Origin of the sequence: Prevotella sp. PTAC (assembly GCF_013166535.1) — a bacterium.
Taxonomy (GTDB): domain Bacteria; phylum Bacteroidota; class Bacteroidia; order Bacteroidales; family Bacteroidaceae; genus Prevotella.
Window position 1 is genome coordinate 173,015 of the sequence record NZ_JABKKK010000007.1, and the last position, 42,679, is coordinate 215,693.

The window sequence follows — 42,679 nt, forward strand, 5'->3', positions numbered from 1 at the left end:
TGTTACATAGATGACAAATCTCAAGCCATACTTATTGTTCCGCAGACTGATTATATTAATGTATATCGAAAGAATAAGATAGCTTTTTATAAAAAAAATCCAAATTTATTTCCTTTTACCGCTGAAAATCAGTATATTTGCACTCCAATTAACGAAAAAGGGATAAAATATTATAAATAATTCAGATATTCACAAACAATTAAAATGACTAAAGCAGATATCATAAACAAGATTGTAGCAGATACCGGATTGGCTAAAAAAGACGTTGCAACTACAATTGAAGCCTTTATGGAAGAAATACGACAAAGCTTGACAGAAAAAAAAGAAGATGTATTCCTTAGAGGCTTTGGCAGTTTTATTGTTAAGCACCGTGCACAAAAGACAGCCCGTAACATTTCAAAGAATACGACCATAGTCATTGAGGCTCATGATTACCCCGGATTTAAGCCGGCAAAGAGTTTCATTGAAAAAATGAAATAATCAAACATTTAATAATAATCAAATTAAAATCTTAAGCTATGCCAAGCGGAAAAAAGAAAAAGGGCCACAAGATGGCAACTCACAAGCGTAAAAAGAGATTGAGAAAGAACAGACACAAGAGCAAATAAGCAGAGCTTGATTGCAAGTCTATTCAAAAAAGAAATGAGAGGAGTGTGTCAATAAAGTTCATCAGAACTTTGGCACACCCTTTCTATTTAAGAAACAGACGAGAATTACAAGAAACAAGAAGAAATGACAAGCGAAGTAATTATTGATGTACAGCCCAAAGAGATCTCCATCGCTTTACTTGAAGACAAAAGCCTGGTGGAATATCAGAACGAGACACGTTCCGCATCTTTCTCCGTAGGCAACATCTATGTGGCAAAAGTAAGAAAACTGATGCCCGGGCTAAACGCATGTTTCGTAGACGTGGGATTTGAGCGAGATGCTTTCTTGCATTACCTTGATTTAGGTTCTCAATTTAACTCATACGAAAAGTATCTCAAACAAGTACAAAGCGACAGAAAAAGACTTTATCCGATATCAAAGGCATCAAGACTGCCTGACCTTAAAAAGGACGGAAGCGTACAAACGGCCCTAAAAGTAGGACAGGAAGTGATGGTACAGATTGTCAAAGAACCAATATCCACAAAGGGACCGCGTCTAACATGCGAACTTAGTTTTGCCGGACGATATATTGTCTTGATACCATTTAATGATAAAGTCTCTGTTTCCTCAAAAATTAAAAAAGGCGAAGAACGAGCAAGACTCAAGCAACTCATCCAAAGCATAAAACCCAAGAACTTTGGAGTTATTGTGCGTACCTCTGCCGAGGGTAAACGAGTTGCGGAACTGGATACAGAATTAAAGATTTTGCTTAAACGTTGGGAAGATGCCATAACAAAAGTGCAGAAAACCACCGTACGCCCGCAAGTTGTATTTGAAGAAACAGGGAGAGCCGTCGCTCTATTGCGAGATTTATTCAATCCCACTTATGATGGCATTTATGTCAATGACACGGAGATTTTCAGCCAAATAAGAGATTATGTCGGGTTAATAGCCCCTGACAAAGTAGACATTGTAAAACAATATAATGGGCAAGTGCCCATTTTCGACAATTTCAATGTCACAAAGCAAATTAAATCCGCTTTTGGAAGAACCGTAAATTACAAGCGTGGCGCTTATCTCATCATTGAACATACAGAAGCCTTACACGTAGTGGATGTCAACAGCGGCAACAGGACAAGAGCTGAAAACGGACAAGAGGCAAATGCGCTTGAAGTAAACCTCGGTGCCGCCGATGAACTGGCACGCCAACTACGCTTACGCGATATGGGAGGTATAATTGTTGTCGATTTCATTGACATGAACCTTGCAGAAGACAGACAAATGCTCTATGAGCGCATGTGTAAAAACATGCAAAAAGACAGAGCAAGGCATAATATACTGCCGCTAAGCAAGTTCGGACTGATGCAAATCACCCGCCAAAGAGTGCGTCCGGCAATGGATGTTAACGTGGAAGAGACATGCCCGACATGTTTCGGACGCGGCAAAATAAAATCAAGCATACTGTTTACAGATCAATTGGAGAGTAAAATTGACCGTTTAGTCAATAAGATAGGTATCAAGAAACTGTATCTTCATGTACATCCGTATGTAGCCGCCTACATAAATCAAGGATTAGTTTCCATGAAAAGAAAATGGCAAATTAAATATGGCCTGGGAATAAATGTTGTTCCATCACAGAAGATGGCTTTCCTTCAATATGAATTCTATGACAAAAACAAAGAATTCATCGATATGAAAGAAGAAATAGAGATACAGTAGTAAATATAAAAACACGGGAATACAATTAGTTATTTCCGTGTTTTTTTGTATTTCACAGATATTTTTATTTATTTTGCACTGTAACACAAAAAATACCGAAATGAATACCATAAAAACCACTTTCTGGATTTTTCTGTTCCTGACTTTCTATACATACATAGGATATGGGATTATACTTTATGTCATCATAAGAATAAAGAGAATAATAATCCAAAAACAAAAGCAAATTCTACAATCAGAAACCGACCTTCCGGAAGTGACAATGCTTATATGCGCATATAACGAGCAGAATATCGTAAAAATGAAAATGGAAAACATTGGCGCATTGGATTACCCAAAAGACAAACTGCATATCATGTGGGCCACAGATGGAAGTACAGACTCAACCAATGAATACCTGAAAGCATATCCAAGCATTCAAATTACATTCCATCCAGAACGGCGCGGCAAAACAGCCGCAATGAACAGAGCCATACCAAAGATACAGACAGGCATTATAATCATGACCGATGCCAACACAATGATAAATCCCGGAGCGATAAAAGAAATTGTACGCCTATTCAATGACCCGTCAGTAGGATGCGTGGCAGGAGAGAAACGTGTAATGGCAAGAAATAACGAACATACCGCCGCAAAGGGAGAAGGCCTATACTGGAAATATGAAAGCACTTTGAAACGATGGGATTACGAATTATACTCGGCAATGGGAGCCGCCGGTGAGTTATGCGCCATAAGAAAAGAATTATTTGACCCGATACCTGAGGATACGTTGCTTGACGATTTTATCCTTTCCATGGGCATGACAGTAAAGGGATACCGCATTGCATACACCCCATACGCCTATGCGTTTGAATATGGTTCGGCAAACATTGAAGAAGAGTCTAAAAGAAAAAGAAGAATTGCGGCAGGCGGCTTACAAAGCATCTGGCGTCTGAAAAACTTGATGAATCCCATTAAATATCCGATAGTAGCATTCCAATTTATTTCCCACAGAGTCCTGAGATGGAGCATCACGCCCATAGCCTTGTTCTCATTGATACCCCTTAACACGATATTGGTCTTCTCAAAAGCCGGAACTATATACACTATTATCTGGGTCTTACAGATAATGTTTTATGCGGCAGCTTTCGGAGGATATCTGTCAGATACACAAGGACGTAGAAACAGAATACTATATGTTCCGTATTACTTTATGTTCATGAATATCAATGTATTCCATGGCATTCGGTATCTGTTCACACACAAAAACACCGGAGTATGGGAAAAAGTGAGAAGAGGGTAAAAATATATTATATATGACCATCATTAATTCTATTTTTTGTCGTATCTTTGTCTCTACTAAACGATGAATAAAGATATGGAGAAATATGAACCGGATTTTTTTCTGCAAAAGCTTGCGATATTGGAAGACAGACTCCAAAAAGCATTGGCAGAAAAAGAAAAGGCCGAATACGAACTGAAAAAATGCAAAGACAGTATTCTTAAAGCTGAGAATGCCAGCAAAATGAAATCATTGTTCCTTGCAAATATGAGCCATGAAATTCGTACTCCATTAAATGCCATAGAAGGTTTTTCCAGGATCATAGCTGAAACGGAATCCATGGAAGAGCGCATGCAATTTCTTGAAATAATAGAAAGCAATAACAGCAGACTAGGTTTTCTAATAAACGAGATACTTGATCTTTCACGAGTTGAGGCCGGAGAAATTACAATAAAAAAATCCCATACGGATTTAGATGAATTATGCAAGAGCATAAAACATATTTTTAAATTCAAAATAACAGAGTGTGTTAAACTCATGATAGACACTCCCACTGAATCTATCATGCTCAATACCGATGCAAACAGACTTACACAGGTTTTTTCAAACCTTATAAACAACGCAATAAAACATACAAAACAAGGAGCTATAACATTCGGTTACAGACCGGTTGACAACCGCAATAAAATCCGATTCTATGTAAAAGATACGGGAGACGGTATATCGTCGAAAGACATAGACCATATATTTCAAGCATACGTATCAAAAGATGCTGAAACACACTATAACAGCTTCGGACTAGGACTCCCGCTAAGTAAGATCATAATTGAGAAAATGGGCGGACAAATATATGCTGAATCACATATTGGAAAAGGCTCAACGTTCTACTTCACCCTACCCTTTGACGGCTTTTTCCGCAATATAAAGAAAATGTCAACCACAACTTCCGTTACAAGAACATTGCGAATGGATGCTAACGGAGGAACAAATAAAATGAAACTAATCCTTATTGCCGAAGATGAGGATTGCAATTATGAGCTCTTGAAAAAGATTTTATCCAAGCGCTACAGGCTTATACGGGCAAGGAACGGTATCGAAGCTGTCACTCTAAACGAGGAAGAAACACCCGACTTGATACTCATGGATATACGAATGCCGGAAATGAACGGCCTGGATGCCACACGGATCATAAAAGAGATAAACATGAATATTCCGGTCATCGCACTAAGTGCATATGCCTTTGATGAACAAATTAAAGACGCAATGAGCGCCGGATGCAATGAATTTATCCCCAAACCGATACATATCGAGCATCTTATTAAAACGATAATTAAATACTTAAACGAATAACCAATCTGAATATGGGAAAATTAGCAGTATATAAATATATCACAATGATGTTTCTGGTAATACAGATAGTATTGTCCATCTTTACCTTTGTAGGTCTGTTCGGTGGCAACGTGCCTCCTTCCGGCAATACGGCAAGAGCCATGCTGGTATATGTATTGCCACTTCTTATAGCTGCAAATGCCGTCATACTGATATATTGGCTTCTTAAACGGCTTTGGATTGTATCTTCAATACCCATTATCACCGTATTGTCATGCATTCCATATATAGGTACAATATATCAGTTCGGCCCGTCAAATACAAATGCAGACAATAGTGCCGGAATAAAAATAGCCACATATAATGTCGCGAACTTCGGCCGTGAGACATCCGGCTTCATGGCACAAGACATTCTTTCGGAAATGAAAAAGCATAAAGTTGACATTCTATGTATGCAAGAATATTCGGATGCCAGTGGTGATAAGAAAAACTCCGACAGCTATAAAGAATATTTCACATACATGGCTACCGGAAACAATGACATGGTAATATATAGCCGCTACCCGATAAAAAAAACAAAAAACATTCCTTTTGAGTATACAAACAACAGTGCAATGTGGTGCGACGTTGATGTAAACGGTAAAAGAATAAGGATATTCAATGTACATTTGGAAACTACAGGATTTAACAGAACTCTCCAACAAGCCGCCAAACTCACCAACAGCGGAATAAAGGTAGAGAGCAATTCCATTATAAACGCCATTTACAACAACTATACTCTCGGCATGATTATACGGGCTGGGCAAGCCAACACAGTGGCCCTTGAAAAGCGCGACTCAGACATTCCGACAATATTATGCGGCGATTTCAACGATGTTCCATATTCATACGTATACAATACTATGCTCGGTGACATGACAGACGGATTTAAAGAATGCGGAAGCGGATGGATGCGCACATACAGGGGTAAGAAATCCGTACGTATAGATTATATTTTTCACGATAAAAGTATGACCGGACTGACATACTACAATACACAACTTACATATTCAGACCACTATCCCGTGTTTATGAAAATAGAAATATAAAAACCTGGTATCACGGAATTGCATTCCGTGATACCAGGTTTTTCAGATAACCTTAAATCTTATTCTGAATGTGCGCAGATGCTCATCCCAGTTTGTCCCGAGCATCTCGAAACGTCCTATTTGCGACGTGGAGCGGACGTGCTTGCCTATACACGGACACACGTCATAATCCCCAATACGCACAAGACGGATTACCTCCGATGCATCATCAGGTAATTTTTCCAATGTCACACCATAATATTTACCACCGGGTGCTGTATTTTCCTCTGTCAAGTCGGCAATGTTCACGAACTCAAAAGTAACCGGAAGATCCATTTCTATAAGCTCGTTCATTCTATCAGCAATAGCCTTTTCCTCTTTCCGGTCCGGCTTGTGGTCTACCACATAAGTTATTTTACTTTTCTTACGCTCTATATGTGCATTACCGGAACGTCCACAACCAAACATCCTGATCATGGTCTGATTCAACAGATGTTCCGCTGTGTGACTTTGTGGATGCTCCTCCTTGTTATGCGCATTCAAAACAAACTCATTCATATCAATGCTTACAACAAAATTTCCATACACGACCGTAACATGAGCCGACACTCATCCTGACCGACTTTCCTTTGGACAAAGACAGCACCATCTTATCATCCGTCAACAAATCCTCTGCTTGATATCTCCCCTCAGGCATGTCAAGAAAGTCAAAAGCATGTTCAGGAATTTTCACGTCACACTCAGATCGTTCACTCGAGAAATTGGCAACCACGAGAAGCGCTTCACTACCATACTTCCGCAAAAACGCATAAAAATTACTACCTATATGGCTGTTTGCATACATTAAATCATAAAACTCACCTTCTGCCACTGCCTGTTCATTCGTAGCCACATTCAGCACTTTGGCATATACGGCCCCTAACGTTCTCTCCTCTCTTGTCTGTTTACGCCTGTCATAATACCCACGGAAAACAGAAGGCACCGACCAATAATCAAATATAGTAGTGCGGCCGTCTACTCCACTAAATCCCTCCTTATCCATCCCTGACTCTCCAAATTCCTGACCGGCATAAAGCATGAACGGATTTTGGCGCATCAACACACTGACGATAAGCCCCGGCACCCCTTTGGCCCCGCTGGCCGCAAAGAAATCACTCGCAATGCGTTGCTCGTCATGATTTTCAAGAAAGTACAACATGTGGCTGCGTATGTCATCGGTAACCTGCCACTGCCATGTGATATCCGAAGCCTGGCGGTGTCCACAGATTACATCACGCACACAATCATACATTCCCACTTTGTCATACAAATAGTCAAAACCTGCCGATATATAATTTCTATATTGCGCCGGATCATATACTTCGCCAATAAATTTTATCTCCGGATAACGACATTTCACCTTGTCCGTCGCCCAAGCCCAAAATGCGGTCGGTACCATCTCTGCCATATCACAACGGAAAGCATCTACGCCCTTTGATGCCCAGAAAAGCAATATATCCGTCATCTTGTTCCATGTGTCGGGAACAGGAGAGAAATGTTCGGAGCGGCCGCCGGCATCACAATAATCAATGCCATAGTTAAGCTTCACCGTCTCATACCAGTCATTGCGTCCCGGAGAACAGCCGAAATGGTCATTCCCAGTCGCTTTTGCCGGGAACTCCATGTACGGTTCATCCGCTTCACCCTTTAAATCAATATCCGGACTAAACCGCATGCCCCAGCAATAATAAAAATTATTATCCGTCGAGAAGTGCATTCCATCATTGTCTGTCTCGCCAAGATCCTTCACCCCGTCGGGTTTCGCTATCGAACGATATTGCCGTGCCACATGATTAGGCACAAAATCTATTACCACTTGCATTCCCGCCTTATGTGTGCGCTCCACAAGCGCCTCAAACTCAGCCATCCGATTGTCTACGTCATCGGCTATATCCGGGTCTATATCATAGTAGTCGGTAATGGCATACGGAGATCCGGCACGTCCTTTCACTATAGCCGGATGCTGACATGGAATACCGAAAGCCGAATAATCTGTTGTTGTGGCATGACGTATAATTCCGGTATACCATACATGTGTGACTCCCAATGCCTTTATTCTCCGCAATATCTCCCGATCGAAATCACGCATTTTGCCGCTTCCGTTCTCTTCAATGGTACCGCCTTCCTTACGGGTTTGATTACGGTTACCAAACAGTCGGGTGAATACCTGATATATAATAACTTTTTTCATTTATGTGCCTGGTGTTCTTACGTTATGGAAATAAAAACAAAAACGCAGGACACACAGATCTGCTTATACCTTTCTGTGTACCTGCGCCATAACTAATATTACGTTCAGTAATTTATTCTATACCATGTGAAGCCACGCTCTTGTCGATACGACCAATCATACCTTGAAGAGCCTTACCGGGACCGCACTCCGTAAAATCATCCGCACCGCCCGCAATCATATTGCGGACGCTTTCCGTCCAACGCACACTGCTTGTGAGCTGTGCTATCAAATTTGCCTTGATGTCTTCGGGTTCAGTATGGGCATTGCCGTCCACATTCTGATATACAGGACATTTCGGAGCTGCAAATGTTGTCTTCTCGATTGCGGCTTGAAGCTCATCCTTGGCCGGCTGCATGAGCGGAGAATGGAATGCGCCTCCGACTTTCAACGGTAACGCTCTCTTTGCCCCGGCTGCCTTAAGTTTTTCGCAAGCCTCATTTATGGCCTCTATGTTTCCCGATATAACGAGCTGTCCCGGACAGTTGTAATTTGCAGGAACCACCACATGACCGCCCTTGTTCACTTCTGCGCATATTTCCTCAATCTTCTCGTCCGGCAAACCAACAATGGCAGCCATAGTAGAAGGAGCCACGTCGCAAGCCTTCTGCATTGCCATTGCACGTGCATAGACCAGCTTCAGGCCATCTTCAAAACTCAACGCCCCGACAGCCACGAGAGCCGAGAATTCTCCAAGTGAGTGACCGGCAACCATGGCGGGATTGAAATCATCGCCAAGGCACAATGCCGAGATAACGCTGTGCAGGAATACAGCAGGCTGCGTGACTTTGGTCTGTTTGAGTTCTTCATCCGTTCCTTCAAACATGATGTCTGTTATCCGGTAGCCAAGGATATCGTTTGCCTTCTCAAAAAGTTCTTTTGCCAATGGATTATTGTCGTAAAGGTCTTTGCCCATTCCGACAAATTGTGCTCCCTGACCGGGAAAAACAAATGCTTTCATATTCAATATTTGTTATAATTTATAATTAATTGCAAAGTTACTATTTTTCTACGAATTTACCAAAACGCAACATGAATATCACTGCAACCGTGTTGAATTATATTTACAAAACACTATTTATATTTCGATTATTTGGAAAATATAAATCCCATGGCTGAAAAAATCGCAGTATTTACTCTATTTACATAAACAACTATCAATCAACTAAATACATCCAAGAACCATAATACTCATACTTTGCGGACAACAATATTTACGCATTTAATATCCCGTTGGGTTGCATTTAGCGGCTCGTTGCACCGCAACGGGATACTCGTTATCTTCCAACGAGTTGCTAAATGCAACCCAACGGGATACCTATTGCAAAAAAAGGCCGGTCGCCACCTATTGTCACAAACCGGTCTATCGCTTTATATATAGTGTTCTGTATAAGGTTATTATTCTATAATGAGAAAAAACGAAGTGCCAAATTCGTGATTTTATTATTACACTTCAAATCAATCGCTCATTCAGCTTTCTTCAAAGGAACAAGGACACTGAACGTACTACCCTCTCCCAAAACGGACTCAACCTCGACATCACCGCCATTCTTAACGGCAAAGTCTTTGCACAACTGTAAACCGAGGCCGCTTCCTTCTTCGTTATTAGTACCACAAGTACTTTCTCCTCTTGCAAAAAGTCCGGCTATTCGATCCTGACTGATTCCGACTCCATTATCCTTAATGCTCACTCGGGCCATATCGCCGTCTCGTCTCAGAACTATATCAATAGTACCTTCCTCATTGCTGAACTTTATCGCATTACTGATAAAATTCCGGATTACGGTCTTAAGCATATCATTATCTGCACATACAGTAAGCCTTTCTGTACCTAAATCGCAATTCAACTTGATATGTTTTGTCTCAGCTATCATCACATAAATATCCACAATTCCAGGAATTACATCATTAAGGTCAAAGTCTTGATATACAACATTCAACCGTCCTGTCTGGCTCTTCGTCCATTTCAACAGATTGTCAAGCAGTCCGTGTGTTTCTTCCGACTCTTTATTAGCCCTGTCTATCAGACCGAACAACTCCGGGCCTATCATATCGGGAGACACACTGTTCACAAAAAGATTGAGTACCATACGTATGCTTGCCATAGGAGAACGTAAGTCATGGGCAATCACGGAGTACATCTTGTCACGGTTGCTTATCGTATTTCGCAATTCCTCGTTCTGCTTCTCTATTATCCGACGTGCCACCACAAGTGATATCTGCTGCATTACCCGCATTATCAGTTCTTCTTTATTAAAAGGCTTGGTAAGAAAATCGCTCGCTCCTACCTTAAAACCATGTACGAGATCAGAAGGAGTATTGAGTGCCGTGAGAAATATTATGGGGATAGATGCTGTTTCAGGATCATTTTTCAGAATGACAGCCGTATCGAAACCGCTCATATCAGGCATCATGACATCCAACAGAATGAGATCCGGCCGTTCTGACTTTGCCTTTTCTATACACTCATTACCATTGCTTGCCGTAAATATTCCGAATTGTTCTTTCGTCAAAAGTATCTTCAACAGCAAAACATTGCTGACAACATCATCTACAATAAGAATTGTATAGTCGCTCCTGTTTATTTTAGCATCCAATACGTTGCCACATTCCATCATTATCTGTCTTTTATTAATATATAGGCAAATATACACTAAATATTCCAAATGTACAATTTTTTCCTTGACTATTTGTCGGTACGGATTGGTTTTGCATAAGCAACACTATGATTTTCACAGAATGACAATATAAAAAAGCGGACAGCCCTTTCACCGGCTGTCCGCTTTCGATATTCATCTATGGTGTTTTACATAATCACCACCTTATTTATACTCCGCCCAACTCTTTATATCAATATCTTCAAGACTCGTCTGGCAAAAAGCGGTAATGAAAGCACTTGCCAGCCGGCTGTTGGTTATCAGCGGCACGTTCAGGTCTATCGCCGCACGACGTATTTTATATCCGTTGCTGAGTTCGCTGACAGTCAAATCCTTGGGAATGTTCACCACCATGTCTATTTCATGATTACGCAACATGTCAAGAGCCTGCGGATGTTCCTTCTCCGATGGCCAATATACCATAGTGTTCTCTATGCCGTTCTCTGTAAGATATCTTGAAGTCCCGCCGGTAGCATACAACTTGTATCCATTAGCGACAAGGGTTCTCGACGCATCCAGCATCTCAGCCTTCTGCTTCGCGCTTCCGGTTGAAAGCAAGATTGTTTTCTCCGGTATGCGGTGTCCGACGGAAAGCATGCTTTTGAGCAAAGCAGTATTCGTATCGTCCCCAAGACAACCCACCTCACCGGTAGAAGCCATGTCGACACCAAGAACAGGATCCGCTTTCTGCAAACGGTTGAAAGAGAACTGACTGGCCTTGATGCCCACATAGTCGAGGTCAAACAAGCTCTTATGAGGCTTTTCGACCGACAGTCCGAGCATTACTTTAGTCGCTATCTCTATCAGATTAATTTTCAATACCTTACTTACAAACGGAAAGGAGCGCGAAGCACGCAGATTACACTCTATGACGAGTATGTCGTTGTCTCGAGCCATGAACTGGATATTGAACGGGCCGCTTATATGCAACTCTTTGGCTATCTGCCTGCTCACACGCTTAATGCGGCGCACCGTCTCAACATATAGCTTCTGTGGAGGGAACTGTATCGTGGCATCACCGGAATGAACACCGGCAAACTCAATATGCTCGGATATAGCATAAGCCAAAATCTCCCCGTCTTTGGCCACGGCATCCATCTCTATTTCCTTGGCATGCTCGATAAAACGGCTCACGACAACAGGATGATCTTCTGATACATTGGCTGCCAATTTAAGAAAACGATCGAGCTCTTCCGCATTAGAGCAAACGTTCATGGCAGCTCCCGACAGTACATACGATGGGCGGACAAGAACCGGGAAGCCGACACGGGCTATAAATTTATCGATATCTTCCATGGAGGTCAAGGCGCTCCACTCCGGCTGGTTAATTCCGTTTCGACTAAGCATTGATGAGAATTTAGCTCTATCCTCGGCATTATCTATATCTTTAGCCGATGTACCGAGAATTGGAACGTGCTGCTCATCAAGGCGGATTGCAAGATTGTTAGGAATCTGTCCGCCGGTAGACACAATGACTCCATGCGGACTTTCCAAGTCGATTATATCCATGACCCGCTCAAATGTCAACTCGTCAAAATACAACCGATCGCACATATCGTAATCTGTAGACACCGTCTCGGGATTGTAATTTATCATAACGGAACGGAATCCTTCTCTTCTTATGGTTTGCAATGCCTGTACACCACACCAGTCGAACTCTACAGAAGAACCAATACGATACGCCCCCGAACCGAGAACAATGATAGAACGCTTGTCTTTATGGAAATCAATATCGTGCGCGACACCGGCATAAGTGAGGTAAAGATAATTTGTTTGGGCCGGATACTCGGCTGCAAGCGTATCTATCTGCTTGACAAACGGAAGTATACCGTAACGCTTACGAAGATTGCGAACCACAAGACCGGCCTTGGCCATGCTCCGCAATTCGGTCTCAAGACCTACGGCACGGGCTATCTGAAAATCTGTAAAACCATATATTTTCGCTTCACGCAAGAGTTCTTTATCAAGATTATTGATGCTCTTCAGCGATTTCATACGCTCATCAATATCTATAATATACCTCAATTTTTGAAGAAACCATTTATCTATCTTTGTGAGCTCATGAATTTGCTCTATCGTATAGCCTTTGTGCATGGCTTTTGAAATAACAAACACACGCTTGTCGGTAGGCTCACGCAATGCTTCATCAATATCAGGAATTTCAAGTTCTTTGTTTTCCACAAAACCATGCATGCCCTGCCCTATCATGCGAAGACCCTTCTGTATGGCTTCCTCAAAATTACGACCGATGGCCATGACTTCTCCGACCGACTTCATCGATGAGCCAAGCTCTTTATCTACCCCACGGAATTTACTCAAATCCCAACGTGGAATCTTACATACCACATAATCAAGTGCGGGTTCAAAGAAAGCGCTTGTGGTCTTGGTTACGGAATTTTTCAAATCGAAAAGGCCGTAACCCAGTCCCAATTTGGCTGCGACGAAAGCAAGAGGATAGCCAGTAGCCTTAGATGCCAAAGCCGAGGAACGGCTCAATCGTGCATTTACCTCTATCACTCGATAGTCTTCGCTTTGCGGGTCAAATGCATACTGAACATTACACTCTCCCACAATTCCTATATGGCGGATAATTTTTATTGAAAGAGCGCGCAACTTATGATATTCGCTATTGGTAAGTGTCTGAGAGGGAGCGATAACGATACTCTCACCCGTATGGATGCCTAGCGGGTCGAAATTCTCCATGTTACACACCGTTATACAATTATCATAACGGTCACGAACCACTTCATATTCTATCTCTTTCCAGCCTTTAAGACTTTTCTCTACAAGTACCTGCGGAGAAAAAGAGAATGCTTTCTCTGCCAGTTTATCAAGTTCTTCTTCATTATCGCAAAATCCACTGCCAAGTCCTCCAAGTGCATAAGCAGCACGAAGAATGACAGGATATCCAAGTTCTGCCGCTGCCTTACGCGCATCCTCTATCGTCTCGCAAGCCTCACTCTTAATTGTCTTTACATCAATCTCATTGAGTTTCTCGACAAACAGCTCACGGTCTTCCGTGTCCATAATCGCCCGGACAGGAGTGCCAAGCACTTTAACGTTATATTTTTCAAGTACTCCGCTTTTATAAAGTTCCACTCCGCAGTTAAGGGCAGTCTGCCCACCAAAGGCCAGCAAAATACCATCCGGACGCTCTTTCTCTATCACCCGCTCTACAAAATAAGGCTGAACAGGCAAGAAATAGATTTGATCCGCAACACCCTCGGAGGTTTGAACCGTGGCAATATTAGGATTTATCAATACGGTATATATTCCTTCTTCTCTCAATGCCTTAAGAGCCTGGGAACCGGAGTAGTCAAATTCACCGGCCTCTCCTATCTTCAATGCTCCGGAACCAAGCAATAGGACTTTCTTTATACTTTCGTCTTTCATCTTTTACTTCAATTTTTCCACAAAACGATCAAACATGAATTCGGTATCAACCGGACCGGAACAAGCTTCCGGATGGAACTGACTTGTAAACCAAGGATTGTCAACATGGCAAATACCTTCATTGGAACCGTCGTTCATATTCACAAACAATTCATGCCATTCCGGTCCCAATGTACTTGCATCAACTGCATATCCATGGTTTTGGCTTGTTATATAGCATCTGTCTGTGCCAACCTCACGAACCGGTTGGTTATGTGAACGATGCCCATATTTCAATTTATATATTTTAGCGCCTCCGGCTTTCGCAAGCAACTGATTTCCCATACAAATTCCACAGATAGGTTTTCTGGACATACTCATCTGCTTACGAAGAACGACGACCGCATCTTCGCACATGTCAGGATCACCCGGACCGTTTCCAAGGAACAACCCGTCGAAATCCATCGAAGTATAATCATAATTCCAAGGTACACGTATCACTTCCACCTCACGGTTTATCAGACAACGTATTATATTGTGCTTTACTCCGCAATCGACAAGAATAACTTTTTTTCCGGAACCTTCATTATAACGTATAATATCTTTGCAACTTACCTTATCCACAAAGTTCACTCCTTCATAATCGGCATTGGGAATATTATCAGGCTCATCGTCAAGAAGAATTTTACCCATCATAACTCCATGCTCACGAAGCACTTTAGTCAATTCCCGAGTATCAATACCCGTTATACCTGGCACATGCTCTCTTTTCAGCCAATCTGCCAAACTCTCACCGGCATTCCAATGACTGAACTCTTCACTATAATCGGCAACTATCACAGCCGAGGCATAAATTCGGTCGCTTTCCATAAAGGTCGCGATACCACTCTCGTTAATAGTAAAAGGAGGAACACCGTAATTTCCAACCAAAGGATATGTCAACACCATCAACTGACCGGCATAAGAAGGATCGGTAAGACTTTCGGGATATCCCATCATGGCCGTGTTGAATACGACTTCTCCTGCTACCGGATGCTCATAACCAAAGGAGGAACCGTGAAACCTTGTGCCATCTTCAAGTTCTAATGTTACTTTTCTCATTTATTTGTGTGTTGTGTTCTTAAAACTTCTGTTCGTATTGATAAACTTTCTCAATGAAGTTTATAAAGGCCTGATTGGCAAGTTTCATTCCTCCCGGAGTAGGAAAATCTCCCGTAAAGTACCAATCACCTTTGTGGTTGGGAATAGCGGTATGAAGCCCCTCTATACTCTGGAACACCAATTCAATTGGAGTTGTAACCCCTGATGGCCTTAACATCTCTACCATCTTTTCGTTCAGTTCTTCCACTGTAAACGGTTGATAAAGGGCTTTCACACAACATTTAATCTCACCTTTGGGTTTCTTTATTTCCTCTTTACATTGCTTGTAGGTATCATCAATAAGACTATGCATCCCACGCTCTTTAAGAAGTTCGATGCATGCCCGGAAAGCAATGAACTCTTCCAAACGTGCCATGTCGATACCATAATAATCAGGATAACGTATCTGAGGAGAAGAGCTTACTATGACGATTTTCTTAGGATGTAAACGGTCTAGTATCTTTATTATGCTTTCACGCAGAGTTGTACCACGCACAATACTGTCGTCTATTATAACCAGATTGTCTACTCCAGGCTCCAATACTTCATAAGTGATATCATATACATGTGAGGCCAAATCATTCCGCGAATTACCTTCTGTAATAAACGTACGCAATTTTATATCTTTCCAAGCAGCTTTCTCTGAACGCACATACTGGTGCAAAATTTTCTCTAATTCTTCACGAGTTGGTATATGCTTGAGACTCTCTATGGCTTTTATTTTCTGGTCGTTGACATAATGCTTAAATCCGCCAAGCATTCCATAATAAGCCACCTCTGCAGTATTGGGTATGAAAGAGAATACGGTATGATCAACATCATAATCCACAGCTTTAAGAATTGCCGGTGTGAGTTGCTCTCCAAGCAACTTACGCTCTTTGTATATATCACGGTCTGAACCGCGGCTGAAATATATACGTTCGAACGAGCAAGCCGAATCACCTCTTGGTTCCAATATCTGCTCAACAACACATTCACCACGATTATTGACAAAAATAGCTTCACCGGGCTTCAGCTCCGTAACATCATCACATTCTATATCAAATGTTGTCTGCAATACCGGACGCTCACTGGCAACAGCAACGACCTCATCGTTCTTATAATAAAATGCCGGACGTATTCCCCACGGATCACGCATGGAAAACATCTCTCCGCTTCCTGTAAGACCACAAACAACATATCCTCCATCAAAATCAGGCATTGTCGTCTTCAAGACATTTCCCAAATTGACATTATTGTCAATATAATGTGTTATATCAGTCCCTTCAAGTCCTCTTTCCTTTGCTTTGACAAAATTACGCTCCACCTCACGATCAAGACGATGTCCCATCCATTCCAACATTATATAACTATCGCTATAAATCCGAGGGCACTGTCCTTGTGCTGTGACTTTATCGAATATCTCATCAATATTCGTCATGTTAAAATTTCCGCAAAGGCATAAATTTTTTGCTTTCCAATTATTACGGCGCAGGAAAGGATGTACATATTGCAAACCGCTCTTTCCAGTTGTCGAATAACGGAGATGTCCCATATATAACTCACCGGCAAATGGAAGGTTCTCTTTTGCGAAATCCGCATCAGCCAATTCCTCTATGGATAATTTCCTAAAATCTTTTTGGGCATTGGCAAAAATCTCTGTTATTGCATTTGAGCCCAACGCTTTCTCACGAAACATATATTCATTACCAGGGAGTGTATTCAACTTGACACAAGCCATACCGGCACCTTCCTGCCCTCTGTTGTGCTGTTTCTCCATCATAAGATAGAGCTTGTTCATACCATACATCCATGTTCCATATTTATGCTGGTAATAATCAAGCGGCTTCAATAACCTTATCATAGCCACTCCACATTCATGTTTTAACTGTTCCATCTATATTATCCTTAATTTCCTTATTTTCTAATTATTATCCAACCTATTGAAGTCCTGATTATTTTTTAATATTACAAATATTTTATATCCACAATCATTTATTCCACTGTAACTGATTTCGCAAGATTCCTTGGTTGATCAACATCCTTACCCTTACATACAGCAATATGATAAGCCAATAACTGCAATGGTATTGTTGCTATTAGCGGCTCCAAACACTCTATCATCGGCGGCAACTCTATAACTTCATCGGCAATACGGCTGATTGTATCATCACCTTCCGTAACAATCGCAATTACCTTGCCTTTACGAGCTTTTACCTCCTGAATATTGCTCAAAACCTTTTCATACATCGCATTATGTGTCGCTATAACAACAACCGGCATATCCGAGTCAATAAGAGCAATTGGCCCATGCTTCATCTCTGCTGCCGGATAACCCTCTGCATGTATGTAGCTTATCTCCTTCAGCTTCAATGCTCCTTCAAGCGCGACTGGATAGCTGTATCCTCTTCCTAAATAAAGAAAATTACGCGCATACGTAAAAATACGGCTTAAATCTGCAATACGATTATTCTGTAATAGGACCTTAGACATTTTATCCGGTATCTCATGCAACTCTTTCACAATACGCAGATATTCTGAGGTACTTATAGTATTTTTTTCTTTTGCCAAGGCCAAGGCCAACATTGTAAGGACAGTAACCTGTCCGGTAAATGCTTTTGTTGAAGCGACCCCTATTTCTGGACCAACATGGATATAAGAACCCGTATTAGTCATCCTCGGAATGCTGGATCCTATGGCGTTACATATTCCATAAATAAAAGCTCCGTTTTCTTTTGCAAGTTTAACCGCGGCCAAAGTATCCGCCGTCTCACCACTTTGTGATATAGCGATAACAACATCTTTAGACGATATTACCGGATTGCGGTATCTAAATTCCGAAGCATATTCGACCTCTACCGGTATTCGACAGAAGTTCTCAATCATCTGCTTGCCAATAAGCGCTGCATGCCATGAAGTTCCGCAAGCCACTATTATAAATCTATTGGCATCAAGCAACTGCTTTTTATAATCTATAACAGCACTCAGAACAACATTATCGGTAGACTCATTGATACGTCCTCTCATGCAATTTGTTATGCAATCTGGCTGTTCGAATATTTCTTTCAACATGAAATGAGGATATCCGCCTTTCTCCAGCTGACCTAATTTTATATCAACAGTCTGTATTTCCGGATTTAAACGCCTGTTCAAGACATTTACGACCTTTAAATCCTCGCCTTTTTTCAGAACAGCGATACTACCGTCTTCAAGATATACGACCTTATCCGTATATTCTGCAATGGGACTCGCATCCGAACCAAGGAAAAACTCATCTTCACCGATCCCGACAACAAGCGGACTTTGTTTGCGTGCCGCTATTATCTGATCGGGAGTACGCCTGTCTATCAAGGCAATGGAATACGCTCCTATCACTTCATGTAAAGCCAACTGAACGGCTGTCAGCAAATCAAGTTCTTTACGTTCTTGGATATATTCTATCAACTGAACCAATACCTCAGTATCTGTGTCTGATTGGAATGTTCGTCCTTTGGCTATTAACTTGACTTTCAGATCCGCATAATTCTCTATTATACCATTATGAATTATCGCTAAGTTTTTCGATTGTGAATAATGAGGATGAGCATTTGTTACAGAAGGTTCACCGTGTGTAGCCCATCGGGTATGGGCAATACCTATATTGCCAGTTTTATCCTTATCTTCACAATAACTAACTAAATCATCAACTTTTCCTTTCGCTTTATATACATTTAGCTTCCCATCAGTATCAACCAACGCAACTCCCGCACTATCATAACCACGGTATTCAAGCCGTCTAAGACCTTTTATTAATATCGGAAAAGCATCTTTGCAACCTATATATCCAACAATTCCACACATTTTAAATCCATATATTAGAAAAGAAGAATGAAATTAATGAACTATCATTTCTTTCATTCTTCTTATAAAACTTTAATTAAGAATATTGTATAATAAAGAAGTCAGTGAGATTAGTATCGACGTGGCCGAGAACCATAATGTTGTCATACTACCGACACTTGAATTCTGAGATTTAACCTTATTGGGCTCCACATATACAATATCATTCTGTTGCAAATAATAATAAGGCGAATTTATAACATTTGCATCCGTTAAATCCAAAACATGGATTGATTTTTGTCCGGTAGAATCCTCACGTATAAGTTTCACATTTGTACGTACACCATATATCGTAAGATCGCCTGCCTGAGCTAAAGCTTCAAGAATCGTTATTTTCTCATTACCGACCGTGTACATTCCTTGCCGATTGACTTCACCCAACACTGAAATCTTATAGTTTGTCATACGAACGGTAACTATAGGATTTTCGCTTTCGCTCATATACGGCTTAATCTTATCTTGTATTAATTTTTCTGCTTCAGATTTTGTCAATCCGCCCAAATGAATACTACCGACCTTGGGAAAATCTATGTTGCCCGCATTATCAACCAAGTAACTTTGCAACAAAGCCTGAGCATAGGACGAACGCGAACCCTGGTTTAGCGGCGTAGGAACTGTCATATTAAATGGCAGAGCCGCATCTGCATCAGTAGCACTCACAGTTATTGTAAGAACATCTTTCGGCATAATACGAGCATCATACAGAAACTTTGACGCTGTTAAATCTACCTCCGAACTGTTTTGAAAATAAGCAACTTCCTTTGTACTAGAACAACTGCCTAATAAGACAATAAAAGCCAACAAGGCTATGGGAAAAACGAGTCTTCTTGTAATTGTCATCATTCTTAAATATTTTAATATTTTGCAAAATTACACCTATTTTTCCAATTAAACAAAGAATTTATACAGAAAAGTTTTGAAAGCAAAAAGAGTAATATACAAAGTATAATACATCAAATTCCACTTATTATTCTTTTTACTTTCAAAACTTAAATAATTCTATTCCGTAAAGAAGTTTATAAATCAATAAAACTTAAAATAATTACGGGCATTGTTATAAGAAATATCTTCAACCATACGAGATAATATTTCCTTATCATTGGGCAGCAATCCTTTCTCCACATCATTGCCAAGAATATTACATAATAAACGACGGAAATATTCATGACGAGGATAACTCAGGAATGAACGTGAATCAGTAAGCATACCGACAAACCTACTGAGCAGACCCAATACAGACAAAGCATTCATCTGACGAGTCATGCCATCGAGCTGATCATTGAACCACCAACCGGAGCCGAACTGTATCTTACCAGGACAACCACCCTGAAAGTTTCCTAACATCGTCGCGATGACCTCATTCGCACAAGGATTCAAAGTATAAAGAATTGTACGTGTCAACTTGCCCTTCATATTTAATTTATTGAGGAATTTGCTCATTGCTTTCGCTGTATTAAATTCTCCAATAGAATCAAATCCCGTATCTGCGCCAAGCAAATCATACATCTTAGTATTATTATCCCGTATTGCCCCATAATGGAACTGCTGTGTCCAGTCTGCATCAGCATCCATTTCGGCCATGACAGTCAAGAAACAATTCTTGTATTGGCGAACCTCATGATTTGTAAGTTCTTGCTTGGTCATTGCTTTTGCGAATATTGCTTCTATCTGGGTGTCTGTGTACTCCTCATCATAGAATTCTTCTATTCCATGATCAGACAATTTGCATCCGTTTTCCGTAAAGAAATCATGGCGCTTTTGCAAAGCATCCACCATATCCTTAAACGTTGTGATAGTAACACCTGCGACTTCTCCTAATGTGTTGACATAATCAGCGAATTCCGGTTTTTCTATATTCATTGCTCTATCCGGGCGCCATGCAGGAATCATTTTTATCTCGAAACCACTTTCACGTGTTTGTTTATGATAACGCAAATCATCAATAGGATCATCGGTGGTACAAACACATTCCACATTATAATGACGCATAAGGCCACGGGCGGAAAACTCGGGTTGCTGAAGTTTCTCATTACATTCGTCAAAGATTTCACGGGCTGTCTTCGGGCTAAGTTGCTTTGTTATTCCAAAAGCAGTCTTCAATTCCAAATGAGTCCAATGATAAAGAGGATTACGGAATGTATAAGGAACTGTTTCCGCCCATTTTTCAAACTTCTCCCAATCAGTGGTATCCTTACCTGTGCAATATTTTTCGTCAATACCGTTTGTTCGCATTGCACGCCATTTATAATGGTCACCGCCCAGCCATAACTCTGTTATGCTCTTAAATTTATGGTCACTGGCCACCATCTCGGGTATAAGATGGCAATGATAATCGATGATCGGCATCTTTGCCGCATGATTGTGGAACAAATCCTGTGCGACTTCTGTGTCTAACAAGAAGTCCTCATCATTAAATTGTTTCATAATTAGAATATATTTTTTATAATTTATAGTTATTAAGCGTATCTGTTTATCATCTGTTACAAGATATCTCCTATGTTGCAAAAATAGCAATTTTATTCCATATTTTCGAAAAGTTTACGTATTTTTGCAGAAAAATTTTACGTAAACGATGACGTACGACAATCATGTTTTACTTATTTATACAGGCGGAACAATAGGAATGAACCGCAATCCGCAGACTGGAGCACTCGAACCATTTAATTTCGAGCATCTTATCAACAATGTTCCCGAACTGTCTCTATTTCCCATACGCATATCAACGATCCAGTTTAATCCTCCGATAGACAGCAGTGATATGTCTCCGCAGTTATGGACGGAGTTGACACATATAATAATAGATAATTATGAAAAATATGATGGATTTGTAATATTACACGGTACAGATACAATGGCCTATACGGCTTCCGCTCTCAGCTACATGCTTGGAAATCTGACAAAGCCTGTAATTCTTACCGGAAGTCAATTGCCTATTGGCCAATTAAGAACAGACGGGAAAGAAAATCTTATTACAAGCATTGAGATTGCAGCTGCAAAACATGAAGATGGTAAATCCATGGTACCGGAAGTCGGAATTTATTTTAACGGGCATCTGCTTCGTGGAAATCGTACAACCAAACAAAGTGCCGATGAATTTGATGCTTTTGAAAGTTTTAACTACCCCCACCTCGTTGAAGCCGGTGTAAATATCACTTACCATGAAGAACAAATACTAAAACCGGACTTCTCCAAACCGATATCTCCTCACTTCAGACTTGATAATAATGTTATTGTCTTCACCATATTCCCAGGAATACGTGAAGATTTGGTAAGACACATTATCGCTACTCCCAATCTACGTTCGATCGTAATGCGGACTTATGGCAGTGGAAATGCCCCACAGCGACCTTGGCTCCTTAATGCTTTAAAAGAAGCCACGAATAATGGGAAAATAATCATCAATATAAGCCAATGTATGGCCGGTAAAGTTGAGATGGGGAGATACGATACCGGCTATCAACTGAAATCAGCAGGTGTACTGAGTGGATACGACAGCACTGTTGAAAGTGCTGTAACCAAATTGATGTACCTACAAGCAAGGTTTGACGATCAGGATACGATAAGAGAGTATATGAGAAAAAGTATACGTGGTGAAATATCGTGTTGAAAAGAAAGAATAAAAATAACCAAATAAAGATAAATGCACAGTCTGTTGTAATTATTGTTTTCAAAAAAAACATATCTTTGCAACATCACAATTATTTACTAATAGAATTTATATTATGAAAGATTTGAAAGGAACAAAAACAGAAAAGAACCTGCTCGAAGCATTTGCAGGAGAGTCTATGGCACGTAACAAATACACATATTTCGCCTCAAAAGCAAAAAAAGACGGATTTGTACAGATTGCAGCTATCTTCGAAGAAACAGCAGCAAACGAGAAGGAGCATGCAGAGCTTTGGTATAAGTATTTGCACGGAGGCAAAATAAACCATACCGAACTCAATCTTGAAGATGCCGCCAATGGAGAGAACTACGAATGGACAGACATGTATGAACGCATGGCAAAAGAAGCCGCAGAAGAAGGTTTTGATGAAATTTCAAAGAAATTCTTACTTGTAGCAGGTGTAGAGAAAAAGCATGAGGAACGTTATCGCAAATTACTGAAAAACGTTCAGGATGAAAAAGTTTTCTCAAAAGACAATGATGTTATTTGGCAATGCAGCAATTGCGGCCATATCATGATTGGCAAAAAAGCACCGGAAGTATGCCCCGTATGCGATCATGAAAAAGCATATTTCCAAATAAAACCGGAGAATTATTAATTATACGGCGTTTTATTAAATAGAATACCAAAAGAAAAAAAGGACTGATTTACAAATATCAGTCCTTTTTTTCTTTTGGTATTCTACATCCTAATCATGACAAAGCATATTACTTGATTATAACATTAAGAGGATTTCGCAGACCTGAAAGGAAAGAATCTATACGCAATTGCCATTCTTGCTGATTACGGCAATCATATTTACTCCAAGCCGATCCGAAATAATACGTATATTTATCACCACCCTTATAATCTTTTACCACACCAAGTGCATGACCGGAATTACCTCTTGTCGGATTCACATACATAACTTTTTTAGTGGTAATAAGTCCTTTGGGAAACAATGCCGCTACATATATTTGAAAATTCTGTCCGTTAGGATTATCCGTAGGATCGGCATATTGAACAAAATCTTTACCCAACACAACACTTTCCGTATCTTCAGTGTGAATAACCACACCTGACGCAATATCAACTGCCTGCTTCAATCCATCATAGCATACTGTCATCTTATTAAAATTGGAACCTTTGTCAAGACTCAGTATTCTGGTTTCTATTACATTTTCATCACCTCTCACTTTTGTTGGATTATAAACCAACTTTACCGTAAAACGCAACGGACCATTATCCAATAATTCATAATCTTTATAACAATACGGGAACAATATACTATCTCCTATCATCATAGCCGGAGTTCCACAACCAAGGGTTGGTCCTACTTTATAACAGTCAAGTCCATGACCTTGATCAAAGTGATAGCTGGTTATCATGTTCAAAGAATCAGCAGCAGCCTTATTGGTCTTTTTAAGTTCCGCTATCACCGGTTTCATTACATCCTCTATATAATACCGCTGCTCAACAACAAGACCCGGAGTATTCTTTACCCAAACATCATTTCCATACGCATCTTCGCCTGAACGCTGTAACGCCGGTCCATAACAACGGTATGCTCCACGATCATTTTCCCATGCAATATCATCTACACGTTCTGGATACATCCTTCCATAACAAGTATTTACGAATGTCTTAGGAGTACCTTTCTTTATTGTATAAGTTGCAGTACCATGTGGGCGAACAGATGCTTCGACAAGAATTTTGCCATCATAAGTTATCTGATAAGCCACTTGCTGCCCCAACACATTATATATTTGGAACTGACGACCACCTGTAATCCCCAATCTTTGATATATAGTTTTCGCATCAAGCTCCACAACTTCCTGACGGAAAACATTCTGACTGTTTGTCACATTTACCGTAAAAGCCTTGTCTTCTGCCGCACGCACACTACCATCATCAAAGCGAACCTTCTCACATGCCGCAAGCAAGAATACTCCTGTACCAAAGTTTGTGACATCTGTTACCGATAGTTTCTGTCCTCTCACTGCCTTTTCTCCTATAGGCTGTACATATCCGACAGAACCGTCTGCCTGTAAAGCCTTGCCGGAAAGATAATCCCAAGCTCTGTTTATTACAGGCTCATAATAAGCCCTGTCAAGCAATCCATTATTTACCCCCCATAACAATCCATAAGTAAACAATGCCGTTCCGCTTGTCTCAGGACCTTCCGCCTGCTTCGCATCAAGCATTGAACGAGTCCAGTAACCTTCCTTTTGTTGGCACTTAGCTACCGCTTCCGACAGCTGGACATAACGTTCCACAAAGAAATGGCGATGTGTATATGATTGTGGCATATCGGCCAACACTTTTGCCAGTCCGGCCAATACCCAACCATCACCACGAGCCCAAAAATCTTTCTTGCCATCAGCTGTCTTGTGAGCCGGGTAAACATATTTCCCATCACGATAATACAAATGTTCTTCTTTATCAAACATCAGTTCATCAGCATATTTAAAATTGGCATATAACTTATCAAGATATTTTATATCTCCGGTTACCTTATATAACTTTGTCATTACAGGCATCACCATATATAACGCATCCGCCCACCACCAAAAATCAGTGGCACACATATTGGCCTCACGTGCCATGACCTCTTTTACACGAGCGATTTTATATGGGTCGGGATTCGTTTCATACATATCAAGATATGTCTGAAAACATGTTTGCCAATCTCCAAAAAGAACATACTCATTACCTTCACCATAGTTCTTATATTTCCATTTCGACTGGTCTTTCTCAGTTGCCCCACTCCACTTATTATAACGGGCCCATTTGTCACTGTACTCAAAATAGGAAGCATTTCCGGTCAAACGGTAAACTTCCATATTTCCAGTAAAATACACAGCATTATCCCAAAAGGCATTAACTTCCGGTTTATTTGTCTTCTGCCAATGCTTGTTTACTTTCTCCACAATTTCCAAAGCGGATAATCGCGGTTCAACTTTTTTCTTTTTTGCCTTCGCATCCATTGATACCGGAATAAGCATCAATGCCAAAGCAATACCTGTTGACAATAGTCTCATGATTATATTTGTTTTTTAGTTGTTTGTTATTTCATTTCTGAATTAAAGAAATTCACCACCTGCCTGAACAAATGATTACGTGTATTTCCTCCATATATACTATGATTGCGATTGGTGTATATGTTCTCCTTGAAATCCTTATCCGCCTGAACCAATGCCTCAGTATATTCCGCCGTGTTTCTGAAATGTACATTATCATCTGCCATCCCATGACAAATCAATAATGCTCCATTGAGTTTATCCACACGGTTAATCGGGTTTATATCATAACCCGACGGATTTTCTTTCGGCGTACGCATGAATCTCTCTGTATATACCGTATCGTAAAAACGCCAACTTGTAGGCGGAGCTATTGCCACTCCGGCACGGAATACGGGCCGTCCCTCACTCATACTCATCAAAGTATTCCATCCGCCATAACTCCATCCGATGATACCGATTCTTTTTTTATCCACATAAGACTGTTTGCCAAGCCATATAGCGGCCTCCACCTGATCATGTGCTTCAAGTTCTCCCAAACGTAAATATGTACATTTCTCAAACTCAGCTCCACGGCCTCCCGTACCTCTATTGTCTACGCATACAACAATATATCCCAATTGTGACAAATATTGTTCAAACAATGCACCTTGCCCGCATATTCCTATGTTCCAGCTATCAAGTACTTGTTGACTTCCCGGTCCGCCATACTGATACATAACCACCGGATACTTCTTTTGCGCATTAAAATCAGAAGGTTTAACCATCCATCCGTTCAACAACACGCCATCATTCGTTGTAAATGAGAATAGCTCTTTGCTCCCGATATCATACCCGGCCATTTTCTTTTTCAAATCCTTATTGTCTACAAGCGACACCAACTCCTTACCTGAATTATCATTCAAAGTATATACACTGGGATTGTTTATATCGCTCCATATATTTATGAAATACTTGAAATTCTTACTGAAAACCGCATCATTGACACCTTTCCGAGAACTGTTATTCAAACAAGAGATCTTGCCGTTCTGTCTTGATACGAATATCTGCTTATATTGTGGACCGTCAGGGTTGGCGGAGAAATATACATCCCCCGTTGTCTCATCAAGCCCATAAACATCTATGACTTCATACTTATCGTTAACAATCTGCCTTCGCAACTTTCCGTTAAGCGAATAAACATATATATGATTGTATCCATCACGCTCGCTTGGCAATACAATATGGCTATCCGTTATCTTAATATTTGACATCGAACTCTCCTTTATATATTTATCAACTTTATCACAAACGACAAGTTGACAAACAGTGGATAATGGATTGGCCATGTATATAGACAACTCATCCTGATGCCTGTTCATCGTGATTACAGCTATTTTCGACGGCTCACTTGTCATTACTATACGGGGGATATAGCTGTCGGCATCTATCGGCAATTGTATTTTTCGCGTCTGATGTGATTTTATATCATAACTATATACTGCCACTTTCGAATTGTCTTCACCGGCAATTGGATATTTATAAGTGTAAAATCCCGGATATTCAGAATATTCATCCATTGACGGATTCGTCCCTCTAAATAATTGCATGGAGTATTGTTTTACAGCTGTCTCATCATATTTTATCCAACAGATACAATTACCGTCAGCCGTGAAAACCATGCTTCGGCTCATACCGAACTCCTCCTCATTAACCCAATCGGGAATACCGTTTATTATTTCATTACGTTTACCGTCCTTGGTTACCTGACTTTCCGAATTACCATACAATAACTTTACGAGAAAAATATTATTGTCACGCACAAAAGCTACCTGGTTGCCGTCGGGAGAGAACAACGGTGTCTGCTGTGGGCCATTATCCGACAACGGAACCATTTTGTTATTGTGAATATCGTATATATAATAAACCGCCGTAAAAGAACGACGATAAATGTATTTTGTCTCAGTCTGTATAAGCATTCGTTTACCGTCAGGACTCATTATATATCCATCTACCGATTGTATCTTTGCGCCCCTGACTGTATTGGCATCAAATATCGTTCCTATCGGCTTACCTGTCTTAAATGAATATCTTACAATCTTTTTGGCGTCATTATTAATCTGGGCATAACTTTCCCCATCAGATAACGGTTCGACCGCAGCCAAACGCTCCCCTCTAAATACTCCGCTTGTTATGCTTTTCAAATCAAACTTACTTCCTGCAAGCATTTGGGATGTAGCTATCAATAATGCCGCACACATAAATGCAAATCTTTTCATCTCTTGTTCATTTATTGTTTTGTAGTTTCCGCAAAGGTACAACTAAATTCTGAAAAGACACGCAAAAGAACTTAAAGAATTACAAAAACAAAACGGGCATATCAAGTCATTAAACTTGATATGCCCACATACATGAGTCTTATTTATAACTAATTATTCTTCCGCCGCTTCCGCCTCATGCTCCTTGATAAGTTGTTGCTGAATATCATTCGGAACAAGCTCATAACTTGCGAACTTTGTAGTGAATGAAGCACGTCCACCGGTTATGGAACTCAGAGATATACTGTAATTGGAAAGTTCCTTCAACGGAATCTTTGCCTGCAACTTCTGGTAACCGGCCTCACTGTCCATCCCCATTATAAGGGCGCGACGACCTTGCAAATCGCTCATAACATCACCCATGAAGTCTGCCGGGACATAAACCTCAAGATCATAAATGGGTTCCAAAATTTTCGGGCCGGCCTCTTTGAATGCCGCAGAGAACGCATTACGGGCAGCAAGCATGAACGACAATTCATTGGAATCAACCGGATGCATCTTTCCGTCGTATACAATAACACGCACATCACGGGCATAACTGCCGGTCAACGGTCCTTGTTCCATACGCTCCATCACGCCCTTCAATATCGCCGGCATAAAACGCGTGTCTATCGCACCACCGACCACGGAATTGATGAATACGAGTTTGCCGCCCCATTCAAGGTCAACTTCCTCTTTCCCTTTTATATTCATACGATACTCCTGACCGCCGAACTTGAAAACGGTGGGATCCGGCATGCCCTCGGCATAAGGCTCAACAATCATGTGAACCTCGCCGAACTGTCCTGCACCGCCCGACTGTTTCTTGTGTCGATAATCGGCACGTGCGGCCTTCGTGATTGTCTCCCTGTAAGGTATCTTCGGCTCACCGAATTTCACGGCTATCTTCTCATTGTTTTCCATACGCCATTTCAATGTACGCAGATGGAACTCGCCTTGCCCGTGGATTATAATCTGGTGCAATTCCTTGCTTTGCTCCACCACCCACGTAGGATCTTCCTGACGCATCTTTAACAATGCGGCCATCATTTTCTCTGTATCCTGTTCGTTAACGGCTTTGATGGAACGGGAATATTTTGAGTTCGGATATTTAATGAAATCAAAACGGTTCTCACAATCTTTTCCATTAAGCGTATTTCCTGTTTTCACGTCTTTCAACTTAACCGCACAGCCTATATCACCTGCGTTAAGCTGATCTACGGCCTGACGATTGGCACCGGCACATACATAAATCTGTCCGAGGCGTTCTTTCGAGCCGCGATCCGAGTTTGTAAGTTCGTCCCCGGTCTTCACACTACCGCTCATAACCTTGAAATAACAAACCTCGCCAATATGCGGTTCCACACCAGTCTTGAAGAAATACAATGAAGCGGGGCCGTCTACTGTCGTCTTTATCTCCTCTCCGCGAGTATTGTGAACAGACGGCATCTCGTCTACAAACGGAACCACATTGCCAAGGAACTCCATCAGACGGCGTACACCCATATCCTTGCCCGCACAGACACAGAAAACCGGGAAGATAGAACGTGTGACAAGCCCCTTGCGGATGCCCTCGCGCATTTCATCCTCCGTGAGTTTTTCCTCTTCAAAAAATTTCTCCATCAGTGTCTCATCGTTCTCCGCCGCAGCCTCAACAAGCGCTTTGTGCATTTCCAAAGCCTTATCCATCTCTTCTGCGGGTATATCCTCTATAGTAGGCGCACCGCCATCCGGTCCCCAAGAGTATTTTTTCATCAGAAGGACATCAATCAATGAGTTAAATCCCGGTCCTTCATTCAAAGGATACTGAACCGGGACTACCTTCGGACCATATATCTCCGTCAACTTTTCAAGCACATTATGATAGTCGCATTTATCCGAATCAAGCTGATTAACAAGGAAGATAACCGGTTTTTTCAACTTCTCTGTATAGCGGAAATGATTTTGAGTTCCGACCTCCGGCCCATACTGTCCGTTAAGCAACAGCACGGCGGTATCCGTGACATTGAGTGCCGTCATTGCAGCACCGACGAAGTCGTCCGAGCCGGGACAGTCTATTATATTCAGCTTCTTGTTATTCCACTCCACATGGTATACCGTGGAAAAAACAGAATAACCGTATTCCTGCTCTACCGGGAAGTAATCACTCACGGTGTTCTTTGCCGTAATACGACCACGGCGTGAGATTATACCCGCCTCATAGAGCAATGATTCCGTGAGGGTTGTCTTACCTGAACCGTCATTGCCAAGGAGGGCAATGTTCTTGATTTCGTTTGTTTGATATACTCGCATATCGTGATAGATTTAAGTTAATAGTTATATTTATCGGCCTCTAAGTTAAAGTTTTTTCATGAGAATGACAAAATATGAGATCACAAAAATCACCGTTATTAAACAATATTAGTATTTTTGCATTAAAATTCATAATATGGCAGGACTATACATTCACATTCCTTTCTGTATCAGCAGATGCATCTACTGCGGTTTCTATTCCACGACAAACCATGCCCTTAAAGAGGGATACGTCGATGCCTTGTGCCATGAAATAGAAATGAGAAAAGACTACCTGAAAGAGGACATACGCACTATATATATAGGAGGTGGCACTCCCAGCACACTCGGCGGCCAACACCTGCAACGCATTTTCTCACACATAAACAGTGACAATGCGGTCGAGATTACCATGGAATGCAATCCTGACGATATAACACCCGAATACGTCCCTCAATTGCGCGGCCTGCCAATCAACAGAATAAGTATGGGGGTACAGACATTCGACGACAAAAGGCTGGCCTTCCTGCGGCGCAGGCATAAATCGGCAAATGTAAAACAAGCGATAAACGCCCTGCGGCATGTAGGGATTAGAAACATAAGCATAGACCTGATATATGGGTTTCCAGGAGAAACCATTGAACAATGGATAAAAGATATAGATGAGGCCGTTAACATGGGGGTCGAACACATTTCTGCATACAGCCTCATGTTTGAAGAAGGAACACCGTTATATCGTATGCTTGAGAAAGGCGGGATGAAAGAGATTGACGAAGAACTCGCCCTGTTGATGTATGAAACACTTATAGACAGACTTGCCGAGGCCGGATACGAGCACTATGAAATAAGCAACTTCGCGAAACCGGGCTTCCACTCGCGCCACAACAGCAGTTACTGGACCGATATACCATACATCGGGATTGGGGCCTCAGCCCACTCATACGACAATACGAGCCGGCAATGGAACGTGTCAGACATATCGACATACATTACCGAGATAAACCGAGGAAACATTCCCGCCGAGAGGGAGATTCTGGACATTGACACTCGCTATAACGACACTGTAATGTTAAGATTGCGAACATCCGAAGGAATAAACATCAATGAAATAAAAAATATTTTCGGCTCAAAATATAGCTGCAGATGTATCAAAACAGCACAAAGACATATCGAAAACGGATTGCTTTTGCTTGAAAACGGCCACCTGCACCTCTCCCGTAAGGGTCTTTTCGTGAGCGATATGATAATGAGCGACTTTATGATAGTATGAAAAAAACACCTACTTAGCCAAAGCATAACCGGCAACAACAGCTACCACACCCAAGAAAAGACTCAAAAATGTATAAAGAAGTGCCTGCAACAAACCGTTATTGCCTGCCAGCATCACATTCTCATTCATGAAAGTTGAGAAAGTGGTGAAACCTCCGCAAAAACCTGTAACAAGAAACAACTTTACTGATGGTGAACAAATACCGTTGAATGACATACCGGACAATAGTCCTATCAAAAAACACCCGAGCACATTAACGGTTATTGTCGCTAAGGGAACAACAGGCATCCCCAACATACGAAACAAGACGGAAATAAGGTAACGCATTCCGCCGCCCAAAAGACTGCCGGCACACACAAGCAATAATTCTTTCATTCTTCACTGTTGATATTCGGCCGACAAAAGTAACAAAAAACATCCTTACAGCCAAAAACTCCGGCAAACTAATATTTATCTCAATACAACCGACACTGACGATAAATCGTCAATATATCATAAAGTGTATCGTAATATCATTTGCTTTTAAGTGTTTTTTTATATAATTTTGAAGAAATAAAAACGCTACAAAGAACCATAAACATGATAAATATTTACAAAACCAACGAGCAGCACTGCATATTTATGCAACTTTGCAAGACTGCGATATTTGATATTCCGCAAATACAAAACTATTATTCTTACATATTGATATTCCATGAAAGATACAACAAACTCGGAATGTATTTAATACCACATATTAAATACAGCGTAATAATGCTTTTCCGAATGTAACAATGCTGTATCCGCATAGGCTACAGACCTACACGCTACATCATCGGCGAGACTTTACGATTGTGTATAAAGTCTCGCCTTTATCATTTTCAATACTGCATATTTATACAATTCTGCCTCCAAAGGCTCTGTAACGAGCGGCCCGTTGGTCTGCAACGGGATACTAAACGCATTGCATTCGGTATCCCGTTGCAGACCAACGGGTATCTAATTGCAATACAACAAGAGTCTGATTGCAAAATACATTACCGCAGAACAAACAACAGTATATTTTGTATCAATTTTCAATGTTACAGAAAAGCTTTCCGCCATATTCTCGCATAAATATACAAAAATATGATGTAGCGAAATGTTTGACATTTTATTTACAAATCAACATACACCCGACACTCTATCATTGTCATGCGACAATTTTGACAATAAGATTAAAACCAGTAAAATAAGGGCACAAAAAAACGTTGTTTTATTGGCTTTCTCGCCATTTTATTGTACTTTTGCTGCCAATATGGAGAAAATAATACTCGGCATCGATCCCGGAACAAACATAATGGGATATGGCGTGCTGAAAGTAAAAGACAACAAGGCGCAACTCATAACGATGGGTATCATAGACCTGAGGAAATTCGGAGACGCTTATCTGAAACTCGGACACATATTCGAGCGGGTGACGGGTATCATTGATTCATATCTGCCGGATGAAATGGCTATTGAAGCGCCATTCTTCGGAAAAAACATACAATCAATGCTGAAACTCGGCAGGGCACAAGGCACAGCCATTGCTGCGGCCATACGTCACGGGGTTCCGATACACGAGTATGCTCCGCTAAAAATTAAAATGGCCATCACCGGACAGGGACAGGCATCGAAAGAGCAGGTGGCGGCCATGTTGCAACGCATGCTAAACATCAAAGACAGCGAGATGTGCGATTTCATGGATGCCACTGACGCACTCGGAGCGGCTTACTGTCACTATCTTCAAATGGGGAGACCAGAGTCGCAAGCGAATTACAGGGGATGGAAAGACTTCATAAACAAAAATCAAGGCAGGATATGCAAAAAATAATAAGCATAAAAGACGGAATCACCCGCATGCCGGAATGGAGAATGAAAGAACCTGTGAATTTCGAGACTATTGACGGTGAGCACATAGCCATCATCGGCAATAACGGTAGCGGAAAGTCCATGTTGGCGGATATCATAACCGGAAGTCATCCACTGCTCGGAAACAGCATAGCCTATGACTTCTATCCAAACCAAAGCCTCCTTGTTTCTGAAAATATAAAATACATAACGTTCAGAGATTCATACGGTGAAAACAATAACACCTATTTTCTACAACAAAGATGGAACCAGCAGGAAATTGACGAGGACACACCGACCGTAAGACAACTGCTTGACAATGCATACAGGTTATGCGGAGAGGACACGGCAGAGCGAAGAAACTTGAAATACCGTATTTTCGAGTTGTTCGGAATGGACTACATCATGGACAAATACATCATACTGCTGTCAAGCGGTGAATTACGGAAGTTTCAAATTGCAAAAGCCCTGTTTTCCATACCGAGGGTATTTATCATCGACAACCCTTTCATAGGTCTCGATGCTGAGACACGCACATTGATGGCCCAACTATTGAAATCACTCACACGTGAAATACCGTTACAAATAATTATAGTATTATCGAAGACGAACGAAATACCGGAATTTATCACGCATGTAGTTGAAGTGACCGACATGGTCGTCAACCCCAAAATGACAAAAGAAGAGTTTGTCGGGCACAGAATACTCAATGATATGGAGGGACTCGATCCCGACAAAGAGAGAGCCATAAAAGAACTTGAAGATGAAACGGAAGATTACAAAGCGGAAGAAGTAGTCGCCATGAATAATGTCTGTATAACATACGGAACAAGGAAAATACTCGACAGCCTGAACTGGACTGTAATGAACGGTGAAAGGTGGGCTTTAAATGGCAGGAACGGCTCCGGAAAAAGCACTCTTCTATCGCTCATCTGCGCAGATAACCCGCAAAGCTATGCATGTGACATCAATATGTTCGAACGCAAACGGGGCACAGGTGAAAGTATATGGGATATAAAAAAACACATTGGTTACGTATCGCCGGAAATGCACCGGGCATACATGAAAAACCTGCCTGCAATACGTATAGTGGCAAGCGGAATGAAAGATTCCGTTGGTCTATATGCCAAACCCAGTGATAAAGATTATGCCATATGCAGATGGTGGATGAATATCTTCGGACTCGACGGACTTGAAGAAAAGCCCTTCCTTAAACTATCGAGCGGCGAACAAAGACTTGTGCTTCTCGCACGGGCATTCGTCAAAGATCCGGAATTACTCATACTCGACGAACCTCTGCACGGCCTTGACGACCGGAACAGAAGACTCGTAAAAGACATCATCTGCGCTTTCTGTGAACGAAAGAATAAAACTCTCATAATGGTCACTCATTATGAAGAAGAACTGCCAGCATGCATCAATAGGCATCTAACCTTGAAACATAATGTTCATAATTAAAATAAACATGGTAAATATGAAAAAAGTATTATTATCACTGGCATTCATCTGTCTTACAGCAGGAGCAAACGCCCAGAATGTATATAATGAGATTAGAAAAAACGCATCTGACATTGTCGCAAATCCGGCAACGAACAATATGGTCAGACAAATAAACCAGTTTAAGGTAGACGCACTTGACTATATGATAATAAAAATGCGTGAACAAATGCCTGACTCTTCCGCAATTTTTCTCGACAAGCAGGCTTATGCCATGAATACTTTTATAAACGTATACATCAGGAAAGTGCTTGACAACAAAGACATGCCACAAGCTCAAATAGTAAAAATCATACAGTTCTTCATGGACGTATCTTACTCCAATCCGCTATTCAACGATCCAGACAAAGAACTTACTCTAGGATATTATTCCAACGGTAAATGCCTGACCAGATTTTCCTTGGATACGGATTGGCGCAGGGCTGTGGCCGCGGTAGCGATGGAAATGAAATAGCAAAGCTTATTCACTCATATTCATAATACCACCAATAAGTACCGGAATACTGATCGTATACTTTTATCTTACGCTCGGTAAATGATGGATATTGTTTTTCCAATGCCTGCAAATCCTCAAAGTCCATATCCACGACACTGTTATGATACACAAAAGCAGGGTTTGAGCGTGTGTGGACATACAATGTAAGGGCTTCACGATAATGCTTCGGCAAACTGTCACATACATTTTGTGACAGGCTGTCGGGGGTGCCATAGTAAGACAGAAGCGCACTCACAAATCCATCAAGATCTTTGTCTATAAGATAACCGCACAATATGTAATCCTTGACAGCCTCTGTGCCCTGACCGTTATTACGCAATACTTCCAGATAAGTCATCGCATCCATATTATAACGTGGTATGGCACCCAAAAAACGGTATATGCTGTCATTGGGATACAACAAACATGAAGTTCCTTTAAGCGTTGGCACAATATCCTTGCTCGTTCCTTTTATCGGATAAGAAAACAGTCTTTCTCCCAATTCACCAGCTCTCGCGAGAGCATAAATACGAAGCATAGTCAGACTACTGTCTGTCTCCAATGACCTGCGACCGGCCTTCAAGGCCCTCTCGTTGTCTTGCTCTAAAAGGCTTGTCTCGACACTCATTCGATAATGTGCTACGGCATTTCCGTTTCCCGCAATACCAACCATAAGAAACATTGCCGCCATTATCAAAATATTTATCCACATGGTACGAGAAAACATGCCTGTCTCCGGAGATTGCCTGACAAGCATTCCCCGTGAAACGGTTACCACAACAAGCCATAATAGCAACACTATAGGGATGATCCATATTAGAGAAGAAAAACCTTCACCAGAATATATACGATCGCTAAAACCTGATATTACAGAAAGAAAGAATAGGGATGGGAAATAAGTCAAAGCATGGGTATGACGCTGCAAACGTGTAACGGCATAAACACCGACTTGTAATAATTGTAATACAAAAGTTATCAGCACCGCACCTATCAGCTTATCATAAGATGTCGCGCCACCACTCAGAGAATGCTGGGTCATTGCCAACAAGTCGGCCTGATGAAAATAAAGATAAATAAACGAGAAAGATGAAAAAACTATAGCACAAACCGCCTTTATGACGGTTGTGCTATTTCTTGTATTTAACTTGTCAAAACTCATATAATAAGAGTACTGTTAAACTCTCTTTGGATTTATATTATATTCAATTTTTCCTTAACACTACCGCAGAACGAGCCGGAATATATAATTTAAGCCACTCCTTACGTTCCTCCACATACATGGAATCAAAGTTGGTCATGTGTGTTATTGTATCGTCGGCAAGACCATTACCACCAAACTCTTTCGCATCAGTATTCAGTACGACATCATAAGAGCCGGTTGGCACAAGAAAACCATAATCGACAAAAGAACGTATAGGATTGAAATTAAACACGAAGATAAGGTCCCCTCTACTGAATGCAAGTATCTGGTCTCCGTCATTATGCCATATCTCTTTTATTGGCTTGTTTTGAATATTCCTGATACTCTTTATTACTTTAAGCATTTCCTTGTCGAAATCTCCAAGATAATGGTAATCAAGCTCTTTATTGTCAACAAGGTTCCATTGACGGCGGGCATATTTATGACTCCACCCGTTACCTTCACGCGGGAAATCAATCCATTCGGGATGACCGAACTCATTTCCCATAAAATTCAAATATCCGCCATTCATTGCTGCGACTGTAACCAGACGGATAATCTTATGCAAGGCCATACCACGATGAACGACATCATTTTCATCTCCCTTTTTAAAATGCCAATACATATCGGCATCTATCAAACGGAATATTATCGTTTTATCTCCTACCAAAGCCTGATCATGACTCTCACAATAACTTATCGTCTTTTCATCCCGACGCCGGTTCTTCACCTCCCAGAAAATAGAGCTCGGCTTCCAATCCTCGTCTTTAAGTTCTTTGATAGTCTTTATCCAATAATCAGGGATATTCATCGCCATACGATAGTCAAATCCGTAACCTCCATCTTCAAACTTTGCCGCAAGTCCGGGCATACCACTGACCTCTTCAGCAATGGTTATTGCATTGGGATTGACTTCATGTATCAACTTATTCGCAAGGGTCAGATAACATATAGCATTGTCATCTTGCCCGCCATTGAAATAATCTCCGTATCCGCAGAATGCCTCGCCGAGTCCATGACTGTAATACAACATAGAGGTAACACCGTCAAAACGGAACCCATCAAAATGATACTCTTCAAGCCAGTACTTGCAGTTTGACAACAAGAAGTGAATTACCTCGTCCTTACCGTAATCGAAACAAAGGCTATCCCACGCCGGATGTTCATGCCGATCACCGGTATAAAAGAACTGATTTGGGTCTCCCGCCAGATTACCAAGCCCTTCAACTTCATTCTTTACGGCATGTGAGTGTACAATGTCCATAATCACTGCCACCCCATTTTTATGGGCGGTATCTATCAACTCTTTCAAATCCTCCGGAGTACCGAAACGGCTTGACGGAGCAAAGAAGGAACTGACATGATATCCGAACGAGCCATAATAAGGGTGCTCTTGTATCGCCATAATCTGAATACAATTATATCCATCCTCTATTACCCGTGGCAACACATTCTCCATAAACTCCCTATAAGTACCGACTACTTCCTTGTCTTGCGACATTCCGACATGGCACTCATATATAAGAAGAGGAGATTTTGTAGGCTTAAATTTCTTCTTACAAAATTCATACGGCTGATCCGGATTCCAAACCTGAGCAGAAAAAATCTTTGTCTTATCGTCTTGTACAACACGACGGCACCAAGCCGGAATGCGTTCACCCTCTCCCCCATTCCATTTGACTTTCATTTTATAGAGGTCACCATGCCGTAAAGCTTTATTACTGAGTTTCAATTCCCAGTTGCCAGTTCCCTCTATTCTGGTCATCTTGTATTTCGGATCTTCCCGCCAGCCGTTAAAATCACCAATCAGATATATCTCGGTCGCATTAGGTGCCCACTCACGAAAAACCCATCCCCGAGCTTGTTTGTGTAAACCAAAATAGAGATGACCATCAGCAAAATCAGATAGTGTCTTCTTGCCGTTCCTCGTCAATAGTCCGATCTTCCACAATGCATGTTTATGCCGCCCGCAGATTGCGTCTTCGTATGGTTCAAGCCATGAATCGTTCTTCACCAAACCTATATGTTCCGGTTTGGCTTCAAACTGATTTCGACTGCCAATAAGCTTTTTGACACCTGTCTTTTTCATCATTAGTATTAGTTTAATCTTTCTTGTTAATACGATTTCATGCCAATACTTTAAATATGGCTTTTCTTATTTCAGGCTCAGAAGATACGCATGGCGCATGACCATCCTGCGGGAAAAATACCGCGAACATCCCGGGATGACAAGTCACATAGCTTTCGGCTGGCAGACCTGGTATCTTTGTTATATCCTTTTCTGAGTTGTATTCCGCTTCCGGTAAGTTTACCAATGGAGTGTAACCGAAAGTTTCCGATGCAGACAGGGGAATCTGTATATCTATCATCTTATTGTGAGTCTCCAGCACAGCCTCGTCCGGGGTCTTGCCTTTTGCCGTGGTTATATTAACAAAAAGGTCTGCCCCTTTTATCTGATACTTACCATTTTCCATTGAACTTATATCGTTATTGGCCAGGAAATCTACAACATCCTTAAACAATGGGTTCAAAGATTCATATTTGCTCAAATTGTCAAGTGTGTCTATTATCATAACTAAAAATGTTTAAATTGTTAATATCGTGTTTGTTAAAACAATATATTTATTTGCCTATTTGCTTACGCCCGCGTATATATCGGCCTCTTTCGGTAACATTACCATTTCTGTCTTTCTGGATATACGGGCCATCCCTACGGTCATCAACATAAGTCCCCTCAAACCTGTTGCCGTCTTTATCTTCCTCTATTGCCTGGCCATGACGCTTTCCTGCCTTAAAAGTACCTTTAAACTTCCAGCCGTCCGCATATCTTGCCACACCTGGACCGTCTATCATCCCATCTTTAAAATGACCTTCAAAGACATCCCCGTTTTTCATCGTCAGTTTACCGGTACCATTCGGCTTATCTCCTTTCCACTCACCGACATAAGTATTTCCGTTTTTCCACACAAGAGTACCTTGCCCTTGTTTATCTCCCTCAAAGAAAAGGCCAGTGTATCGGTCGCCGTTGGCATATTTAAAAATACCCGTTCCGGTGCGCTCACCTTCCACGTAATCACCTTCGTAAATGTCACCATTCTTGAATTTATAAATGCCTTTTCCGTTTTGGATGTCATTCTTCCATTGACCGATATACACATCTCCATCCGCATAACGGAACGTCCCACGTCCGGTACGCTGATTGTCAACCCACTGCCCGTCGTAAACGGAGCCGTCGCCCCAGTCAAATACTCCGCGGCCGTTTTTCTTGTCATCAACCCAGTCTCCTTTATAAAAAGCGCCACCGGCGAATGTATATGTACCCTTACCGGTACGACGATCCTGTTTCCAATCGCCGTCATACTTATCTCCGTTATAGTAATACATCACTCCGTGTCCCTGCTGATAGTCACGAAACCACAAACCTACATATTTATTGTTGTTCGCGAAATAATAAGTCCCCTGCCCATGTTGCTGATCCTGAAACCACTGACCTTCATATTTCTCGCCGTCAAAAAAAGTATAAATACCGTACCCTTGGCGCTTGCCTTTCACGTAATTGCCTTCATACCAATTGCCGTTCTTATACTTTGTCTTACCTTTTCCCTGTGGTTTACCGCCAACCATTTCCCCGTTATACTCTCCACCGTCTTTTGTAACACATGTGCCAAGAGTGAGTTTCTGCCCATATACGGATGAAGACAACAACAATATGAATATAGATATTAAATGATATTTCAACTTATTATGATATTTTTTGTTACAATGCCAAAATTAATAAAAAAAAAACAGGTGGCAAAAAAGATTAGATTTTTTAACGGAATATATACATATAATTTATAACTTTGCAGTGTTTACTATAACAAACGCCTAATGACTGGCGTCAACAACATAAAGAACAAGCATATAAACGAAACATGAAATTCATAGGAATAATACCGGCCAGATACGCTTCCACAAGATTTCCGGGCAAGCCCTTGGCTACGTTGGGCGGAATGCCGGTCATAGAGCGAGTGTACAAGCAAGTTTCTGCTGTACTCGAACATGCGTGCGTGGCTACCGACGACGAGCGGATATACAATGCGGTAACGGCTTTCGGCGGTAATGCCGTCATGACATCGGGACACCACAAAAGTGGAACGGACCGTGTGGAAGAGGCCGTTTCTAAAATAAACGGAGATTTCGACGTTGTAATAAACATCCAAGGCGACGAGCCATTTATACAGAAATCGCAAATAGAGACCGTATGCCGATGCTTCGATGATCCTCAAACACAAATAGCGACATTGGGCAAATACTTCGGGAATGACATGGAAGCGATATCCAACCCCAACACTCCCAAAATAGTGACCGACACCAATGGATATGCCATGTATTTCAGCCGCAGTATTATCCCTTTTGTCAGAGGATGCTCAAAAGAGAAATGGCACACGGCATTCCCATATCTGAAACACATCGGACTATACGCATATCGCCGTGAAGTTCTTGCCGAAATAACCCAACTGCCACAAAGCACACTTGAAGTAGCCGAGAGCTTGGAACAGTTGCGATGGCTCCAAAACGGATATAATATAAAAGTAGGACTTACAGACGTAGAGACCATTGGTATCGATACGCCTGAAGACCTTCAACGTGCCGAGAAGTTCCTAAAATCCATACAAGACAAATAAACGGAAGATGCCAAACGATTTTTTCAGATTTAAGCACTTCACCATATTTCAAAACCGGTGTGCCATGAAAGTGGGTACCGACGGGACCTTGCTTGGAGCATGGGCCGAAATACCGAAAACGCTCCATGCCCGCATTCTCGATATCGGAACAGGAACGGGCCTTATAGCCATTATGATGGCGCAACGCGCCCCACATGCCAACATAACAGGCATTGACATAGACGCTGAGGCAGCGGCACAGGCCAAAGAAAACGCTTCCGGCTCACCATGCGCCGACAGAATACAAATAGACAATATCGCCCTGCAAAGCATCGGAAACGAGAAATTTGACAGCATAGTATGCAACCCGCCCTATTTCAATAATTCGCTAAAATGCCCCGACAGGCAGCGCACGATTGCCCGGCATACATCGGAACTGACATTCGGACAACTTATGTCGACAGCATTCAGGCTGTTGAAAGACACAGGGAACATATCCGTTATCATTCCATCAGACTGCAGACTTGACATGGATTCTGCGGCGGCTTTGGCTGGGCTGCATCCCAAGCGTGTGTGTTCCGTGAAGACAGCCCCCGCAAAACCACCCAAACGTATGCTTCTGTCATATGCCAAACGCCGGTACGAAACGATTGAAAATGATACTATTGTAATTGGAGACGATAAATACAAAACGATTCTAAAAGATTTTTATCTCGCTTTATAAATAGACAAACCACTACGCTTGTTAACTAAAAGTATCACATTATTACTTGTATTTAACCGCCATTTCGTGTATATTACCAGAATAGTATTTCCTTAATTAATCTAATATTCACATATTGCGCCATATCCAACTTATTAGATAGACGTATAATATCATAAACATACTCTTACCTTTGCAGTGTCAATAGCGATTGGCACTTTTTTCTAGTAAGAGAGATGTCCATCGGGTGGATAATTGTTTGTAGTTTTGCTAAAATGATTGTCCATCGGCAGCGAGCCCATCAACCACTTTGTCCTCCTCTGGAGATACCGTGATTTAGATTTCGCCGCTGCCTTTTTTATATCTTTAGAGCCTGGACAAAGTATCGTAAGCCGGATTGACCGAGCTTGAGTTCTGCCAAGAGTGAAGGTGACGAAGATTATTGACAGTCAGATTGTATAACCAAATAATCCAATTGACATGCAACCGAGATTTAAACCAACTGTCTATTTCCGCCAGTGCGTGGGTATAGATATCGCCAAATCGACATTCATGGCCTGCCTGTCCATGCTTGATGCAGAAGG

General features: G+C 41.4%; 31 protein-coding genes. 13 read left to right on the forward strand and 18 right to left on the reverse strand.

What is annotated here, in order from left to right; genetic code table 11:
- Window positions 1-204 precede the first annotated feature (204 nt).
- The 5 genes from HPS53_RS07255 to HPS53_RS07275 all read left to right on the forward strand — a co-directional run bounded on the left by HPS53_RS07255 (window position 205) and on the right by HPS53_RS07275 (window position 5,985).
- Window positions 205-480, forward strand: a complete 276-nt coding sequence (locus tag HPS53_RS07255; protein WP_104368314.1) for an HU family DNA-binding protein — start codon at window positions 205-207, stop codon at window positions 478-480.
- Window positions 481-732: 252 nt separating this feature from the next.
- Window positions 733-2,307, forward strand: coding sequence for an Rne/Rng family ribonuclease (locus tag HPS53_RS07260; protein ID WP_104368315.1), 1,575 nt, complete (start codon window positions 733-735; stop codon window positions 2,305-2,307).
- A gap of 100 nt (window positions 2,308-2,407) precedes the next feature.
- The gene (locus HPS53_RS07265) at window positions 2,408-3,589 is read left to right on the forward strand and encodes a glycosyltransferase family 2 protein (protein ID WP_172205376.1); all 1,182 of its coding nucleotides are present in this window, start codon (window positions 2,408-2,410) and stop codon (window positions 3,587-3,589) included.
- 75 nt (window positions 3,590-3,664) lie between these two features.
- Entirely contained in the window at window positions 3,665-4,918 is a 1,254-nt protein-coding gene (locus HPS53_RS07270) for an ATP-binding protein (RefSeq protein WP_158249529.1), read from the forward strand.
- Window positions 4,919-4,929: 11 nt separating this feature from the next.
- Window positions 4,930-5,985 carry an endonuclease/exonuclease/phosphatase family protein gene (locus HPS53_RS07275; protein ID WP_172205379.1) on the forward strand — a complete coding sequence of 352 codons (1,056 nt, stop codon included), beginning with the start codon at window positions 4,930-4,932 and terminating at the stop codon, window positions 5,983-5,985.
- A gap of 42 nt (window positions 5,986-6,027) precedes the next feature.
- Here HPS53_RS07275 and HPS53_RS12780 read toward each other — a convergent pair whose 3' ends face one another.
- The 10 genes from HPS53_RS12780 to uxaC form a co-directional block, all read right to left on the reverse strand.
- Window positions 6,028-6,522 (reverse strand): hypothetical protein, encoded by a 495-nt coding sequence (locus tag HPS53_RS12780; RefSeq protein ID WP_146078600.1) that lies wholly within the window; start codon window positions 6,520-6,522, stop codon window positions 6,028-6,030.
- Between the two features lies 1 nt (window position 6,523).
- Complete coding sequence (locus tag HPS53_RS07285; protein WP_172205382.1) at window positions 6,524-8,194, reverse strand: alpha-amylase family glycosyl hydrolase; 1,671 nt, start codon at window positions 8,192-8,194, stop codon at window positions 6,524-6,526.
- 112 nt (window positions 8,195-8,306) lie between these two features.
- Window positions 8,307-9,194: an ACP S-malonyltransferase gene (gene fabD / locus HPS53_RS07290; RefSeq protein WP_104368320.1), complete on the reverse strand. Its 888-nt coding sequence runs from the start codon at window positions 9,192-9,194 to the stop codon at window positions 8,307-8,309.
- Window positions 9,195-9,699: 505 nt separating this feature from the next.
- Window positions 9,700-10,830: a hybrid sensor histidine kinase/response regulator gene (locus HPS53_RS07295; protein WP_172205435.1), complete on the reverse strand. Its 1,131-nt coding sequence runs from the start codon at window positions 10,828-10,830 to the stop codon at window positions 9,700-9,702.
- Window positions 10,831-11,055: 225 nt separating this feature from the next.
- Entirely contained in the window at window positions 11,056-14,283 is a 3,228-nt protein-coding gene (gene carB / locus HPS53_RS07300) for a carbamoyl-phosphate synthase (glutamine-hydrolyzing) large subunit (protein WP_172205385.1), read from the reverse strand.
- A 3-nt stretch (window positions 14,284-14,286) separates the two neighbouring features.
- The gene (gene carA, locus HPS53_RS07305; protein WP_104368322.1) at window positions 14,287-15,363 is read right to left on the reverse strand and encodes a glutamine-hydrolyzing carbamoyl-phosphate synthase small subunit; all 1,077 of its coding nucleotides are present in this window, start codon (window positions 15,361-15,363) and stop codon (window positions 14,287-14,289) included.
- A gap of 19 nt (window positions 15,364-15,382) precedes the next feature.
- Window positions 15,383-17,278, reverse strand: a complete 1,896-nt coding sequence (locus tag HPS53_RS07310) for an amidophosphoribosyltransferase (RefSeq protein WP_172205387.1) — start codon at window positions 17,276-17,278, stop codon at window positions 15,383-15,385.
- Between the two features lie 98 nt (window positions 17,279-17,376).
- Window positions 17,377-19,221, reverse strand: coding sequence for a glutamine--fructose-6-phosphate transaminase (isomerizing) (gene glmS / locus HPS53_RS07315; protein ID WP_104368324.1), 1,845 nt, complete (start codon window positions 19,219-19,221; stop codon window positions 17,377-17,379).
- A gap of 72 nt (window positions 19,222-19,293) precedes the next feature.
- Window positions 19,294-20,103 (reverse strand): polysaccharide biosynthesis/export family protein, encoded by an 810-nt coding sequence (locus tag HPS53_RS07320; RefSeq protein WP_233210087.1) that lies wholly within the window; start codon window positions 20,101-20,103, stop codon window positions 19,294-19,296.
- A 180-nt stretch (window positions 20,104-20,283) separates the two neighbouring features.
- A complete protein-coding gene (gene uxaC / locus HPS53_RS07325; RefSeq protein WP_104368344.1) occupies window positions 20,284-21,684 on the reverse strand; it encodes a glucuronate isomerase in 1,401 nt (466 codons plus the stop codon).
- A gap of 148 nt (window positions 21,685-21,832) precedes the next feature.
- On the opposite strand from uxaC, the gene HPS53_RS07330 reads away from it, so the two are divergent.
- Window positions 21,833-22,867 carry an asparaginase gene (locus HPS53_RS07330; protein ID WP_172205389.1) on the forward strand — a complete coding sequence of 345 codons (1,035 nt, stop codon included), beginning with the start codon at window positions 21,833-21,835 and terminating at the stop codon, window positions 22,865-22,867.
- Window positions 22,868-22,982: 115 nt separating this feature from the next.
- Window positions 22,983-23,525: a rubrerythrin gene (gene rbr / locus HPS53_RS07335; protein ID WP_104368326.1), complete on the forward strand. Its 543-nt coding sequence runs from the start codon at window positions 22,983-22,985 to the stop codon at window positions 23,523-23,525.
- A gap of 109 nt (window positions 23,526-23,634) precedes the next feature.
- Here rbr and HPS53_RS07340 read toward each other — a convergent pair whose 3' ends face one another.
- The 3 genes from HPS53_RS07340 to HPS53_RS07350 all read right to left on the reverse strand — a co-directional run bounded on the left by HPS53_RS07340 (window position 23,635) and on the right by HPS53_RS07350 (window position 30,494).
- Entirely contained in the window at window positions 23,635-25,947 is a 2,313-nt protein-coding gene (locus HPS53_RS07340; protein ID WP_172205391.1) for a DUF4861 family protein, read from the reverse strand.
- A gap of 26 nt (window positions 25,948-25,973) precedes the next feature.
- A complete protein-coding gene (locus HPS53_RS07345; RefSeq protein ID WP_172205393.1) occupies window positions 25,974-28,184 on the reverse strand; it encodes a S9 family peptidase in 2,211 nt (736 codons plus the stop codon).
- Window positions 28,185-28,337: 153 nt separating this feature from the next.
- A complete protein-coding gene (locus tag HPS53_RS07350) occupies window positions 28,338-30,494 on the reverse strand; it encodes a translation factor GTPase family protein (protein ID WP_172205395.1) in 2,157 nt (718 codons plus the stop codon).
- A 136-nt stretch (window positions 30,495-30,630) separates the two neighbouring features.
- Between HPS53_RS07350 and hemW the strand changes: the two genes are divergently transcribed.
- On the forward strand, window positions 30,631-31,743 hold the full coding sequence (gene hemW / locus HPS53_RS07355; protein ID WP_172205397.1) for a radical SAM family heme chaperone HemW: 1,113 nt from the start codon (window positions 30,631-30,633) through the stop codon (window positions 31,741-31,743).
- A 9-nt stretch (window positions 31,744-31,752) separates the two neighbouring features.
- On the opposite strand, the gene crcB is transcribed toward hemW, so the two are convergent.
- Window positions 31,753-32,118, reverse strand: coding sequence for a fluoride efflux transporter CrcB (gene crcB / locus HPS53_RS07360; RefSeq protein ID WP_172205399.1), 366 nt, complete (start codon window positions 32,116-32,118; stop codon window positions 31,753-31,755).
- Window positions 32,119-33,019: 901 nt separating this feature from the next.
- On the opposite strand from crcB, the gene ruvC reads away from it, so the two are divergent.
- Genes ruvC through HPS53_RS07375 form a run of 3 tightly spaced genes read left to right on the forward strand, consistent with a single transcriptional unit; the run spans window position 33,020 to window position 35,545 of the window.
- On the forward strand, window positions 33,020-33,577 hold the full coding sequence (gene ruvC, locus HPS53_RS07365; RefSeq protein ID WP_104368332.1) for a crossover junction endodeoxyribonuclease RuvC: 558 nt from the start codon (window positions 33,020-33,022) through the stop codon (window positions 33,575-33,577).
- Entirely contained in the window at window positions 33,565-35,052 is a 1,488-nt protein-coding gene (locus tag HPS53_RS07370; protein ID WP_172205401.1) for an ATP-binding cassette domain-containing protein, read from the forward strand. Before ruvC ends, HPS53_RS07370 begins: the two co-directional genes overlap by 13 nt.
- A gap of 16 nt (window positions 35,053-35,068) precedes the next feature.
- Window positions 35,069-35,545 (forward strand): hypothetical protein, encoded by a 477-nt coding sequence (locus HPS53_RS07375; RefSeq protein WP_172205404.1) that lies wholly within the window; start codon window positions 35,069-35,071, stop codon window positions 35,543-35,545.
- A gap of 10 nt (window positions 35,546-35,555) precedes the next feature.
- Here the strand turns inward: HPS53_RS07375 and HPS53_RS07380 are convergent, their stop codons facing one another.
- The 4 genes from HPS53_RS07380 to HPS53_RS07395 all read right to left on the reverse strand — a co-directional run bounded on the left by HPS53_RS07380 (window position 35,556) and on the right by HPS53_RS07395 (window position 40,484).
- Window positions 35,556-36,605 (reverse strand): DUF6057 family protein, encoded by a 1,050-nt coding sequence (locus HPS53_RS07380; protein ID WP_172205407.1) that lies wholly within the window; start codon window positions 36,603-36,605, stop codon window positions 35,556-35,558.
- Between the two features lie 163 nt (window positions 36,606-36,768).
- Entirely contained in the window at window positions 36,769-38,835 is a 2,067-nt protein-coding gene (locus tag HPS53_RS07385; RefSeq protein WP_253942844.1) for an alpha amylase C-terminal domain-containing protein, read from the reverse strand.
- A gap of 37 nt (window positions 38,836-38,872) precedes the next feature.
- The gene (locus HPS53_RS07390; RefSeq protein ID WP_104368337.1) at window positions 38,873-39,319 is read right to left on the reverse strand and encodes a YhcH/YjgK/YiaL family protein; all 447 of its coding nucleotides are present in this window, start codon (window positions 39,317-39,319) and stop codon (window positions 38,873-38,875) included.
- Window positions 39,320-39,368: 49 nt separating this feature from the next.
- A complete protein-coding gene (locus HPS53_RS07395; protein ID WP_233210088.1) occupies window positions 39,369-40,484 on the reverse strand; it encodes an MORN repeat-containing protein in 1,116 nt (371 codons plus the stop codon).
- A gap of 176 nt (window positions 40,485-40,660) precedes the next feature.
- Here HPS53_RS07395 and kdsB point away from each other — a divergent pair, with 176 nt between their 5' ends.
- On the forward strand, window positions 40,661-41,413 hold the full coding sequence (gene kdsB, locus HPS53_RS07400; RefSeq protein WP_172205413.1) for a 3-deoxy-manno-octulosonate cytidylyltransferase: 753 nt from the start codon (window positions 40,661-40,663) through the stop codon (window positions 41,411-41,413).
- A gap of 7 nt (window positions 41,414-41,420) precedes the next feature.
- On the forward strand, window positions 41,421-42,116 hold the full coding sequence (locus tag HPS53_RS07405; protein WP_172205415.1) for a tRNA1(Val) (adenine(37)-N6)-methyltransferase: 696 nt from the start codon (window positions 41,421-41,423) through the stop codon (window positions 42,114-42,116).
- The last annotated feature ends 563 nt before the right edge of the window (window positions 42,117-42,679 follow it).

Bases quoted from the DNA above. Each gene is read 5' to 3' on its own strand.
- HPS53_RS07255 (WP_104368314.1), top strand. From the start codon at position 205: ATGACTAAAGCAGATATCATAAACAAGATTGTAGCAGATACCGGATTG.
- HPS53_RS07260 (WP_104368315.1), top strand. From the start codon at position 733: ATGACAAGCGAAGTAATTATTGATGTACAGCCCAAAGAGATCTCCATC.
- HPS53_RS07265 (WP_172205376.1), top strand. From the start codon at position 2,408: ATGAATACCATAAAAACCACTTTCTGGATTTTTCTGTTCCTGACTTTC.
- HPS53_RS07270 (WP_158249529.1), top strand. From the start codon at position 3,665: ATGGAGAAATATGAACCGGATTTTTTTCTGCAAAAGCTTGCGATATTG.
- HPS53_RS07275 (WP_172205379.1), top strand. From the start codon at position 4,930: ATGGGAAAATTAGCAGTATATAAATATATCACAATGATGTTTCTGGTA.
- HPS53_RS12780 (WP_146078600.1), bottom strand. From the start codon at position 6,522: ATGAATGAGTTTGTTTTGAATGCGCATAACAAGGAGGAGCATCCACAA.
- HPS53_RS07285 (WP_172205382.1), bottom strand. From the start codon at position 8,194: ATGAAAAAAGTTATTATATATCAGGTATTCACCCGACTGTTTGGTAAC.
- fabD (WP_104368320.1), bottom strand. From the start codon at position 9,194: ATGAAAGCATTTGTTTTTCCCGGTCAGGGAGCACAATTTGTCGGAATG.
- carB (WP_172205385.1), bottom strand. From the start codon at position 14,283: ATGAAAGACGAAAGTATAAAGAAAGTCCTATTGCTTGGTTCCGGAGCA.
- carA (WP_104368322.1), bottom strand. From the start codon at position 15,363: ATGAGAAAAGTAACATTAGAACTTGAAGATGGCACAAGGTTTCACGGT.
- HPS53_RS07310 (WP_172205387.1), bottom strand. From the start codon at position 17,278: ATGGAACAGTTAAAACATGAATGTGGAGTGGCTATGATAAGGTTATTG.
- glmS (WP_104368324.1), bottom strand. From the start codon at position 19,221: ATGTGTGGAATTGTTGGATATATAGGTTGCAAAGATGCTTTTCCGATA.
- HPS53_RS07320 (WP_233210087.1), bottom strand. From the start codon at position 20,103: ATGATGACAATTACAAGAAGACTCGTTTTTCCCATAGCCTTGTTGGCT.
- uxaC (WP_104368344.1), bottom strand. From the start codon at position 21,684: ATGAAACAATTTAATGATGAGGACTTCTTGTTAGACACAGAAGTCGCA.
- HPS53_RS07330 (WP_172205389.1), top strand. From the start codon at position 21,833: ATGACGTACGACAATCATGTTTTACTTATTTATACAGGCGGAACAATA.
- rbr (WP_104368326.1), top strand. From the start codon at position 22,983: ATGAAAGATTTGAAAGGAACAAAAACAGAAAAGAACCTGCTCGAAGCA.
- HPS53_RS07340 (WP_172205391.1), bottom strand. From the start codon at position 25,947: ATGAGACTATTGTCAACAGGTATTGCTTTGGCATTGATGCTTATTCCG.
- HPS53_RS07345 (WP_172205393.1), bottom strand. From the start codon at position 28,184: ATGAAAAGATTTGCATTTATGTGTGCGGCATTATTGATAGCTACATCC.
- HPS53_RS07350 (WP_172205395.1), bottom strand. From the start codon at position 30,494: ATGCGAGTATATCAAACAAACGAAATCAAGAACATTGCCCTCCTTGGC.
- hemW (WP_172205397.1), top strand. From the start codon at position 30,631: ATGGCAGGACTATACATTCACATTCCTTTCTGTATCAGCAGATGCATC.
- crcB (WP_172205399.1), bottom strand. From the start codon at position 32,118: ATGAAAGAATTATTGCTTGTGTGTGCCGGCAGTCTTTTGGGCGGCGGA.
- ruvC (WP_104368332.1), top strand. From the start codon at position 33,020: ATGGAGAAAATAATACTCGGCATCGATCCCGGAACAAACATAATGGGA.
- HPS53_RS07370 (WP_172205401.1), top strand. From the start codon at position 33,565: ATGCAAAAAATAATAAGCATAAAAGACGGAATCACCCGCATGCCGGAA.
- HPS53_RS07375 (WP_172205404.1), top strand. From the start codon at position 35,069: ATGAAAAAAGTATTATTATCACTGGCATTCATCTGTCTTACAGCAGGA.
- HPS53_RS07380 (WP_172205407.1), bottom strand. From the start codon at position 36,605: ATGACCCAGCATTCTCTGAGTGGTGGCGCGACATCTTATGATAAGCTG.
- HPS53_RS07385 (WP_253942844.1), bottom strand. From the start codon at position 38,835: ATGAAAAAGACAGGTGTCAAAAAGCTTATTGGCAGTCGAAATCAGTTT.
- HPS53_RS07390 (WP_104368337.1), bottom strand. From the start codon at position 39,319: ATGATAATAGACACACTTGACAATTTGAGCAAATATGAATCTTTGAAC.
- kdsB (WP_172205413.1), top strand. From the start codon at position 40,661: ATGAAATTCATAGGAATAATACCGGCCAGATACGCTTCCACAAGATTT.
- HPS53_RS07405 (WP_172205415.1), top strand. From the start codon at position 41,421: ATGCCAAACGATTTTTTCAGATTTAAGCACTTCACCATATTTCAAAAC.